Annotated in this window: 42 protein-coding genes, 1 CRISPR repeat array and 2 riboswitches (2 of these 45 running past the window's edge); of the genes, 28 read left to right on the plus strand and 14 right to left on the minus strand. The window is 47.0% G+C overall.

The genetic code is table 11. From position 1 onward, the window contains the following. On the plus strand, positions 1–886 hold the end of the coding sequence (locus tag U1I11_RS09380) for a glycogen/starch/alpha-glucan phosphorylase (protein ID WP_322905833.1). The gene continues 1,553 nt to the left of window position 1, outside the view; only the last 886 of its 2,439 coding nucleotides appear in the window; the start codon falls outside the window, past its left edge; it ends in the stop codon at positions 884–886. Between the two features lie 476 nt (positions 887–1,362). Continuing rightward, a CRISPR array of direct repeats spans positions 1,363–2,469; the repeat unit is 32 nt; unit sequence ATTTCAATCCACGCTCCCGCACGGAGAGCGAC. Between the two features lie 343 nt (positions 2,470–2,812). Here U1I11_RS09380 and U1I11_RS09385 read toward each other — a convergent pair. Beyond that, the gene (locus U1I11_RS09385) at positions 2,813–4,075 is read right to left on the minus strand and encodes a helix-turn-helix domain-containing protein (RefSeq protein ID WP_322905834.1); all 1,263 of its coding nucleotides are present in this window, start codon (positions 4,073–4,075) and stop codon (positions 2,813–2,815) included. Between the two features lie 245 nt (positions 4,076–4,320). Between U1I11_RS09385 and U1I11_RS09390 the strand changes: the two genes are divergently transcribed. The 11 genes from U1I11_RS09390 to U1I11_RS09440 all read left to right on the plus strand — a co-directional run bounded on the left by U1I11_RS09390 (position 4,321) and on the right by U1I11_RS09440 (position 17,394). Continuing rightward, positions 4,321–6,576 (plus strand): glycoside hydrolase family 3 N-terminal domain-containing protein, encoded by a 2,256-nt coding sequence (locus tag U1I11_RS09390; RefSeq protein ID WP_322905835.1) that lies wholly within the window; start codon positions 4,321–4,323, stop codon positions 6,574–6,576. 212 nt (positions 6,577–6,788) lie between these two features. Continuing rightward, positions 6,789–7,646, plus strand: a complete 858-nt coding sequence (licT, locus tag U1I11_RS09395) for a BglG family transcription antiterminator LicT (RefSeq protein ID WP_322905836.1) — start codon at positions 6,789–6,791, stop codon at positions 7,644–7,646. Between the two features lie 341 nt (positions 7,647–7,987). Next, the gene (locus U1I11_RS09400; protein ID WP_322905837.1) at positions 7,988–9,916 is read left to right on the plus strand and encodes a beta-glucoside-specific PTS transporter subunit IIABC; all 1,929 of its coding nucleotides are present in this window, start codon (positions 7,988–7,990) and stop codon (positions 9,914–9,916) included. A gap of 859 nt (positions 9,917–10,775) precedes the next feature. Further along, positions 10,776–11,201 (plus strand): chemotaxis protein CheW, encoded by a 426-nt coding sequence (locus tag U1I11_RS09405; protein WP_322905838.1) that lies wholly within the window; start codon positions 10,776–10,778, stop codon positions 11,199–11,201. Between the two features lie 220 nt (positions 11,202–11,421). After that, positions 11,422–11,979 (plus strand): GNAT family N-acetyltransferase, encoded by a 558-nt coding sequence (locus U1I11_RS09410; protein WP_322905839.1) that lies wholly within the window; start codon positions 11,422–11,424, stop codon positions 11,977–11,979. Positions 11,980–12,174: 195 nt separating this feature from the next. After that, positions 12,175–12,717 (plus strand): GNAT family N-acetyltransferase, encoded by a 543-nt coding sequence (locus U1I11_RS09415; RefSeq protein ID WP_322905840.1) that lies wholly within the window; start codon positions 12,175–12,177, stop codon positions 12,715–12,717. Positions 12,718–12,756: 39 nt separating this feature from the next. Then, the gene (locus U1I11_RS09420; protein WP_322905841.1) at positions 12,757–13,335 is read left to right on the plus strand and encodes a GNAT family N-acetyltransferase; all 579 of its coding nucleotides are present in this window, start codon (positions 12,757–12,759) and stop codon (positions 13,333–13,335) included. Next, entirely contained in the window at positions 13,328–14,032 is a 705-nt protein-coding gene (locus U1I11_RS09425) for a response regulator transcription factor (protein ID WP_322905842.1), read from the plus strand. The genes U1I11_RS09420 and U1I11_RS09425 overlap by 8 nt, the downstream gene beginning before the upstream one ends. Next, on the plus strand, positions 14,029–15,489 hold the full coding sequence (locus tag U1I11_RS09430) for a sensor histidine kinase (protein ID WP_322905843.1): 1,461 nt from the start codon (positions 14,029–14,031) through the stop codon (positions 15,487–15,489). Before U1I11_RS09425 ends, U1I11_RS09430 begins: the two co-directional genes overlap by 4 nt. Positions 15,490–15,596: 107 nt before the next feature. After that, positions 15,597–16,418, plus strand: coding sequence for a PepSY domain-containing protein (locus U1I11_RS09435; protein ID WP_322905844.1), 822 nt, complete (start codon positions 15,597–15,599; stop codon positions 16,416–16,418). Positions 16,419–16,788: 370 nt separating this feature from the next. Then, a complete protein-coding gene (locus U1I11_RS09440) occupies positions 16,789–17,394 on the plus strand; it encodes a PepSY domain-containing protein (protein ID WP_322905845.1) in 606 nt (201 codons plus the stop codon). A 162-nt stretch (positions 17,395–17,556) separates the two neighbouring features. Here the strand turns inward: U1I11_RS09440 and U1I11_RS09445 are convergent, their stop codons facing one another. Continuing rightward, positions 17,557–17,739 carry a hypothetical protein gene (locus U1I11_RS09445; protein WP_322905846.1) on the minus strand — a complete coding sequence of 61 codons (183 nt, stop codon included), beginning with the start codon at positions 17,737–17,739 and terminating at the stop codon, positions 17,557–17,559. Between the two features lie 674 nt (positions 17,740–18,413). Then, positions 18,414–19,472, minus strand: a complete 1,059-nt coding sequence (locus U1I11_RS09450) for a LacI family DNA-binding transcriptional regulator (RefSeq protein WP_322905847.1) — start codon at positions 19,470–19,472, stop codon at positions 18,414–18,416. Between the two features lie 557 nt (positions 19,473–20,029). On the opposite strand from U1I11_RS09450, the gene U1I11_RS09455 reads away from it, so the two are divergent. The 3 genes from U1I11_RS09455 to U1I11_RS09465 are packed head-to-tail and all read left to right on the plus strand — an operon-like array spanning position 20,030 to position 23,510. Beyond that, the gene (locus U1I11_RS09455; protein WP_322905848.1) at positions 20,030–21,319 is read left to right on the plus strand and encodes a sugar ABC transporter substrate-binding protein; all 1,290 of its coding nucleotides are present in this window, start codon (positions 20,030–20,032) and stop codon (positions 21,317–21,319) included. Between the two features lie 2 nt (positions 21,320–21,321). Then, complete coding sequence (locus tag U1I11_RS09460) at positions 21,322–22,671, plus strand: carbohydrate ABC transporter permease (protein WP_322905849.1); 1,350 nt, start codon at positions 21,322–21,324, stop codon at positions 22,669–22,671. Further along, on the plus strand, positions 22,668–23,510 hold the full coding sequence (locus tag U1I11_RS09465; protein ID WP_322905850.1) for a sugar ABC transporter permease: 843 nt from the start codon (positions 22,668–22,670) through the stop codon (positions 23,508–23,510). The genes U1I11_RS09460 and U1I11_RS09465 overlap by 4 nt, the downstream gene beginning before the upstream one ends. A 383-nt stretch (positions 23,511–23,893) precedes the next feature. On the opposite strand, the gene clpP is transcribed toward U1I11_RS09465, so the two are convergent. Both clpP and U1I11_RS09475 read right to left on the minus strand, forming a co-directional pair. Beyond that, positions 23,894–24,475 carry an ATP-dependent Clp endopeptidase proteolytic subunit ClpP gene (gene clpP / locus U1I11_RS09470; RefSeq protein ID WP_322905851.1) on the minus strand — a complete coding sequence of 194 codons (582 nt, stop codon included), beginning with the start codon at positions 24,473–24,475 and terminating at the stop codon, positions 23,894–23,896. Positions 24,476–24,550: 75 nt separating this feature from the next. Continuing rightward, on the minus strand, positions 24,551–25,474 hold the full coding sequence (locus tag U1I11_RS09475) for an RNA polymerase sigma factor (protein WP_322905852.1): 924 nt from the start codon (positions 25,472–25,474) through the stop codon (positions 24,551–24,553). A 332-nt stretch (positions 25,475–25,806) separates the two neighbouring features. Here U1I11_RS09475 and U1I11_RS09480 point away from each other — a divergent pair, with 332 nt between their 5' ends. Next, positions 25,807–26,292, plus strand: coding sequence for an AAA family ATPase (locus U1I11_RS09480; RefSeq protein ID WP_322905853.1), 486 nt, complete (start codon positions 25,807–25,809; stop codon positions 26,290–26,292). A gap of 375 nt (positions 26,293–26,667) precedes the next feature. Here the strand turns inward: U1I11_RS09480 and fabF are convergent, their stop codons facing one another. Then, positions 26,668–27,909, minus strand: coding sequence for a beta-ketoacyl-ACP synthase II (gene fabF / locus U1I11_RS09485; RefSeq protein WP_322905854.1), 1,242 nt, complete (start codon positions 27,907–27,909; stop codon positions 26,668–26,670). 209 nt (positions 27,910–28,118) lie between these two features. Between fabF and U1I11_RS09490 the strand changes: the two genes are divergently transcribed. Continuing rightward, positions 28,119–28,970, plus strand: coding sequence for a helix-turn-helix transcriptional regulator (locus tag U1I11_RS09490; RefSeq protein ID WP_322905855.1), 852 nt, complete (start codon positions 28,119–28,121; stop codon positions 28,968–28,970). A gap of 492 nt (positions 28,971–29,462) precedes the next feature. On the opposite strand, the gene U1I11_RS09495 is transcribed toward U1I11_RS09490, so the two are convergent. Continuing rightward, entirely contained in the window at positions 29,463–32,114 is a 2,652-nt protein-coding gene (locus tag U1I11_RS09495; RefSeq protein ID WP_322905856.1) for an alpha-amylase family glycosyl hydrolase, read from the minus strand. A gap of 627 nt (positions 32,115–32,741) precedes the next feature. On the opposite strand from U1I11_RS09495, the gene U1I11_RS09500 reads away from it, so the two are divergent. Further along, entirely contained in the window at positions 32,742–33,632 is an 891-nt protein-coding gene (locus U1I11_RS09500; protein ID WP_322905857.1) for an MBL fold metallo-hydrolase, read from the plus strand. Positions 33,633–33,865: 233 nt separating this feature from the next. Here U1I11_RS09500 and U1I11_RS09505 read toward each other — a convergent pair whose 3' ends face one another. Then, on the minus strand, positions 33,866–34,453 hold the full coding sequence (locus tag U1I11_RS09505) for a histidine phosphatase family protein (RefSeq protein WP_322905858.1): 588 nt from the start codon (positions 34,451–34,453) through the stop codon (positions 33,866–33,868). Positions 34,454–34,582: 129 nt separating this feature from the next. Between U1I11_RS09505 and U1I11_RS09510 the strand changes: the two genes are divergently transcribed. The 7 genes from U1I11_RS09510 (at position 34,583) to U1I11_RS09535 (ending at position 44,685) form a co-directional block, all read left to right on the plus strand. Beyond that, positions 34,583–34,786 carry a DUF4177 domain-containing protein gene (locus U1I11_RS09510; protein ID WP_322905859.1) on the plus strand — a complete coding sequence of 68 codons (204 nt, stop codon included), beginning with the start codon at positions 34,583–34,585 and terminating at the stop codon, positions 34,784–34,786. 91 nt (positions 34,787–34,877) lie between these two features. Then, positions 34,878–36,389: an SMI1/KNR4 family protein gene (locus U1I11_RS09515; protein WP_322905860.1), complete on the plus strand. Its 1,512-nt coding sequence runs from the start codon at positions 34,878–34,880 to the stop codon at positions 36,387–36,389. Between the two features lie 520 nt (positions 36,390–36,909). Next, positions 36,910–37,107: riboswitch (cyclic di-AMP (ydaO/yuaA leader) on the plus strand. 135 nt (positions 37,108–37,242) lie between these two features. Next, positions 37,243–37,439: riboswitch (cyclic di-AMP (ydaO/yuaA leader) on the plus strand. Positions 37,440–37,761: 322 nt separating this feature from the next. Continuing rightward, complete coding sequence (gene kdpF, locus U1I11_RS21645; protein ID WP_416235435.1) at positions 37,762–37,842, plus strand: K(+)-transporting ATPase subunit F; 81 nt, start codon at positions 37,762–37,764, stop codon at positions 37,840–37,842. A 24-nt stretch (positions 37,843–37,866) separates the two neighbouring features. Beyond that, positions 37,867–39,531 carry a potassium-transporting ATPase subunit KdpA gene (gene kdpA, locus U1I11_RS09520; protein ID WP_322906188.1) on the plus strand — a complete coding sequence of 555 codons (1,665 nt, stop codon included), beginning with the start codon at positions 37,867–37,869 and terminating at the stop codon, positions 39,529–39,531. 87 nt (positions 39,532–39,618) lie between these two features. Continuing rightward, a complete protein-coding gene (gene kdpB / locus U1I11_RS09525; protein WP_322905861.1) occupies positions 39,619–41,646 on the plus strand; it encodes a potassium-transporting ATPase subunit KdpB in 2,028 nt (675 codons plus the stop codon). A 115-nt stretch (positions 41,647–41,761) separates the two neighbouring features. Further along, positions 41,762–42,349, plus strand: a complete 588-nt coding sequence (kdpC, locus tag U1I11_RS09530; protein ID WP_322905862.1) for a potassium-transporting ATPase subunit KdpC — start codon at positions 41,762–41,764, stop codon at positions 42,347–42,349. Next, positions 42,346–44,685 carry a histidine kinase gene (locus tag U1I11_RS09535; protein WP_322905863.1) on the plus strand — a complete coding sequence of 780 codons (2,340 nt, stop codon included), beginning with the start codon at positions 42,346–42,348 and terminating at the stop codon, positions 44,683–44,685. Before kdpC ends, U1I11_RS09535 begins: the two co-directional genes overlap by 4 nt. 84 nt (positions 44,686–44,769) lie before the next feature. Here U1I11_RS09535 and U1I11_RS09540 read toward each other — a convergent pair whose 3' ends face one another. The 3 genes from U1I11_RS09540 to U1I11_RS09550 all read right to left on the minus strand — a co-directional run bounded on the left by U1I11_RS09540 (position 44,770) and on the right by U1I11_RS09550 (position 49,095). Continuing rightward, positions 44,770–46,500, minus strand: coding sequence for a sensor histidine kinase (locus tag U1I11_RS09540; RefSeq protein WP_322905864.1), 1,731 nt, complete (start codon positions 46,498–46,500; stop codon positions 44,770–44,772). 172 nt (positions 46,501–46,672) lie between these two features. Beyond that, positions 46,673–47,587 (minus strand): DUF4097 family beta strand repeat-containing protein, encoded by a 915-nt coding sequence (locus tag U1I11_RS09545; RefSeq protein WP_322905865.1) that lies wholly within the window; start codon positions 47,585–47,587, stop codon positions 46,673–46,675. 380 nt (positions 47,588–47,967) lie between these two features. Further along, positions 47,968–49,095 (minus strand): family 10 glycosylhydrolase, encoded by a 1,128-nt coding sequence (locus U1I11_RS09550; RefSeq protein WP_322905866.1) that lies wholly within the window; start codon positions 49,093–49,095, stop codon positions 47,968–47,970. A gap of 598 nt (positions 49,096–49,693) precedes the next feature. Here U1I11_RS09550 and U1I11_RS09555 point away from each other — a divergent pair. Continuing rightward, on the plus strand, positions 49,694–50,788 hold the full coding sequence (locus tag U1I11_RS09555) for a hypothetical protein (protein ID WP_322905867.1): 1,095 nt from the start codon (positions 49,694–49,696) through the stop codon (positions 50,786–50,788). Positions 50,789–51,033: 245 nt separating this feature from the next. On the opposite strand, the gene U1I11_RS09560 is transcribed toward U1I11_RS09555, so the two are convergent. Together U1I11_RS09560 and thrS are read right to left on the minus strand one after the other, a co-directional pair. Beyond that, positions 51,034–51,351, minus strand: a complete 318-nt coding sequence (locus U1I11_RS09560; protein WP_322905868.1) for a DUF3219 family protein — start codon at positions 51,349–51,351, stop codon at positions 51,034–51,036. A 278-nt stretch (positions 51,352–51,629) separates the two neighbouring features. Then, the gene (gene thrS / locus U1I11_RS09565) at positions 51,630–53,747 is read right to left on the minus strand and encodes a threonine--tRNA ligase (RefSeq protein ID WP_322905869.1); all 2,118 of its coding nucleotides are present in this window, start codon (positions 53,745–53,747) and stop codon (positions 51,630–51,632) included. 867 nt (positions 53,748–54,614) lie between these two features. Here thrS and melA point away from each other — a divergent pair. Both melA and U1I11_RS09575 read left to right on the plus strand, forming a co-directional pair. Further along, positions 54,615–55,913, plus strand: a complete 1,299-nt coding sequence (melA, locus tag U1I11_RS09570) for an alpha-glucosidase/alpha-galactosidase (protein WP_322905870.1) — start codon at positions 54,615–54,617, stop codon at positions 55,911–55,913. Between the two features lie 295 nt (positions 55,914–56,208). Further along, on the plus strand, positions 56,209–57,171 hold the full coding sequence (locus U1I11_RS09575) for a D-2-hydroxyacid dehydrogenase family protein (RefSeq protein WP_322905871.1): 963 nt from the start codon (positions 56,209–56,211) through the stop codon (positions 57,169–57,171). A gap of 477 nt (positions 57,172–57,648) precedes the next feature. Here the strand turns inward: U1I11_RS09575 and cls are convergent, their stop codons facing one another. Beyond that, positions 57,649–57,671, minus strand: partial view of a cardiolipin synthase gene (cls, locus tag U1I11_RS09580; protein ID WP_322905872.1) — the final stretch only. 1,429 nt of this gene lie beyond the right edge of the window; the window shows 23 of its 1,452 coding nt (coding positions 1,430–1,452); its start codon lies beyond the right edge, outside the window; its stop codon occupies positions 57,649–57,651.

Here is a 57,671-nt window from a genome sequence, read left to right on the forward strand (position 1 = left end):
GCATAACAAGCAGCGGCTGGCTCATTATATTGAGCAGAAATACGGGGCTACGGTAAATACGGATTCGATCTTTGACGTACAGATTAAACGTCTGCATGCGTATAAACGTCAGTTTTTGAATATTTTGCATGTGATGTATTTGTACAATCAGATCAAGTCGATGCCTTCACTCGATATCGTGCCACGTACATTTATTTTTGGCGCTAAAGCTGCACCAGGCTATTATTTGGCGAAAAATACGATTAAGCTAATCAATCGCGTCGCGAGTGTGGTCAACAATGATCCAGATGTGAAAGATAAACTGAATGTATTTTTCCTCGAAAACTATTCGGTCTCACTGGCAGAGAAAATCATTCCTGCCGCCGACATTAGCGAACAGATTTCGACGGCGAGTAAAGAAGCTTCCGGTACAGGCAATATGAAGCTGATGATGAACGGTGCGCTGACGATCGGTACGATGGATGGGGCAAATGTGGAGATGCACGAGATGTTGGGCGATGACAATATGTTCATTTTCGGTCTGAACGCGGACGAAGTAATGGACTATTACCAGCACGGTGGCTACTCGGCACGCGATATGTACAACAGCGATCCACGGATCAAAGAAGTGGTCGATCAACTCGTCACACCAGGCCCATTTGCGGCAAATACGTATGAATTTGCATCGCTGTATCAGTCACTGCTTGATGCAAATGATGAATATTTTACGCTGAAAGATTTTGATTCGTATGCCGAAGCTCATGTGCAAATTGAGGCGGCGTATCGCAATCCGAAGTCATGGCTGAAAAAATCGATCCACAATATCGCACATTCCGGTAAGTTTTCCAGCGATGGTACGATTCAACAATATGCCGCAGAGATTTGGAAGATTCATCCGGTGCGGTAGGTTACTGCTTGGTATTGCGGCTGGCTTGCAGCTGCTAGGATAGGGTTGTTGGGCTCGGTAGGTGTGAGTTAGTGGATAGTATTGATTTGTATTTATCGTATGAATAAATAGATGTAGATAGGAAAGCTGGCATTCTCCTTGGGGAGGGTGCTGGCTTTTTGGCGATTGGGGGGCAATGCTTCATTTTATATTAAAAATCGACCGCTGTATTTAATCACGCGGTCGATTTGTTGAGGATTTTGTAGTGGGAATGTAAATTTAGGAGGGAGCGCATCCTCCACTCCGTCAAGAAATAAGGAGACGTCCTCCGGTGAAACCCAGGAATCTACAGATGAGGAGTGAATGTAGATTCCCGTGTTCCAAAGTCGGTCTTACCCCTTATTTCCGTTCCGTGGGGGTTGCCATCTTACATCCTTTAACATCTCATGACAAGAGCGACATGCACGCTTTACCTTCAAGCCGGGCAATCCAGTAGTACTTCAATCTATGCTCTCGTAAGGAGAGCGACTGGCAAATGTATTGTATCAAAGTATTTCGGATGACATTTCAATCCACGCTCCCGCACGGAGAGCGACAGACACCAGCATAATCATCATCACTGGGCTTGGTATTTCAATCCACGCTCCCGCACGGAGAGCGACCCGGTCTGACCAGTAACCTGAGCCACAGTAGATATAATTTCAATCCACGCTCCCGCACGGAGACCGACAATAGCGGTATCGTCCATGTGTTTAAAATTCTCCATTTCAATCCACGCTCCCGCACGGAGAGCGACCTGATTTTACACACATGATCATGAATTGTTCCACGTGATTTCAATCCACGCTCCCGCACGGAGAGCGACGGTCAACAGCGAGCATTGCAGCAGGCAATCAATCGGTAATTTCAATCCACGCTCCCGCACGGAGAGCGACTAAGGGCGAGCCGCTATAAATAACACAATATAGTATTTCAATCCACGCTCCCGCACGGAGAGCGACGCCGTCATAGCGACAACGGACGACGCTCACATCATCATTTCAATCCACGCTCCCGCACGGAGAGCGACTAAGACTGTTTCAATCTGGCGTTTATCAAGTTTGATTTCAATCCACGCTCCCGCACGGAGAGCGACTTGGGTGGTGACGGCGCGGTCATAGGCAACCATATTTCAATCCACGCTCCCGCACGGAGAGCGACATTATATTAATCCAAGTGCAATCCAAGATGAAAAGACATTTCAATCCACGCTCCCGCACGGAGAGCGACAATTGAGTTAGTACAATGATGCCATCCGCTTGCTTTATTTCAATCCACGCTCCCGCACGGAGAGCGACAAAGCAAACCATCTCAACAGACTAGCAAGATTAATTTCAATCCACGCTCCCGCACGGAGAGCGACCATCCGGCATGCTGGGTTCAAAAGCGACAAATTTCAAATTTCAATCCACGCTCCCGCACGGAGAGCGACTGATCTGTGCTTTGGGTGCTGCCTTTGGCGGAGACATTTCAATCCACGCTCCCGCACGGAGAGCGACGCCCAATGATGCGTTACCGGATGTGCCTGTACTAATTTCAATCCACGCTCCCGCACGGAGAGCGACTGCTCGCCCTTTCAGCCCTTATCCCACAAGGGAAAAACAGGTAATTTCCGCGAACCTCCCTTTTAGACTACTTTAAAACCTCGTAAAATACAACAAAAACGCCGAAATCCCTTGCCGAGCAAGGAGCGCGAACCTCCCAGGGATTTGATGTGAGCTTAGGGTTCGCGCTAGAGTCGTGTGAAAGGTGCTTAAATGTTGCATGTTACTATGACTCGGTGCACCGTGTGATCATTTCATTAAAGGCGACAGCAGCTACAGCTCCATTTCATATCGTTGACTATTGGATGATGGAATAGGTGGATGCGCGATAATTTTAATTCATACTTAACGTTTAACGTCTAATCTAAACCCGTGCCAGTGGCAAATTACCACCGCTAGCGGCAGACAGGTACTGCTTCGGCGTCTGCCCTGTATGAGCTTTGAAAATTTTGGTAAAATAACTTTGATCGTGAAATTGTAGCATCGTTGCGATAGCGGACAGGGAGTGAGTCGTACTGGACATCAGGCGTTTCGCTTCTTGAATGCGGTAGTACTGGATAAAGTGAACAGGAGACAAGCCGGTCTCATTTTTGAAGCGTTTGGATAAATAATCACCGTTTAAGCCAGTAAGTTCAGACAGATGTTCAAGCTGGATCGGTTCGTACAGGTGCTGGAAAATATAGTGCCGACACAGATTGACCTCTCTGGCATAACGCTTTTGCTGGCTTTCCCGTACACGATCGACAAAATCATTATAGCAACGGCGCAGCATAGACTGCACTGCACCGGGATTTTGACATTCTTCCACTGCTTGAATGTAAAAGTCACTCAGCGTATAGCCAATTTCCGCATTTACACCGCCCCCCATTGCAGCGCGGGTTGCCAGCGTAATCGAACAGATCGCCAAATTTTTCTCACTCCGAAGCAGACTCTTTTTCGATAATACGCCTAGTTTCTCGGTCGGGAAGCCAAGTTCCCAGCGTACCAGGTCTTCTTTACGTCCTTCGCGTATATATTGCAGGAAAATCTGCTCCATCTCCGGATTACGATGATAGCTAGCTGGCGCACTATATGCTTCTTCCTCATAGGGAGAAGATACGATAGCTACTTGCGCATCCGGCTCAATATGAATATGTAAATTATGCTGAATGACTTCGGCAAGATCGAGTGGTTGTTGGTATAACATATAATGAATCATCGCCGCCGCATTGTAGATACGTTCTTTGGAAATGAGTGGAATGCGTGTATAAAACTGACGAATCGCATCCTGCTGGCGAAAAGAAAGCTGATAATCGCGAATAATGCCGCTGATCAATTCATCCGGCACAATCGCATGAAAAAAAGGTCCTGCGATTATTGTCCCTATGTAGGCATCCTCATCCAACAATGGCACCGTTAAATACTGCTCCAGCACATTCGTTGACTGCACAACCGGATAGTTCCCATTCATTCGCTGTGCAAGCAAGCCAAGTGTCTCTCCTTTATGATCATATACCGGATTAAATGACCGCAAAGGTTGCTCCTCGACCAATTGCCCGGCGGCATCGACCCAATACATCGTCATTTGAAATTCGATTTGCATCATGTTCATAATTAATCGAATGGAATCCGGTGTAACATTTGGCATGGTAATCAGCTCCTTTGCTCTGAAGGAAAAGCGGTCTCATTTTCTAACTAGCCCGATAACTTCTGCCAATAAACAGACCGATACTTTCAGTTATTTTACCAAAAAATAAGGAATATAACCATAAATTCATAACGTAAACGCCTACATTAATACTATACAACTTACACCAATCCGTTATATGTACCTCTGCATCGATTAGAGAAGCTTGTCGGATTGCGTATACCACTTGAAATGAGGTCGTTTACATGTCCAATCTTCACCATCAAGATACAGATACGTTGGCTGCACTCGTTGCACCTTATCGTAAAACAGGCGTAACTAAACGAAGCGCAGAACATATTCGTCAGTCTGTCGAACAACTACTTGCACAAATGACGCTGGAAGAAAAGATCGGACAGATGAGCCAATGCGCGGATTCTGAGTTTTCATTTGGCGCGGATATTGAAGCAGGTCCTACCGATGTACTTGTGCGTGAAGGACGTGTAGGCTCGATTCTTGGTGCTTTTAATAGTCGCCGCACATTTGAGCTGCAAAAGCTAGCTGTCGAACAGTCTCGTCTCGGTGTTCCGCTATTTTTTAATGCCGATGTTATTCACGGCTACCAGACGATCTTCCCGATTCCGCTTGCCTGGGCGAGCAGTTGGAATATGGAGCAAATTCGCGAAGCATGTACTATCGCTGCACGTGAAGCGACCGCTTCTGGCATTACGTACAATCACGGGCCAATGGTCGATATTAGCCGTGATGCACGTTGGGGGCGAGTGATGGAAGGGGCGGGAGAAGACCCGTATCTTGGCTCGCTCATTGCAAAAGCACAGGTAGAAGGCTTCCAGGGCGATAGCCTGTTTAATGAAGAAACATTGATCGCCTGTTTGAAGCATTTTGTCGCTTATGGTGCATCTGAAGCAGGACGTGATTACAATACAGTTGATCTTTCCGAATGGATGCTGCGTAATGTTTATTTGCCGCCATTTCAAGCAGGGCTGGAAGCGGGTTCAGCTTCGGTGATGAACGCATTTAACTTTTACAATGGGATTCCGATTGCCGGGAATCGTTTTATATTGAACGATCTGCTGCGTAAAGAGCTTCGATTTGATGGGATGCTAATCTCGGATTATGGCGCTATTGACGAAATTTATGTGCATGGTGCCACGCGCGATCGTAAAGAAGCGGCACGTCTGTCGCTGGATGCGAGTATGGATATTGAGATGGTCACACAGCTGTATGAACAGCATTTACCAGCACTTGTCGCTGAAGGTAAAGTACAGATCGAACAGATTGATGACGCAGTGCGCCGTATTTTGACGTACAAATACGAAATCGGTCTGATGGATGATCCATTCCGTTACATTCGCCCGGAAAAAGAAGCGGAGTACCATTTTAATGCACAGCATTTGCAAGCAAGTTTGGAGCTGGCACGCCGTTCGATCGTATTGCTGAAAAACGAGCACCGTATTTTACCGCTGCCACAGGAAGGTTTGCTTCAAGGCGATATGACGGTTGCGCTAATTGGTCCTTTTGCCAATAGTAAAGATATGCTTGGCACATGGCAGTTCTCACGTTACAAAGAGGAGACGGTCACACTGCGCGAAGGGCTGCAAGCGAAAGGCATCGCTGACACTACACTGCTTTATGCGCAAGGTAGTGGTGTGAATGAAGCGATTCCGGGCGGCATTGAGCAAGCGGTGAAAACGGCGCGTGAAGCGGATGTGATCGTACTTGCACTTGGCGAACATAGCGAAATGACGGGTGAAGCTGCGTCTCGGATGGACATTAGCATTCCAGCACCACAGCAACGTTTGGCAGAAGAATTGGTCAAATTGGGCAAGCCCGTCGTACTCGTGCTCACTAATGGACGTCCGCTCGTACTGGATTGGTACGAGCAACATGTAGATGCGATTGTGGAAACATGGTTTCTCGGCTCACAGGCAGGGCATGCGATTGCTGATGTGCTGCTCGGTGACTACAATCCATCCGGCAAGCTGACAATGAGCTTTCCGAAACATCTTGGTCAAACGCCGATTTATTACAATCATTTTAATACAGGGCGTCCAGTGACCGCCGACAATCGTGATGAGAAATACATTTCCAAATATCTCGATGGTCCTAATGATCCGCTGTATCCGTTTGGATTTGGACTGAGCTATGGGCATTTTACGTATTCAGCACTCAAACTTGATCGCGACATTATTAAACAAGGGGAAACGATTACCGTCCATGCTACCGTCACCAATACCGGCAATATGGCAGGTGAGGAGACGGTGCAGATGTACATTCAAGATTTGTACGGCAGCACCGTTCGTCCGGTCAAAGAGCTAAAAGGATTTCATAAAATATACTTGGAGCCAGGACAGAGCACAGGTGTACAATTTACGATTACCGAGCGCGATTTGCAATTTTGTAATGCAGCGCTAGAGTGGGTAGCCGAACCGGGAGAATTTAAAGTGTTTGTCGGTACAAGCTCGGTAGAGGTGTTGGAGCGGACGTTTGAATTAATCTAACTTACCCATTTCAATCCAGCTGCGGACGCATAAACGAGCTACAATAGAAAAGGCTTTCAAAAAACGGTTGTCATTTTATGTCGTCTATGCTAGTATAGCAATATCGAAACCAAAACACGGATTGTTACTGAGCGATCAGGCAAAACCGAAACTGACATACACTGTCATTTTTGGTTTTGCCTTTTTGAGCATCATATAAAAAGGTGATGAAGATGAGAATAGCGCAGGTTCTGAATAACAATGTCGTCACCGTGATCGATTCCGGCAAACAGGAACTGGTCGTGATGGGCAGAGGAATTGGCTTCAAAAAGCACCCGGACGACCCGATCGATGAAGCGAAGATTGAAAAGATATTCAAGCTGGAAAGCCAAGAAATTTCCGATAAGCTGACTGCATTGCTATCGGATATTCCGATTGAGTATATGGAATGCTCGGATGAAATTATTTGTTATGCGCAGACGGTGCTGGGCAGCGAGCTTCATGATAGCGTCTATATTTCGCTTACCGACCATATCCACTTTGCGATCGAGCGGCATCGGCAGGGATTGGAAATTAAAAACGCCCTATTGTGGGAAATCAAAAAGCTGTACCGTAAAGAATATTATATCGGACTTAAAGCATTACAGATGATCGAAGATAAGCTTGGCGTTTCATTGCCGGAAGATGAAGGCGGATTCATTGCGCTGCATTTTGTCAATTCCCAGCTCAATGGACAGATGAGCGAGACGGTCAGCATGACGAATATCGTCAAAGATGTGCTGCGCATCGTCACCCGTCATTATGTGATTGAGCTGGACGAGGAATCGCTAAATTATTTCCGTTTCCTGACGCATCTGAAATTTTTCGCCCAGCGTGTCATTAGTGGTACGGCAAGTGAGCAGGGAGATAGTCCACTGCATGATATGGTCAAAAGCCAATATCCGCAAGCCTATGCATGTGCACTGAAAATTCAAGCTTATACCCGCAAAATTCACCAGCGCGATTTGTCCAATGAGGAATTGCTGTATTTAACGATCCATATTGAGCGGGTGACCAAAAAGGAAACTGCCGAGCAAACCGAGTCGGAATAACAAACAAAATTGCATACATGGACAAGGATTGTTACTTTTAGTAGGCAAAACCTAAATGTGGATGAATGAACCGAGCAGAACGTCTAATCATAACCGATTAGCGTTTGCCGGTATTGTCCTCATTTAGGTTTTTTTATATGCCTGAAACGCTAAGTGTAAAATGGTCAAGTCGATTATGCTGTGATCGGTGAGTTGATGTGTAAGCGTATGAAATTGTTATTTGACTTGAGCCATAAGAAGCTCCCATTTAATGAGCTCGAATACTAAGCCCGAATGAACGGTTAACCCTATTTATTTATTTATTTATTTATTTATTTGGCGCCAATAAAGGAGTGTTTAACATGGATAAATCCAAAGTGGCACACGATGTGCTAAAACTGGTCGGTGGTGAGGAAAATATCGATCAGGTGACGCATTGCATGACACGTTTACGGTTTAATTTGCATAATGATAATCAAGCGAACAAAACAGAGCTTGAACATACACCAGGCGTGATGGGCGTGATGAAAAATGGCGGTCAATTCCAGGTTATTATCGGCAACGAGGTTGCTGGTGTGTACAAGGAACTGACAGCAGCGATGAAAGGCGGCGGCGCCCAATCGGCTACTGCTTCAGGCGAGAATCCGAGCAAGAAACGCAATCCGATCAGCTCGCTGTTCGACTTTATCTCCGGTATGTTCACCCCGATTTTACCTGCCATTACGGGCGCAGGGATGATTAAAGGGATTGTGGCGATTTTAGTTGCACTTGGCTGGATGTCCAATACAAGCTCAACGTATATTATTTTGTCGGCAATCGGTGATGGCGCATTTTATTTTTTGCCGATCATATTGGCAATTAGTGCAGCGCGCAAGCTGGGCAGTAATATGTATATCGGTGCTGCACTGGGCGCTGCCATTATGCACCCAACGATTACGGCGCTGCTGTCTTCCGGTCAGCCGGTCACATTTGCTAGCATTCCGGTTGTGGCGGCTACGTATTCATCGACCGTCATTCCGATCGTCATCGCCATTTGGATCGCTGCGTATGTTGAAAAAGCGGTCGATCGTATTACACATGCTTCTGTAAAACTGCTGGTCGTACCGACCGTCACTTTGCTAGTGATGGTACCACTCACATTAATTGCAATCGGGCCGCTCGGTTCAATTATCGGGAGCGGTTTGTCCGGCGGTATCGCCTGGTTGTTTGACAATATGTCGATTGTGGCAAGTATTCTGATCGGTGGTACGATGTCACTGCTGATCATTACGGGTATGCACTATGCGCTTACTCCAATCGTGATCGGTTCGATTACGGCGCTTGGTTATGATTTTATTATTCCACTTATGTTTGCAGCGAACTGGGCACAGGCAGGTGGCGCGCTTGGCGTCGGTTTGCGTTCCCGCAACGGGCAAACGAAATCGCTCGCTTTCTCCACCAGCTTGACCGCTGTGATGGGCATTACCGAGCCGGCGATGTACGGTGTAAATATGAAGTTTAAAAAGCCGTTTATCGCTGCGCTGTGCGGTGGTGCAGTCGGCGGCGCTTTTATGGGTATTTTCCATGTTAAAGCGTATGTAATTACAGGTTTGGTCGGCTTGCCAAGTGTGGCGGCGTTTATTAGCCCAGCGATCAGTACATTGATCTATGCGCTACTCGGTGGGGCGATCGCTTTTGTGGCGGCGACGATCATTACATTGGTACTTGGTATTCAGGAAAAAGTAGAACCACAAGCGGCAACGACAACAGCATCTGCTGACACAGCATCTCAGCCGCCGCTTCATATGGATGCAGTCGCTGCTACGTTGATCCAGCACGAAACGGCAACACGCCAAATGAAAGCAACCGCAGTGCTTAGCCCGCTAACCGGGCAAGTGAAATCGCTGCGCGATGTACCTGATCCGGCATTTGCGGAAGAAATTATGGGTAAAGGGGTAGCGATTGAGCCGACTGAAGGACGTGTAGTCGCTCCGGTGAATGGCACTGTATTTTCAGTTTCCAAAAGCGGTCATGCGATCGGTATGGTGAGCGAAGACGGTACGGAACTGCTAATCCATATCGGTATCGATACGGTCAAGCTAAAAGGCAAATACTTCACTCCACATGCTCGCTCCGGTCAGCATATTCAACAGGGCGATCTGCTGATGGAATTTGATGTAGCAGCGATCCGTGCTGAAGGCTATGCGACAATCACACCGGTCATTGTAACGAATATTGATAATTATAATGGGCTAACACGTTCTGCGGAAGGCAATGTACAGGCAGGGGAGTCGCTATACACGCTGCAGTAGCCTGTTGACTATTTTCAATATTGGCGTTGAAGCCGTTGTATGATCTTCATTTATGAAGACAAGACGCGTAAACATTTGCAGGAGATCGCTGTTGAATCCGCTGTATGATGTTCATTTATAACGGTAATCTGTACAATATCAAACCAAAAGCCAGCTTTACGCCGAATCGTATATGTTTGTTACATCGTAACGTAGACATGCGATTCAGCGCAGGCTGGCTTTTGATTTGAAATGGAGTGAGGAATGGATAATCCTTTTACGAGCTGCACTACCCCTCTCCATGTACACCGACTCGGATCGATTACATCATATTAGTGCATATAAGTGAAACAAAGACGCTGACGAACTTTACCATTCTGCAAAAAGGAAAGACTGTACATGCTCTTTCCAATCGCTGTCCCGTTCATTCTCGTCCAGCCGTTAGCCAGAGCGCGAAAACGGAGCCTATCGTCTGCATCCGATTCGGCTGCGCCGTTTGACTTACAAATCGCCGCTGAACAATTTAATAACGACAACGCCGCCCCATACAATCGCAATTCCAAGTACAGCATACACGCGGTCTTTTACAGATGGATTCAATGTTCTAACTCCTTTGTTTTATCGGTTGAGTAGCTTACATCATACTATCACATTGTATCAGAATGATGCCTATTTTCAAGAGGATCGTGACAAAAAATGGGCGTTGTATTGGAGGATTTTTGTTTTACTAGAAGCGATGCTATCGTGCTTGTTCTATTCGTGTATACAAAGGTCGATATGTTTGGATTAGCCCCTAAACAAATAGGGGCGATTGGTCGATAAAAACTATAGAATATGCACGAATGTGTAACAGTAGAAACTAGTCGAGGAGCTAAACGCTATGAAAATGGAGCTTATTGTTTTTTATGTGGCGAAGCAGCCGTATGCGATCAACTTTAGCGAAATTGAAGAAATTCAAACCGCTAAAAAAGGTACACCTTTGCCGTTTGCTGATGAATGGCACGAAGGGTTGATTACGATCCGTGGCTCCCTGTATCCGCTTGTGAATTTGCGCAAACTGTTGGCGGTCTCATTTGATGGGCCACAGGAAACCGATAAAATGATTTTGCTGCGCCGCTCGCGTGTTGCACTGCTTGTGGACGAACTGGACAATACCGCGATTATCGAAGATAGCGAATTGCGCGACAATCCGGAAGTGAACAGCCGCGATATTTTACCTAATGCATTTGAATTAAGCGATGGTCGGATTGTACCGATCGTCAATGTGGAGACATTGCTTGCGTATACGCGCAGCTCGTATGTATAAGTAATTGCGCCTTATCCCCTGTCTTGCATCGTAAACGGCATTTGTCCGCTTACAGGCAAGACAGGGGATTTTTAGTTACAGTCTGTTGCTTGACTTCGGTACATCGCTGTTGTTAGCTTGGGTACATGTTTGTATCCGACATCTCACTGTCAGATATGATAAAATATGTGAAGAACAGCATTTGTTTATGAAGGTACATAAATTGGAGGGAGCGAGACAGATGAAAGTGCAAGATGTATTTGGACAGCTACCGGTATTGGAAACAGAGCGGGTCATATTGCGTCCGCTGCGGGCAGAAGATCGCGAAGACATGTTTGCTTATGGCTCTGATCCTGAAGTTACGCGTTATGTAAGTTGGTATACGCACCAGACGCTTGAAGATACGGATCAATTTATCGGGCATGTGCTGCAATGTTATGGAGACGGTCAAATTGCACCGTGGGCGATTGAAGAACGTGAATCCGGCAAAATGATCGGTACGGCTGGTTATTTAGGCTGGAATCTGCGCCATTTTCGCGGAGAAATTGGGTATGCGTTGGCACGTCCGTATTGGAATCGTGGTATCGTAACGGAAGCGATGAAACCAGTGATGCAATTTGGTTGGGACGAAATGAAATTGATTCGGATCGAATCGCGCTGCATACCGGAAAATATCGGCTCTGCGCGTGTGATGGAGAAGCTGGGTATGCAGTATGAAGGTTTGCTGCGCAAACATTTGTACACAAAAGGCAGTTTCCGCGATGCAAAAATGTATGCAGCAATCCGTTCGGTCGAATAGCCACTCTCACCATCTTAAAGTAACTTCTATTATCCTAACATAATCGATGATACACCAAGTAATGATCAAGCCGTGGCGGTTGTTATTCGCTGCGGCTTCCCTATTGCGTCATGTTGCGTTTGCCAAATCATAAATGATATCGTGAAAGGATACATGAGAATAGTGCCGATCTAGGGCAAGAAGGAGGAAACGCGGATGAATTTTGAGCCGAAACCGAATATCCATTTGCCGATAGCAGAGCAGAAAGGGCAGCATGTCCGGCTGGAGCTATTGCAGCCGCAACATATGGAGCAACTGTTAGCGTTTGAGCTGCCGGAAGAACAGCTTCGTTTTACCGCTTTGCCGTTGGAAGTGCTGGAAATTTCGATCCGTGATCCGGAGCGGCATCCGGTCGTTGTGACGGCAGACGGGCATGCGGTAGGTTTTTTTGTGTTGCATGAAGGAGCAGGGGTGGCGACGTATCGCTCGTATACGTCCACTGCACCGGAGCAACTGATGTTGCTACGTGCGTTGTTGATCGATCATAAGCAGCAGGGACATGGGTTTGCGCGACTGGCGATGCAAGCATTACGACCGTTTGTACACTTGCATTTTCCACCTATTCGCGAAATAGTGCTTGCTGTTAATATACGTAATGAACCTGCGCAACAGCTATATTTGCGTACCGGATTTGAAGATCGTGGTATGCGACGACCAGGCGCACTTGGGCTGCAGTGGATTATGCATTATCAAGTGTGATCGGACACGATGTAGACGATACAGACGGGAGAGCTTACGATGCAAACGACAGTTGAATTTGTGCCTGTGCAAGAGCAGCATGTGGAACAGATCGTAGAGATTTACAATTATTATGTGCTGCATACGACCGTTTCGTTCCATACGGAACCATTAACGATGGACGAAATGCGTGCACAGTTGTTTGATCTGCCTGCACAGTATTGCTCATACGCCATCGTCGAGCATACGGCGGCGCAACAGACGGATACTCCGCAGCAGCAGAGTATCCGTAATGGTGAGAAGTCAGCGCTGCTCGGTTATATTTTGCTTACCAGGCATAAAGCGAAGCAGGCGTATGATACGACCGCCGAGATTACGATTTATTTAAAACCCGATCAGTCTGGCAAAGGCATTGGCAGTCGTGCCCTTGTATTCATCGAACAGGCGGCAAGGCAGCATGGCTTTCATGTGTTAGTCGCAACGGTCTGTGCTGACAATATGAGCAGCATGCGGTTGTTTGAGCGATATCATTATGAGAAATGTGCGCATTTTCGCGAGGTAGGGCGTAAATTTGACCGTTGGCTAGATATTGTTAGCTACCAGAAAATAATCGGCAGACAAGGAGGCGTAGATGGCTAGCATATTGATTGTAGAAGATGAACACAAAATTTCGCGGCTACTGCAAATTGAGTTGGAAGCGGAAGGTTATGAGGTGAGCCAGGCGTACAATGGTGCGCAGGCATGGGACTTATACCGCGAAGGTGTGTGGGACCTAGTGCTGCTTGATGTGATGCTGCCGGAGCTAAGCGGGATTGAGATTTTGCGTCGTATTCGCGCTACTGATCTGTCTACGATGGTCATTTTGCTGACCGCGCGTGATGCGGTCGAAGATAAAGTTGCCGGGCTTGATCTGGGGGCGAACGACTATGTGACCAAACCGTTTCAAATTGAAGAATTGTTGGCACGGATTCGGGCGGCGATTCGTCTGCGGGCACAGCAGCTAGATCATGCAGCGGACACGGTAGCGGCAAGCGATTGGCTCATTGCCGGCGATCTGCGTCTGAATGAAGGGACACGCGAAGTCGAGCGGGGCGGTCAGTCGGTGGAATTGACACCGCGTGAATTTGAACTGCTGACGTATTTGCTCAAACATAAACGTCAGGTGCTCCAGCGCGATCAAATTTTGGCAGCGGTGTGGGGCTATGATTATTATGGCGATACGAATGTAGTCGATGTGTACATTCGTTATGTGCGCAAAAAGATCGATCAAGGTCATGCACACGAACTCATTCATACGGTGCGCGGTGTCGGTTATGTGCTTCGGGAGCCGTCATGAGACTGAAGCGACGGATTCATCTATATTCGTCGGTATTGTTCGCCTTAGTATTGATCGTGACGAATGTGTTCGTATATATCGTATTTAGCTCGCTCACGATTCGTGAACAGCAACAACGGATCGAATCACAAGCTGCCAAAACAGCGGATAACATCCGCCTTTCCGCTAGTAATTTGCCTGTTGCTGATCTGTTGCGTGCATATGTGCCACTGGAAGGCATGATTCGCATCGTCGCCGCGCACGGTAGTAACCGCTTACTAGTCACCTCGCCCAATGAACAGTCATTGTCCCAACTTCCGGTCAAGTACGAGTCCAGTCGTATCTCTGAAGTGATCTCCAATAATGGTCATCGTTATGTATTTATATCGATTCCAGTCATCTGGCATGATGGTCGGGTTGTGAATATACAGGTGACCGAGAGTTTGCAGCAGACGGAAAGTTATCTGCATGTGCTGCAATTGGTGTTGCTAATCGTGACGGGGTTGGCGATGATTCCGGTATTTTTGTCCGGGCATATTGTCGGTCGTATTGTCATTCGTCCGATTGCGGCGTTAACGTCCACGATGGGGGACATTCGGCGCAGTGGTCAGTTTAAACGTATTCAGTTGGAAGAACGTTCCCGAGATGAGCTGTACGAGATGGGCGATACATTTAACCGGATGATCGAGCTGCTGGAAAACAACTATGACAAACAAAAGCAATTCGTGTCCAATGCCTCACATGAGTTGCGCACACCGCTGACGATTATTGAAAGCTATGCTAGTTTGCTTAAACGACGTGGGCTTGATCGTCCTGATCTGTTTATGGAAGCGGTCGAGGCGATTCATTCGGAAGCGGTACGTATGAAGGAAATGACCGAGCAATTGCTGCTATTAGCGCGACATGAAGAACAGTGGAATTTAACATTAGAGTCGGTCGATTTGCAGGCGCAGGCGGAGCAGCTATCACGCGAATTCGCTCAAGCCTACAGTCGGCAGATCGATATCGTATTGGCGGAACAACTGATACGGATGCCAGCATTGGGCACGATCTGGACGGATGCGGGCAAGCTGCGGCAGTTATTGTTTATTTTGCTTGATAATGCACGTAAATATAGCAGTGATCGGATTACGCTAGAGCTTGGAATGGTGCTTACCGCAACCGACGAAGCGGTAGCTGCAACCGATACAAGTGCGCTTGTGGCATATGAGCGTTGTATTCGTGTAGTCGATCGCGGGATCGGCATACCGGAAGCGGAACTATCGAAAGTGTTTGACCGATTTTACCGGGTCGATCAGGCACGTACGAGACAAGATAGCGGCGGTTCCGGGCTTGGTTTGACATTGGCACAGCGCATTGCTGAAGCGCTTGGTGCTTCGATACGTCTGGAAAGTGAGGAGGGACATGGCACGACCGCAATCGTCATTTTGCCCGCTACCGCGCAGCATTTGTCCGGCTTCTCAGCGAATTCTAATTAAACGCCTGTATACTGTGATGGAGATTGTTCATGACGGTATGCAGGCGTTATTTAGTTTGCATCGATAAATGAATATAGCTGGAAAGCAACCAAGAAAGGATGGATACAATGTCCAAACAACGCTTATCGATCGCCGGAGGGATAGGTGCGATCTTGATCATCATTTGCACATCGATTTTAATCTGGAAAACAGCTGCGCAGGCACAGCCGCTACTTAGTGCGGCACAGATTGGCGATCAAGTGCAAGCAAAATACCCCGGCGAGATTACGAGCATCGTCCAAAATGATGATGCGTATCAAGTAAAACTGGAATCCGCTACTGGGGTGTACGAATTAACGATGGGCGCTCAGCAAGGCGAAGTACGTTCGATTCGTCAGTTGCAAAGTACAGCAAACGCGCCAACGAATCAGCCAGACAACGGTAGAGCGGCTGGCTCAAACGAACTTTCCACATCGCCGGATCATACATTTTCCTCTGCTACGACTACACAAGGAAAAACATCTGTTTCCAGTAGTGATACAGACTCTGGTAGCGTAAGTCAGCGCACCAATACCGGCGGTTCAAATGCACCTACTGCTAACAGCAAAGGCACAAATGGAGGCAACTCAGCTTCTACAGACAGCAACTCATCTTCAACAAGCACGAGGGACAAATCAGGCTCAAGCCAAACGAATGTAGGCACAAAGTCAGCTTCCACCGCCACTTCGATTACGGAAAAACAAGCCGAACAGATCGCGCTAGCACAGGTGAATGGAGAAGTCGATGACGTCAAATTTAAACATAGCGGCAAAACCGGACAGCAATATTATTTAGTCGAAATCGACACGCCTCATGATCGCGAAGCGGTCGTACAAATTAATGCTATTTCCGGAGCGGTCATGTCAGTCACATGGGATGACGAGGACGATTCCGATGATAAAGATCAATAAACGTACAGTATAGTAGATAGTAAATAGGAGAAGATTTGTATGTTGCGAGCTTTATTTTCTGTTATAGATAATAGTTGGAATGTAGGTATACAGTACGGATTAGTATAAATACCGTAACGTCATTTGCCCACTATATCGATTGCGATCTCGGTTCTCATCAATTTCTAATCTTGTTATCAGAGTTATCTCATTTGACTGCTTTATATTAATACTACAGCCCGGCAGCGAACAACAACGAAATATTATGAATCGGGTTCACCTATCGTAACGAATCGCCGCATAGGGCAGGAAACAGATCGGGATCAATCGCTTGTCTGTATTCCATAAATGATGAATATAACAATGATTATAACGAGGGAGGATATTACACATGAAAAAGAACTGGATGAATCGTAAAGCAAGTATCGGCGTATTGGCAGCAGCATTGACAGTCGGTACGGCAGGCACAGTAGTGGCGGCAGCAAGCAGCAACAGTGCCAGCCAAAACAATGCCAATGTAATCGGCATCCAGCGCGCCGAAACGATCGCGCTGCAAAAAGTACCCGGTGGCACGGTGGAAAGTATTGAGCTGGAGCGTGAGCGCGGCAAGCTGTACTATGAAGTGGATGTCAATCGCAACAATGGCAGCGATGTGGACGTGCATATCGATGCTGTAAGTGGTGCGGTCTTACGTACAGTTAATGACGATAAAGATGATGACGACGCTTATGTCGTACCACGCAAAGACAACAAGGATTCGTCTGCCGCAACTAGCAATTTGAAAGTGAAAACGGTCGAGCAAGCGATTGCCATCGCTAAAACGGCTGTAAACGGTACAGTGACTGACGTGGAGCGCGAGCGTGAAAAAGGTCGCATCCAATATGAAGTGGAGCTGCGTTTTAACGGCGGTGAAGCCAAAGTGGAAATTGACGCCGCTACAGGCAAAATTATAAAAGTCGATAAAGATTACGATCACTATGACGATGATAACGATTAATATAATTTGACATAAGCGATAATCAAGATCGAGCGAACCGCAGCTACATGTAATCAACAAAGCCTCCATTCCGTATAAAAGAATGGAGGCTTTGTTATGCAGTAAACGGTTAGATGTGTAACGTATAGTATACAAGCAGAAGTGAGTCGTACTTCAGCGAAATTACTTCAGGGAGTGATGTTCCAGCAAATCGTAACGATTGCGCAATTCAAGATGAAAACGAATGCTTTCCAGCAAGATCGGATTGTGCTCCTCCTCCGCTTCAGCCAAACGTTCCTCTTTAATGGAATCGGGGCTGCATAAAAATTGAGTCATCCACATGGACAGATCGGTGTCCTTTTTCATGATGAAGCCCTCCTAATAATAAAATAAATGTCGATGATCAGTCCAATAACCGATGCATGTAACAGGAAATAAATCATAATCAAATCACTAACGATCATGTAATACAGTCCAGACAGACACGAACTGGAGTGAATTGAAATCCGAATTTTTTTATTTTACATATGCGCGGTGAAGGTGTCTGCTTTTCTTATTTGTATTGTAGCGCCTGTTCGTTAAAAAAACGTGATGCCTTCCTTAAAATTGCATTAAATATTGTTCCAAAACGATACGTATTCTAACTTTTAGTCAGTATATTTGTTAGACCGTGTACTTGATTGTTTGTTTAGATCAAATGACGGGGATTGATAGCTCATGCAGATAGATTGATCTATAGATCGATAAGCGTCTAATGATGATTCAATTTAGTCAGCTTATTGGCTATGTATATTGTTATTTGCCGTATAATGCGCATATATAAATGTGGTTCGACAAATTGAACATCAAGCACGCTCCATCCATAGGAAGCGAGTCGATAAGACGAAAAAGCGTTCACTTCTGTCTGAATACAGACGAAGCGAACGCTTGGCAACAGTGGACAAGTTAGATGGCGATGAGTCTGCTGTATACAGCAATAGATCGGATATCGATCTGGGTACAACAATCGACGTATGCTCAAATATAGTGACAACATACAGTTACGAGGAAGGTAAACCTGGCGCTGCTGGTGAGGACATCGAAGACTCCCGCAGCACTAGCCGATGGGGCACGATATGGCGCTGATACTGAATCGGGTTACCGTCTTTATGTTTGTCCTGAATCGTCTGAATAAGCGCTTGGGAGGCTGTATAACCGAGATGGTAAATGCCGATGTCGATACTCGTTAGCGGCGGTGTGGACAGCTCTGACAGCGCGATATTGTTAAAGCTAACGATGGCGATATCGTCTGGCACGCGATAACCTAATTCATGCAAACCACGTAAAATGCCAAAGCTAACCATATCATCGACAACGACCAGTGCAGTCGGACGCTCCGGTAAATTCATAAAAAAAGACATCGCCCGATAGCCGCTTTCCTGCAAAAATTCCCCTTCCACTATCCAGTCTTTACGATATTCAAGCCCGGCTTCATGCAAGGCACGTTTAAAGCCTTCCATCCGATCGAGCGATACGACCAATTCAGGCGGGCCGCTTACAAAGCCGATCCGGCGATGTCCCATCTGAATGAGATGACGGGTTGCATCGGCTGCCGCTTGAATATTATCCGTATCGACCGTAATCATATTGCTATGCTGCTCACTGCGTCCAACGAGCACAGCCGGAAACTGATTACGGCTCAAAAAGTCGACGACCGGATCATTTTTGCGCGAATAGAGCAAAATCGCACCGTCAATACGTCCACCATACACAAGCCGGGACACCGCATCGACTTCCTCCTGTTCACTGGAGCCGGAACTGAGCACCACATCATACCCATTGCGATTCGCTTGTGCGACGATGCCACGAATTAATTCCATAAAAAAAGTGTTCAAAAACAGTTCTTCCGCTGGCTTCGGCAAAATAACGCCAAGACTCTGTGTCGTTTTGGAAACAAGACTTTTCGCCATAATGTTAGGGTGATAACCCATTTCTTCCATGATCGCTCTAACCTTCTCTGACGTAGCATGGCTAATGCGTGGATGATTGGACAGCACGCGCGATACGGTGGAAGGAGATACGCCCGCTCGTTTGGCTACATCTTTAATAGTAACTGACATATGTACCTCCTCGGTTTATGCGTAATCAGGATCGTTAGCAGTATACACTGGATTGCGTAGCATATGATGTATAACATCAGCACAACAGAAATCGATGATAGGCACTGCTCACAATCAGTGCGCGCCAGCTTGTGATTATATGTTAATCGAAGTCTTGCAGAAGTGTAAACCTTGATTTAATAATAACCGTAGTGGCGTAAAATGAAAATATATTGCATGCGAAGCAGATAAAAGCAGCATAATGGTGGTTACACTGTAAAAATCGCCCAAAATCAGCTTAAATGATTTGTGCAAACGTTTTAACAAAAACGAGATATAAGGTATGATGAATTCGTTGAATAAAGCGCTTCCAACGTATGTTTACATAATTTTATTGTCATAAATGGAATTTAGATGGTGAGTAATATCATTGTTTGCGGAAATTTGAACAAACGTTTGCGCAAATGATGACAAAAGGTGTGACGTAAAAACCTTGTTTTGCCGCCAACATTTTGCAGTGACATAACTGTACTAAGGAAGCGCACAATTTAAATTACATAATGGAAGGATGAATGACGATGTTACGTCAAAAGTACAGTGCACTGCTGAGTGCGCTTATGATCATGCTGTTGTTGTCGGCATGCAGTGGTGGAGGAGCAGGCGATAGCACCGCTAATCAGCCTGCCGCTGATCCAGCCGCAAGTGAAGAAATGCAGGAGTTGTTGCCGGAGGATGGTGCCAAACTGACCGTATGGGATAGTGGTGATCAAAAAGCGTTTATCGAAGCAGCGGCAAAGGCGTTTAAAGAGAAGTACAATGTGGATGTAACATTTGCTGAATTGGGACCGGATAAATCGATGGGACAGATGGTAACGGATGGCCCTGCCGGTGTCGGTGCCGATGTGTTTGCCGGTGTGCATGATCAGATTGGACAGGGTGTATCGGCAGGTGTAGTGATGCCAAATGACTGGTTTGAAGACGATACACGTGCCCGCAATAGCGAGCTGGCGATCAAAGCGTTGACGTACGACAATATTTTGTACGGCTATCCGAAGTCGGTAGAGACGACAGCAGTCTTTTACAATAAAGATTTGATCGATGCAGTGCCTGCCGACTGGAACGATGTAATCCAATTTGCCGACAAATTTAATGATACTAAAGCGAATAAATTTGCGATTATGTGGGAAGTCGGCAACGGATATTATGTATTCCCGTTTCTCGGTGGTTACGGGGCGTACGTATTTGGCAAAGATGGCACCGATCCGAACGATATCGGTCTGAATAGCCAGCAGGCGGTGGAAGGCGCAACTTTTATTCAAAGTTTGAACAAAATTTTACCGCTCAAAACGTCCGACATTAACGCTGATATCAAAAAATCGCTGTTCACATCGAACAAGCTAGCGATGAATATTAGCGGGCCGTGGGATACAGGTTCGCTCAAACAATCGGTCAAAAACCTCGGTGTTGGCATGTATCCGAATTTGCCAAACGGCAAGCCGATGACGCCATTTTCCGGCATTAAAGCGTATTTTGTGAATGCATATACGAAATATCCGAATGCGTCCAAACTGTTTGCCGACTTTATTACTTCAGAACAATGGCAGCTGAAAAACTTTGACATGAACGGTGCACTGCCGTCTAACAAAAATGCAGCTACAAGCGCAACGGTGCAAAAGGATCAGATCGCTTCCGTATTCCTAAAACAATTTGAAAATTCGGTGCCGATGCCGTCGATTCCAGCAATGGCGCAGTTCTGGTCACCGATGGAAGCCGCTATGTCATCGATTTGGAACGATAACAAAGACCCAAAACAGGCGCTCGATAATCTGGTTAAGCAGATGAAAAGCAATATTTCGACAGGGCAATAACGATGAACAAAGCAGCTATTCATCCTAAACGAACAGCCGGAATGGGGAGTGCAGTGCTTGCTGCTGTGCTCTCCGCGATTGTAATGGGGCTTGGTCAGATGTATAACCGCCAATGGGCGAAAGGCGTGCTGTTTTTATTTGCCGGTCTGGTCAGTCTGTATTTGATCCTCAATGGATTGTTTAGCAATGTGTGGGGACTCGTAACATTAGGCGAACAGCCTGCCCATATGGAAAAAGTTGGACGTTTGTATCGCAATGTGCCGGGTGATCATTCGATCTTTATGATGATCTACGGGCTGGTGGCGTTGCTGTACATCGTTTTGCTCGCTTGCTTTTATGTGGCGAACGTTAAAGATGCCTACCAGATTGGCAAACAGCGTGAGCGCGGGGCAAAAGTGAATGGTTTCCGTGACACATGGCGTCTGCTGGGCGACAAAGGGTTTCCGTATGTGTTACTCGCATTGCCGACGGTCGGTGTGCTCGTGTTTACGATTTTGCCGATTATTTTTATGGTGTTGATGGCGTTTACGAACTATTCGGCACCGGATCATATTCCACCGAAAAATTTGGTCGACTGGGTAGGCTTGCGCACATTTACGAATCTTGCCACTTTGGAAGCATGGAGCCATACGTTTATCGGCGTGCTGACGTGGACGATTATTTGGGCGATTGTAGCGACGATTACGACGTATTTTGGCGGTATTTTGGTGGCGCTATTAATTGAACAACAGGGGATTCGGTTTAAAGGCTTTTGGCGGACGCTGTTTATTTTACCGTATGCGATTCCGCAGTTTATATCGCTACTCATTATGCGCAATTTGCTCAATTATCAGTTTGGGCCGGTCAACCAATATTTGCGTATGCTTGGATTGGGTGGTGTGCCGTGGTTAAACGATCCGTTCTGGGCAAAGGTAACGGTCATTCTCGTTAATATGTGGATTGGGATTCCGGTATCGATGATTCTCGTGCTCGGCGTATTGACGGCGATTCCGCGCGATTTGTACGAAGCGGCAGAAGTGGACGGAGCGACAGGCTTCCAAAAGTTCCGCAATATTACGATGCCGTTTGTTTTGTTCCAGACGGCGCCAATTTTGATTATGCAATTTGCCGGTAATATTAATAACTTTAATGTTATCTTCCTGCTGACGAACGGGTTACCGGCGAATGGCGATTATGCGTATGCAGGCAGTACCGATTTGCTCGTCACCTGGTTGTACAAACTGACGCTGGACAATCAGCGCTACAATTTCGCTTCAGCGATCGGGATTATTATTTTCATCATTATTGCGGCATTTTCGCTTTACAATTATCGGCGCAGCCGCTCCTTCAAAGAGGAGGATATGATCCAATGAAAAAGAAAAGACGCATCAAGCTTACGTTCAGTTATGTGCTGCTGATCCTGATTGCGATCGCTTGTGTGTATCCGGCGCTCTGGATCGTCCTGTCCTCATTTAAGGAAGGCGATTCGCTGTACAGTGAGACATTGATTCCGCAACAGCTGACATTGCAGCATTATGCCGATCTGTTTCGCTCGCAATCAGACAAAGATTTGCCGTATGTAAAATGGTATTGGAACACGCTCAAAGTGGCGGTCAGCAGTATGGTACTCGGTACGCTCGTGCAAATTTTGACGGCGTATGCGATGTCCCGCTTTCGTTTTAAAGGCAGACAGACGATGATGTCGGTCATTCTCATTCTCGGTATGTTCCCTGGCTTTATGAGCATGATCGCCGTGTATGTGATTTTGCTGCAAATGAATTTGCTTAACTCGCCGTGGGCGTTAGTGCTTGTGTACACGTCAGGTGCGGCGCTAGGTATGTTTGTCGCCAAAGGATTTTTTGATACGATTCCGCGTGCGTTGGAGGAGTCGGCGTTGCTGGATGGAGCGAGTCATTTTCAAATTTTCCGCCGTATCATTTTGCCATTGTCGACGCCGATCATTACGTATATTGCGATTACGACGTTTACAGGGGCATGGGTCGATTTCATTTTCGCACGGCTGATTTTGCGCTCGCGTGAAAATTGGACGTTAGCGGTTGGTTTGTATGAGCTGGTCAATAGTTATTCCAGTACGGAATTTACGCTGTTTGCCGCCGGATCGGTGCTGGTCGCTTTGCCGATTACGATTTTGTATATGTTTTTGCAACGTTTCCTTGTGCATGGATTGACGGCTGGCGCGACCAAAGGATAATAACTGTACGAACTGCTTTCGCGTAATGGGCATATGTAAATTAGTATGGCGACAGCTGTAAATATGCTGTTTGAGTTTGTACAAATTTCCATTATGAATAAGGACATATAGCACATTTAAAACCAATCTGGACAGCAGCCTATTAGCACACTGCTCATGTTAATTTTAAATTTGGTTGTGGACTGATCTGCTATCATTTAGCACTTGAAGCGGATGTAAACTGCAAATGAATCTCGGTCAATGAAGCGACGAATACGCTCAAACTGACTATAAAATCAACGGAGTTCATCCGAATCTAAAGCGATCTAACCTACATAAGCCTGCTAATCGAAACGCGTCAAATCAAAATAACGCGCATGATAGCAGGCTTATTGTCGATTACATTAGCATTGACTTACAATTTTATCGATCAGACCATAGTCCAGCGCTTCTGCAGCGGTGAAAAAGAAGTCGCGATCCGTATCCTTTTCCAGCTGTGCTAGCGGTTGTCCGGTGCGATCTGCCAGCAGATCGTTTAGCTTTTGCCGGGTGCGGATCAGACGTTCGGCATGAATGATCACATCGGATGCCTGACCTCTCGCACCACCAAGCGGCTGGTGGATCATAATTTCACTGTTCGGTAATGCCATTCGTTTTCCTTTTGTACCGCCAACGAGCAAAATCGTGCCAAAACTTGCCGCCATACCCGTACAAATCGTAACGATATTCGGCTTAATAAACTGCATCGTATCATAAATAGCAAAGCCTGCACTGACCGAACCGCCGGGGCAATTAATATACATACTAATATCTTTGTCGCTATCCTCGGCGGCGAGATGCAGTAGCTGAGCAACGATCAGATTTGCCATTTGATCTTCAATTTCGCCATTGATCATAATGATCCGATCTTTGAGCAGCCTGGAATAAATATCATAGCTTCGTTCACCGCGATCGGTTTGTTCAATCACATAAGGAATCGTTACCATCGTCGTTCATCCTCTCTATCATTCAAAAATGGAGTAATGGGAACGTCCGGATTGCTTACTGCACTGTGGCAGTATTTAAGCAGCGATGCATCGCGTAATGCTAAACGTTCCGCGTACACTAGCGCCTGCATTATACGCATCGAGCTGTGCAGTGGGATGATCGCCTTGCTGGTGCTGCTGAACGGTTTGCTCGCAAGCATCGGCATGCAAATGACTTACAATTTGAGGTGCAAGCCCGGCTGGATCAGCAGGTTGGTTCAAAATTAACTGCACAAGATGCGCCGCATTGCCATTACGGAAGGCAGCGAGATACGTAGCCAACCGCTCCTGCTCCTCACGCGCGGGCAGCGGCAGACAGGTGTCGTCTTCAGCTGAGCTATGCCGTTGTAATAAAGCTGCTCGCGCCCGGCGCAAGGCGGATTTGATTGCGCCTTCGGTTGTGTCGAGCAAGCTTGCTGCTTCGTTTGCCGTATAACCGAGCAGCTCGCGTAATGCATAGACCGCATGCTGCCAAGGTGACAGTGTGTCCAGCAGCAGCTTAATTGCCGTTTCTACCTGCATATTTGCCTCTAGCTGATCCGTATGGTGAGTATGTTGTGCATCGATCAGCTCATGCAATAGAGGTAGTCGCTGCTGCAAACGTACAGCGCGCCGTGCCTCATCAATACGCAAATTGCGAGCGATACGTAGCAGATAAGCTTGCCGATACGATTCCGCACGTTGCCATTGCTCGGCTCGTAATGTGAGCGCTTTGAGCAGCGTATTTTGCATCAAATCTTGTGCATCCCAATGGGTGGCGGTCAGGCTAAGACAATACCGATACAATGTCGGTATGAATGCTTCGAGCTGTTCATCATCCAATAAAATCGTAGTATCGCGCGCTATCGTGATATCCGGTGACATGCTGGCGATCGTGTATACTTGGGAATACGAGATCGGTTGCATCGTATCGTCTGCGCGAACGTTCGCCAAATTCGGTGGGGAGTTCACAAAGGCCATATCGGGGGCCCTCCTTTGTTTATCCGCTAGTAAAATCGCGTTAATAGTACATAACGTTATGTGCAGCAGTCGGTCATCAACTGGCGTACGAAAAAACGATGTGCCATTTTCCGTAGGGTAGCCTGTGAATGAGCTGCTGATATGATGTAAACGAATAAGAGTCGCTAAAGGGTACGCAGTTGTAAATATATTTTAAGGGCGCTTTACGATAGGATCGCTTGTAAATATGAATCAACACTAGCGGCTAGTTTCATCCTTATGCACGTTCTGTTAGTATTATATCAGATGATCTTGCTACCAACGAAGCAGGGAATGATGGGGAGGTTATCGCGATGCCGTCAGCGAAAAGGATACATATCGTCGGTGCGCCTGGAAGCGGCAAAACCGAGCTAGCAGCAAGGCTATCCAGTAGACTGGGCATTCCCAGCTATTCGCTGGAAACGCTATTATGGACACGAGAAGGCAAGCGTAAACGACGCAATACACCGGCAGAGCGTCAGCGGATGTTGATGGATATTATCGGACAGGATACATGGATTGTTGAAGGTAATCTGATGGAGTGGCTGCTGCCAAGTTTTGCACTGGCGGATCAGATTATATTTTTGACGCCCTCTCCATTTGTACGTGATGGACGGATGTTACAGCGCTTTGTACGTCAAAAAATCGGTACAGACCCCGACATCGAACGCCTTAACTTGTTTGGTTTGCTGGATCGCTTGTATTGGAATCACCGTTTTGAGCGAGAGTCGAAGCCAGCCATTTTGCGGATTGCCGAGCCGTACAAACATAAGCTGATCGTCACGCGGCAGGTGGAGTAGGCGAACGGCGGAACGGCGGTATAGTAGACTGCAATACAATCGTTGTTTGACAAAGTTGAAGTTTAAATATTGCTGCGAAGTTAGCTACCCATTCGAAGGAAGTTCGATGTCGATTCAATGTTAGGTATCGATTCAATGAGTGTACTTGTTCAACCTGTTCAGCATGGCGATCCGACGCATCTTTGATTTTGATGCCTCTCTAATCAAACTGAAAAAGCCGGGCAATGAAGCGAAATAAATTCGCTAGTTTGCCTGGCTTTTAGTATGTTTAATATCATCTATTATAAATAGCTGTGCAGCTATGATCTATATGGATCAGCTGCTATACCTGTTAGCATATTCCAGTGTTAGTAAGCTGTCTCCATTCAAAACCGCTTACTGCTGGTCATAACGCTTCAGCACAATGACCGCATTATGACCGCCAAAGCCAAATGAATTGGACAGACCGATCCGCACATCGGCAGTACGAGCGACATTCGGCACATAATCGAGATCACAGGCTGGATCGGGATCGCTTAAATTTAGTGTCGGTGGAATCAGCCCTTTGCGTAATGTTTGCACGAGTGCGATCGCTTCCGCCCCACCAGCAGCTCCAAGCATATGTCCGGTAATCGACTTGTTCGCCGTTACCGGAATATCGTAGGCACGTTCACCGAACAATTGCTTAATCGCCATCGTCTCGGAAATATCGCCTACGCCCGTACTTGTGGCATGCGCGCTAATGACATCCACATCGTCTATCGTAATGCCGGCATGCTGTAATGCTTGGCGCATCGCCAATTGTGCCCCGCGACCTTCCGGATGGCTTGCTACCATATGATGTGCATCCGAGCTGGCTCCGTATCCAAGCGCTTCGGCATAAATACGAGCACCGCGTAATTGGGCATGGCGCAGCGATTCCAGCACGACGATGCCCGCCCCTTCCGCCATGACAAATCCATCTCGATCCCGGTCAAATGGACGACTGGCTGCTGCCGGATCATCATTGCGCTGTGATAGGGCAGTCGAATTGCTAAATCCGGCAAGTGCGACCTCATTAATCGCCGCTTCCGAGCCACCAGCAATGACCACATCGGCATCGCCAGCGCGAATGAGTCGCATCGCTTCGCCAATTGCCGTATTGCCGATTGAACACGCGGTAACTGGGCACAGCGTCGGACCCCAGGTGCCTAGCCGAATGCTGATCAGAGCGGCAGCGCTATTGGCAATCATCACCGGCACTAGCAATGGACTGATTCGTTCCGGTCCACGCTGCAGCAGACTAGATTGCTGCTCGATTAACGTATTGATGCCACCGATGCCAGAGCCGACATACACACCTACCCGTTCACGTTCTACTTTTTCCATATCAAGCCCGGCATCTTGTACCGCTTGCTCGGCTGCCGCGATCGCAAATTGTGCAAACCGATCCATCCGCCGCGCTTCTTTGCGCCCAAACAATGCTTCAGCATCAAAGTCGCGCACCATGCCGGCGAATTTCGTTTTGAAGCGTTCGGTATTAAAAGTGTCGATCGATCCAATGCCAGACTGACCTCTGCTTAAATGATTCCAAAATGTCTCTACATCGTTACCGATCGGAGAAATGATGCCCATCCCTGTAATGACAACCCGTTCCATACTGCTTCCTCCTTATAATATGAATGCAAATGTAAGTGTAAGTGTACGTGTACGCGAAACGTAAACGGCTTTGATCCCATTATCAACTCACGCACAGTTTGTGTTTATACACTAGCTGATGGTATTATTTTGACACGGAAAATATCCTAGTACAAGTTACCGTTTATCCTGGTATAAATTATAATAGGCTATCTAGAAAAGGAGACATTATGAACAATCAGGAAAGACTACAGGCACTATCTGAATTTTTAAAAGGGAAACGTGCACGGATCGCGCCACAGGCAGTCGGTTTACATGGAGGGCTGCGTCGTCGTACACCGGGCTTGCGCCGGGAAGAAGTGGCACAACTGACCGGGGTGAGCACAACTTGGTACACGTGGTTGGAGCAGGGGAGGGACATACAAGCTTCCGCTTCAGTGCTGGAAAATGTAGCGTCTGTACTGCAAATGACGACGGATGAGCGTAATTATTTATTTTCGCTAGCATTGGATAAAAGCTCCCATTCATTCCCTGCCGCCAGTGTCGAAGAACATCCACAAATCAGCCCATCGCTCGCTAAAATTTTGGAGCAATTGCGCTATTGCCCAACGATTATCTCGGATCGTCATTGTAATATAGTCGGTTGGAATGAGGCGGCACGGCATGTTTTTCTTGATTTTGAGCAAATACCAGAGCATCAGCGGAATATGATTGCATTGCTGTTTGACCGTAAGGAATTTCGGCGGCTTGCGGTTAATTGGAAAGATTTTGCGGCGGATTTTCTGGCGATTTTTCGCACTTATTATGGGCAGTATATGGAGGATGACTGGTACGCTACTTTTTTGCGTGAAATGAAAAGCACCTATCCGGATTTCAATCCATTATGGGAGGAAAGTAAAGTCAGTACTGCACCACAGGTCGTGCTGGAATTTCGGCATGCACGTGGCGGCAAAATGCTGTTTGAGCTTAGTTCGCTTATTGTGCAAGGCAATAGTGAGCTTCGTTGCAGCATTTATACACCGGTACAAGATTCGGCAACCGAGGTAAAGTTGATGGCGCTGATGGAGCGGACGAAAGAGTAGACGGTAGGCTGAACGCGTTACATGTGGAGTTTAATGTCATATCGCCTAGCCGATGTTTATGGTGCGATAAAGGTAGATGCGCATACGATGGAGTCGGTCAGATAGCATATTTAAGCTGGTTGAGCTACTAGGGGCACAGTCTGATTGTTTATTTTACAAACTCTTTTTATATATAGTTCGTTTGGAAGGAGAATAAGCAAATGGAAGCTCGGTATCCTATATTTGCATGAGGATACCGAGCTTCTATTTCACATTTAACTTATAAGAGCGTAGACGTTTTCAGTAACAAACTGTAAAGTTTGCGTACATATCCTAATCGATCAGCGTACTAGGGCGTGTCTGCAAACGGTTTTGTCTTCGTAGGCAGTTCGATGCGTTTTTTGCATGAGATTACGCTTGTATGCGCAGCTCAACTCATTTAAAACGCGACCGACTTGAATAATAAAATGACAACGCTGAAGGTTTGAAGACACTGCCTAAATCGACAACAACTCACCGATCTTTCCAACGCGCCACCGTCACGTTGACGTTTTGGCTGCCCTGTGTCACCGTATAGCTACGATTGGCAAGCTCAGCACCATTTGCAGCCGTTTCCACACTGTTCCATGAACCGCGTGTAAGCTTGTAGCTAATCGCTGTGCCTGGCGGTGGAGTTAATGTGAGCGTATACGTGCCGTCAGACTGACGTGTCAACTGGCTTGCCGGATCGGCAGGATTCCAATTGTTCAGACTGCTTGCCATATACATCGTATCAGATGAAAGCGTGTTGGACGGTACGGTTACTTTGAGCGTAACTTGCTCGGTAGCCGTAGCCGGTTTTTGATCAGACCAGGAGGTGCCATCATACCAGCCTTCTTGGCTGCGTAGCAAGCCTGGTTGACTTGCCCCTGGAAGCTGGTGGGTCGCATCTTTAAAAATAACACGTGCGCTCGTTACACCCGCAATCGTATAACGATACCAACCATCGCCTTCATCGATCATGGCTGGAGCGGCAGACCATGTTGGCGTAGTAATGACAGGTGTCGTTTCATAATAATAAAGCTGCGGTGTGCTCCAATCGGCAGGCTTTTTAAAATGAATCGTCAAACCTGTCGGCTCGTTTGGTTGCTCGGCACGTGTAAATGTATACGAAGCGGTTGCTGATTTATCGCCATTGCTGGCGAACAACTTCAGTGTAAGCGATTGTCCAACCGCGATACCGCTGCCGAGTGTGATCACATCTCCACTGATAAACGTTGTTCCGACTGTCGCACTTGGTGTAGTGCCATCTGTCGTATACCGATTTACCGTACTGTTGCTTGCGCTGAGTGTAACTTTAACGTGATCAGATGTAAAGCTTCCGCCTGCTGGTGCAGCCGCTACGGCAGGCTCGGTCGAAGCGGGACCTGCCTGTTCGATTAAGATCACGCCACGTGTTCCTGCCGTAAAGGTTGCTTTACCGCCGTTTACAACTGCCGTTGCACCTGTGTACGCATCGCGCAAAGTCGTGCCGTCAGCGAACACGGGACTTACCGTCACCGCTGTGCTGCCCGAAGCGCCGGTTGCGACAACGATGCGATCCGAGATGCCTTTGGCTGCATTCGTATAAGTGCGGCTAAACGTATAGGGTGCAGCAACGATTTGCTTGTGTGCACCTGCGCCGATCGCCGGATGGTTGTAGCGGAATTGACCGAGCTTTTGCCAGTGGACAAGCAGTTCGGCATTGGCGCTATTCCAATTCATGTCAGAGCGTGTACCTTGCTGTGCATCCGAGCCAGTCGCGCCAAATGGACGTGCACTTTCGTCACCATAATACGTCTGAATGCCGCCGGGAGCGAGCAATAGCGCTGTGCCCGCCTGGAATAGAGCGTTGCGATCATATAGCTTCGTATCATGCGAAGAAATGTAGCTTAATACGTTAAAACCGGGATCGGTGTTGATTTTGCTAGCGTAATTGTTGAACAGCCCTTCGAGATCGTTCAGATTGGCATCTTGGAATGAAAAGTTGATCAAAGAATCAAAGCCATTATCATAATAGCTGTTCCGGCTCACCCCTTGTCCCCATACTTCGCCGGTCATCCAAAATGAATCGTTCCAGCTTGCGCCTGGTTTGGTTGGGTTGTTTTGCCTCCATTTTTGCAATGCGGTAGTGGCTTCCGTTTTGAGCTGTTTCCAGCGGAAGGCATCGACATGTTTGGCAGTATCGACACGGAAGCCGTCAATGCCGAATTCTTCTACCCATGCTGCCAGCCAGCGAATATTGTAATCGGTAGGCGAGATGCCTAAGTCTTTGCGCAAATTGGCAGCTGCTGGTATGACCCAAGCGTTCGTATTGCTTTCTTTGCTCCATTTTGTTTGCAATAGGGGGGCAAGCCCTTGATTGGTCGTCACTTCGGTACGGAAATCAGGCAATCCTGCTAAAGTGAGCGTCAGATCATTGTTGCCGCCTGCTGGATAACCGCCGATACCGGCACGTACCCAGCCACCGCTCCACCAGCTTGCCCATGCCTGACTATCGGTATAGTCGATATTGTCGTGATAGCTATGCCATGTTTGCCCGGCGGCAGGTTTCCAGCTGCTATTTAAGCCGTTCAGCCGTTTGCCAAAGCCGTATTCTTCCATATCTTTCAGCGTGCTGTAGCCTGGATGATTCATTACGATGTCGAGCACGACACGAATGCCTTTTGTATGGGCAAGATCGACAAATTCGCGCATCTCTTGTACGGTGCCCATATTTTTGTCCATCGAAGTGTAATCAAGTGCATAATAGCCGTGATAAGCATAATGAGCAAAATCACCACCACTGCCGCCACCGACAAAGCCGTGTACTTGCTCATAGGGCGCCGTAATCCAGATCGCATTTGTGCCAAGTTTCGTAAAATAACCTTCTTGCAGTTTTTGCGTCAGCCCTTTAATATCACCACCATGAAAAGTGCCGATCCGGCTGCCAGTAGCATCGGTAGACGGGCGACCGTATGCATTATTGTTGCTCGTATTGCCGTCGTTAAAACGGTCGGTCATCACAAAATACACATTGGCATTGTCCCATGTAAACGGATCGGACGAACTGGCAGCTTGTGCAGCAGGTGTCCCCAGCGGTGCAACAGTCGTAAATAACAGGCAAGCAAACAGTAGCCAGGCGGCCCATCTGCGGTATGTAAGCATAATTTCCTCCTTAAAATCATGAAATAGAGTACGATGCAACGAGCCAAAATCAATAAAAAGCAAACGTTTGCATAAATGACGGCATTAAATTAATCCGCTTACTATCGGCTGCTTATGCGGCAATATAGGGCATGAAATATAGCCATGCGAACGTTTACGATCTTCATCATCACCTCCATTTCAGCGTATACAAACTATCAAACTGCACGTTCAGCTCCTATTTTACCGTACCTAACCGTTTTCATTTTTGTAAACGTTTTCTTTTGCCTCGCTAATCATAGCTTGAGTGATATATAATGTAAAATATGGTTTATAGAGTATTTTAGCGAGCTAAACAATATAAAGCTTCTACATGCTCAGTTTTGCGCTCTTTTTCGAACCATTTCACTCTTTTTGTAGGATTGTGTAAGCTCGATATGTACATCGATACAAACGTTTGCACTAATCTATTAAGCAAGATGGTTTGGGAGGCGGTGTTTGCGTGTAGTACAATGTATGAATTAATGTATGAATACAGAAGCATATGTAAACGAAGCGGCTAGCAAATATGTTAATTGAGGCAAACTATATGTAGACATAAGGAAGATGAAACTTTCCGCTGGCAAATCGATTAGAAGGAGTGTACGTATGATACAAATAATGCAACATCTAGCTTCGCATATTCAATATTTAACACCTTATCAGGAAACCGATCGTCCGATACTGGCGGCGATTACCGGCACGCGTTCAACATTGTTGATCGATGCGGGCAATTCGGCAGCACATATTCAGTATTTTATCGATCAACTTGTGAAGCAGGACATTTCACCGCGCTGGCTCGTATTGACGCATTGGCACTGGGATCATGTATTTGGTATGAATCAGGCGAATACGACGATTATTGCGCAAACGCTGACGACCGAATATATTCGCCGCATGCAGGCATGGTCATGGGATGATGAAGCGCTTGAGCGGCGCGTGCAACAAGGATTGGAAATCGAATTTTGCGCCAGTGCGATCAAAAAGGAGTTAGGCAACGAGCGAGATATAATACTGCCGACGCCAGATATTACATTTGAGCGCAAGCTGGAGCTTGATTTGGGACGCGTACATTGTGTCATCGAGCATGTGGGCGGAGATCATTCAGATGATTCCACCGTCGTATATGTAAAAGAGGATAAAGTGCTGTTCGTAGGCGATGCGTTGTATCCGAACATTCATGTAGAGCCACATGAATATACGCCTGCCGCCACATTGAAATTGGTCGCCATGCTGCGCGCATACGATGTCGATACCGTTGTGTTGTCGCATCATGCTGACGTATGGGCTGAGGCGCGGTTTAGGCATGAACTTGATCTGCTGGAGCGTATTGCTACGCTGGTACAGGTGCCGGACGAGGAGGAAAGCACGATTGCCGCGAAGCTGGAGCGGCATTATGAACGCGAGCTATATGAAGCAGAACGTGAAACGATCACCTTATTTCTAAATGGACGCCACCGCCAGCAAGCCGTAGCGACTTTAGCTGGCAGCGAATCGTAAGCGGCGGCTAGCTGCTCATCTGCTGCCGAACTTCATTTGCCGCCACTTGTAATACAATAATAGGCTTTTTCAAGACATGCTTCGTCTGTAAACTACAGTTTGCGGGAAAGACTGGTCATACAATTACGAGCGATGCCAACATAAGCGATGCGCCGACAAGCGAGGCAACGGCAGATCGTTCGAGCGTTTACAGTGACGCATACGTCTCAATACGCTGCTGCGCTGGCGTAACTCTACTTGCGCTTTTTGCCAGACAGTTCGACTTGTAGAGCTGCGCTTGATTCCGCATCGCGAAACAGATGCAGCTTTCCGTTTTCGACCATCCGCATTCGAGGGCCGGTAAAGCCGCGGCGAATCAACTGTTTGCGCATATACAGCATTAGCGCCCAGTGGCTCACGATCAAAATATGCTCGGCATCGGATGAAAGGATAATATCTAGCGCACGGTCGATGCGTGCGTTAGCTTCAGCGACCATACGTTTATAGCGCCTGCTGAGCAGTGGAGCGATCCGCGCAAACACCGCCCAGCCGATAAATGGAAACCGCAACCCAGTGTTGAATGTAGGCGGCGTAATTTCACGTAATTCCGGCATAATGACAATTTTGCCTGGATAAATAAATTGCGCAGTTTTGATCGCACGCGGCAGATCGCTTGTAAAACAAATTTCCCAATTCAGCCCGCGCAGATCGGTCGTGCCTTCTTCAATATCAGCAACATCATATTCTTCCAGCCATGTGACTAGTTCATTTACCGTCACCATCTGGCGAATGGGAAATTCTTTATTCACTTTAAAATGGCGCACAAGTCCAATCGTCTTCATGGGATGTATAGTGTAACTCCTTATCGTTAATATGCTACAATAGTAATGATACCCATTTTTAGCCAGCTATCCTAGTTGCAAATTAAATGGGCTGATATGCATTATCGTTTCAGAAAGGACGATCATACCATGATTCAATGGGAATATAAAACAGTAAAATTGGCAACAGGCGGCTTTCTTGGTGGCAAAGTCGATGAACACGAGTTGGAAAGCGTTTTAAATAACCTTGGCTTTGAAGGCTGGGAGCTTGTGTCGAGCTTTGATACGGCGATGACACAAGGAAGTTCGCGCGACATTATTCTCGTGTTTAAACGCAGCGCTTTGCTGGAATAAACCGCTGTATTACGTACATAGTATACGTAGAGCGACGGTTAGCTGTCCAATACGAATCATCTTGAATTTAACAGAGTAAGGAGGCAACCGCATGATCGAAACATGGATCGAGCAGATCAAATCGAGGCTGCATATGAGGCTTGGCAGTCTGGAGCAAAGCTTGCTGGCACCGGCGCAAGACATGGAAATTGCGCAGGCAGAGCAAGCGATGGGCGTTATTTTCCCTGAACCACTGAAACGGTTGTATCGCATTCATAATGGTGAGGCACATAGCGGGCCGGGGTTGTTTTTTGGGCTGCAATTTTTGACGTTGGATGAAATGGTTCATGAATGGAAAATATGGTCGGATTTGCAGGAAGAATACGCCGATCTAGGCGATCATTATTCCATTCCGGCGGATTGGATTCAGGAACAGTACATTAATCGCCACTGGATTCCGTTTTGTCACGATGGCGGTGGTAATCATCTGGGGGTCGATCTGAATCCAGGGCCTAATGGCATCGTCGGGCAAGTTATTAATTTTGGGCGCGATGAAGAAACGAAGTTTGTCATTGCGCGTGATGTAGGTGAATTTATTCGCTTTATGCATCATGTGCTGGAGAGCGGTAATTATACGATTGAGCAAGAGGACGGTATCGTTTATTGGATGTATGGACGTGATGGGCAAGCGCGTTTGTTGCGTGATGCGCAGCAGTATGCATTTGGAGCGGAATGGGCAGCCAATAAGCAGCAATCTGCCGCTGAGCTGGCTGCATGGGCAGCGGCATTGCCACGGGAATGGCAGGAGCGTATTGAGCGTGAGTATAGTTCAGCAGCGCAATTTACAGGGCGGTATCAGCTGTATTTGCCAAATGCAGGATTAAGCGATATTACGCCGCTTGCAGCGTGTACGGAAGTGCGTGAATTAAGTTTGTCCGGCAATGAAATTGTTGATCTGTCTCCGCTGGCAGGTTGCCGGGAGCTGAAGAAATTGTATTTGCTCCACAATCCGGTATGCGATCTGTCACCGCTCGCGCAATTGCCGTATTTGCGTCAGTTAAACATTAGTGACACTAACGTTACGACACTGGAACCACTTGCCAGGCTAACGCGTCTGACCGAGCTGGAGTGCGAGCGTATTCCGGCGCATGATTATCGCCCATTGCTGGCGATTCAGACGCTGGAATGTTTAAGCATTTCCTCCCCTGATTGGGAGCAGGCGGAAGTGCTTGGACAGATGAACAGGCTTAAACATTTGACCGTGATCGATGCAAACGGATGGGATACAGAACAATGGGCAGCGCTTGGCAAGCTGCCGCTGCTTTCGTTAACCGTAACCGGTGTACAATGGGCAAATATGGAGCATTTGCAACATTTTAAACAGTTAAAACAAGTAACACTTGCCAATTTGGAAGTGAACGACATTTCCGGTTTGGCTGCGTTGCCGTCATTGCAAAAGCTTAAGTTGGCAGGAGACAACGGGATCGCCAATCTGGAAACGATCGCTCAATCGTCCACATTGTCCAGCTTTACGGGCGACGCCGCTCAAGTGGAGTTGTTGCAAACTGCGTTTCAACAACCTGTCGCTTTCTCCGTCCAATATGATGGACGTTACTATGCTTAAACGAGTATGCCCGGTTTGGATGTACAAGGACGGGTTTTGCCGCTGGTACAAATTCAATTGGATCATTTGCTTGCCCACTATGGAGCTAAGGTCGTTTCATGCTAAACGTATCTTAAATCTTAACTGCGAATAATGACATATCGGTTTGCAAAACGATATGAAACATACAATGAAAAAGATGAAACGTAATGTAAAATTAAAGATAATAAGCGATATACAGAGTAAAAAGGAGCTTGCGAGAGCTATCCTTTTGCTGTATTTTCAAAAAAGAAAGCTGTGGGAAACCACGGCTTTTTTTGCCTTTTTGATCTGCTTTACACTTCGAAATTACAGGAGTAATATACAGTTCAGGATTTAGAGATTCGCACGTTACACCGCTTTAGTCACGCTGCTGGAAACGTATGACAGCAGGAAAGCACGATGATGCTATGCCAGACTGTAAGGACGAGCGGTACAGCGCACAGAGCGGGGATACGAATCGGCATTTGTCCATATCTAGCAACTGAAAGTTCAACGTTTTTTGTTCGTATGGCTGAGTTTCCGGCATCCGTCGGAAAGCGGGGCAACCAATAAGCAGGACGTTAGCGGTGTGAGAGCTACTGACATCAGGCAGGGGTGAATCCGTCAGTACCAGTAACCTGGGAGCGGTGTTGATGGTAGGACGACTCTCACCGTCCGAATCCGACAGCTAACCTCGTAAGCGAAAGTCGGGAGATGCGTATGAAACTTGTGCCGTCATGACACAGTGCATACACGCTTGGTGTTTTGTTATGAAACGATCCGACATACAAGTATCGAATTCATATTGAAAAATGTACAACGGTTTAGCGTTAAACGATTCAATTTTGCTCTTTGCACATATACGCTTAATTTCCCGGCTGCCAACCTGTTGTTGATCGGTTGCAGTAGTGGGAAAGCGGGGGAACCAATCGTCGGTCTGTGTTTGCATTATGCAGCCAGCTGACACGGGGTGAATTCCGGCGATGCCGGAACGGGCAATCTTCCAGCCCGAACCCGACAGCTAACCTCGTCAGCGCTTAGGAAGAACTTATATCCGGCTTATGCCACCTCGTCTGCGCATCATTTGCGACAGTCCAGTTACGCATGGAAGAAGCCCGGTGAAAAGTTCGATTTTTACCGAGGCTTCTTTTTTTGCGCCTAATTTCGGGAATCTGACCGATTGCGGCGATGTAAGTAGCGCTCAAGTAGCATTCAACCAGCGCTTCTGTTCAAGATTACGCATGTTTATGTTGAAGGGGAAATGAATCATGATGGATATAGTGATGATATTGTTGATTGTACTCATGGCATTCGCGCTTGGTGGGCTGGGCAACTGGTCATCCAGTGTGATCGGGGAGCGAGGGAAAGAACAATGATCTGGCTATTATGGCTTATAATTGCAAGTTTGCTAATCTATCTGTGTTACGCCCTGATCTATCCGGAAAAATTTTAAACAGGCAGGAGAGAGTGAGTGAGTATGTGGTCATATATCGGAGTTGCTGTAACATTACTAATCGCGCTGTTGTTGGCGCGTCCAATGGGAGCTTATATCGCCCGTGCAATGGATGATAAACCAGGTAAGCTGGATCGCTCGTTTGGTCCGCTGGAAAAGTTGATTTACAAGCTGGGTGGTATTCGACAGCATAATCAGACGTGGAAGCAATATGTCGTCGCACTGCTCGTCAGCAATACGGTGATGGCATTGATCGTGTATGCGATCTTCCGTTTGCAAGATAAATTGCCGCTTAATCCAGCGCATATTGCGGCGATGAGTCCGGAGCTGGCGTTTAATACGGCAATCAGCTTTTTGACCAATACTAATTTGCAGCATTATAGCGGGGAAAGCGGGTTATCATTATTTGCACAAATGTCTGCGATTGTGTTTATGATGTTTGTGTCACCGGCAACCGGGATTGCAGCAGCGATGGCGTTTATGCGTGGCTTGGCTGGCAAGCCGATGGGGAACTTTTTCGTCGATGTAGTACGTGCGATTACACGTATTTTGTTGCCGTTATGTGTAGTGGCAGCTTTGATCTTTATTAGTCAAGGTGTGCCGCAGACGCTGCAATCGTCGGTAACGGCAACGACGCTGCAAGGCACACCGCAACAGATCGATATGGGACCGGTCGGCAGCTTTGTGGCGATTAAGGAACTGGGCAATAATGGCGGTGGGTTTTTCGGAGCTAACTCGGCGCATCCGTTTGAAAATCCGGACGGAATTAGCAATATGCTGCAAATTATCTTAATGTTGCTCGTGCCAATCTCGCTGCCATTTACGTATGGACGAATCGTTGGCAATCCGAAGCAAGGACGGGTGCTGTTTGTATCGATGGCGATTATGTTTCTCATGATGCTTAGCTCGTCGCTGTATGCCGAGCATCAGGGAAATCCGCTCATTAATCAACTAGGTTTGCAGCATAGTGCAGGTTCGATGGAAGGCAAAGAGGTGCGATTCGGCGTTGTACAGTCTTCATTGTATTCGGTCGTGACGACCGCCTCGGAGACAGGTGCTGTTAATACGATGCATGATACGTTAACGCCGATTGGCGGCATGATTACGCTGGGCAATATGATGCTCAATACAGTATTTGGCGGTGCAGGTGTCGGGATGATGAATGTGTTGATGTATGCGCTGATCTCGGTTTTCCTGTCTGGGCTAATGGTAGGGCGTACCCCTGAATTTCTCGGTCGTAAAGTGGAAGGGAAAGAGATGAAACTGATTGCGGTCACATTGCTCGTCCAGCCGCTATTGGTGCTCGTTCCAACGACGATGGCGCTGACTTGGTTTCCAGATACGATCAGCAATGCTGGCTTTCACGGATTGACACAGGTATTATATGAATTTACATCTGCTGCTGCTAACAATGGATCGACGTTCGCGGGAATTCATGATACGACTTCATTTTACAATATTTCAACTGGGATTGTGATGATGATTGCCCGTTTCTTCTCGATGGTTACACTGCTGGCAGTTGCGGGGTCTATGTTGGCGAAAACACCGGTACCGGAAAGCAGTGGTACATTGCGTACTGATCAGGCGCTGTTTGGCAGTGTGTTTATCGTCGTCGTCGTTGTCGTCGGTGCACTCACCTTTTTCCCAGCGCTTGTATTAGGGCCGATTGCCGAGCAGCTGACACTGTGAGCATAGGCGATAGTATAGTGGACATAACGATGTAGTCTATTCGTTTAACGATATCGATTTGAGCATAATTAGGTGGAGGAATCGGCAATGAAAAATCAAGCTTCCGTGTTAAACCGGGATTTGATCACAAAGGCATTACAGCAATCTTTTATAAAATTAAATCCGCTCGTTATGATGAAAAATCCGGTTATGTTTGTAGTCGAAGTCGGTTTGTTTATTAGCTTGCTGCTGATTGTTATACCGGGCGCATTTGGCGATTCGGTGTCGAGAGGTTTTAATATTGCGGTTGCACTCATTTTGCTGCTGACGATATTGTTTGCCAACTTTGCCGAAGCATTGGCAGAAGGACGTGGTAAAGCGCAGGCAGATTCATTAAAAAAGACCAAACAGGAAATTACCGCCCGCAAACTGGAAGGCGAACGGATCGTTGACGTTCCATCCACTTCACTGCGCAAAGGTGATTTGGTGGTAGTGCGTCAAGGTGAGATGATTCCAGGTGATGGCGAAGTGGTCAAAGGGCTTGCTTCAGTCGATGAATCAGCAATTACCGGTGAATCCGCGCCGGTTATTAAAGAAGCGGGCGGAGACTTCAGCTCGGTTACAGGCGGTACGATGGTCATTAGTGACGAAATTACGGTGCGCATTACGAGCGATCCGGGCGAATCGTTTATGGATCGTATGATCAGCCTCGTTGAAGGCGCTGAACGGCAAAAAACGCCAAACGAAATCGCGCTCAATACGGTGCTGATTAGCCTGACGATTATTTTCCTGATGGTCGTTGTGACATTGCCGTTTATGGCACAGTATCTCGGTATCCATATTCCGATTCCGGTACTCATTGCGCTGCTTGTCTGTTTGATCCCGACGACGATTGGCGGTCTGCTGTCAGCGATCGGCATCGCTGGTATGGATCGAGTAACCCGTTTTAATGTGTTGGCGATGTCCGGTAAAGCGGTCGAAGCATCAGGTGATATCAATACGATTATTCTCGACAAAACAGGCACGATCACCTACGGCAACCGGATGGCAAGCGAATTTGTGCCTGCCGATGGGCATACAGCTAATGAAGTTGGTCATTGGGCAGCAGTCAGTTCGGCGTATGATGAGACACCAGAAGGTCGCTCGGTGCTGGAACTGATGAAAAAGCAAGGCTGGATGATCGATCAAGAACTGCCTCATGGTGCGGAAGTGATCGAATTTAGAGCGGAGACAAGGATGAGTGGTTTGAATTTGCAAGATGGACGCAAAGTGCGCAAAGGCGCAGTCGATGCGGTTAAAAACTGGGTCATCCAGCAAGGTGGTCATGTGCCAGCTTCCTTGCAAGCAAGCAGCGATCGCATCGCTACGGCGGGTGGCACACCGCTTGCAGTTGCAGTTGATGATGTGATTTATGGGTTAATTTATTTAAAAGATACGGTTAAAGCCGGTATGCGCGAACGGTTTGAGCAAATGCGCAGCATGGGCATTAAAACGATTATGTGTACAGGTGACAACCCGCTCACCGCAGCAACGATCGCCCGTGAAGCAGGAGTGGACGACTATATTGCCGAAAGCACACCGGAAGACAAAATCGCCGTCATTCGCCGTGAGCAAGCACAAGGCAAGCTTGTTGCTATGACTGGCGACGGTACGAACGATGCGCCTGCACTTGCACAAGCCGATGTTGGCATCGCCATGAACAGCGGTACGATCGCTGCCAAAGAAGCGGCGAATATGATCGATCTTGACTCTGACCCGTCCAAAATTATCGAAGTGGTGGCGATCGGTAAGCAGCTACTAATGACACGGGGCAGTTTGACGACATTTAGTATCGCGAACGATATCGCCAAATATTTTGCGATTATCCCAGCGATGTTTATGGTAGCTATTCCGCAAATGCAAGTGCTGAATGTGATGGATTTGCATTCGCCTACATCAGCGATTATGTCGGCGCTTATTTTTAACGCGCTCATTATCCCGATTCTCATTCCGCTGGCGATGAAAGGTGTAGCGTATCGTCCGATGAGTTCGACCCGTCTGCTGCGCCGTAATTTGTTCATTTACGGTTTAGGCGGTGTAATTGTACCGTTTGTCGGCATTAAGCTGATTGATCTAGTACTTCAATTTTTAATGTAGTATCGGTTCGATGGCAGCGCGCTTCGTTTGCTAGCTGGTGGCGCAAATGAAGCGGCGTATGAACTTACGTATTATACATTCATTTATGTTAAGACAAGAACGGAGAAGAATGAATATGCCTATCAAAATAGTATGGACTACGCTTAGAACGAGCGCTGTGTTGTTTATTGTTTGTTGTGTGATCTACCAGCTTGCCATTACAGGCATCGCTAAAGTGCTTATGCCGTATCAAGCATCCGGCAGCTTAATGTATAACAGCAAGCATGAGGTGATCGGCTCGGCGCTGATCGGGCAGCAGTTTACGGAGCCACAATTTTTCCAGGGACGGGTATCAAGTATCGATTATAATGCCGATGGCTCCGGTTCATCGAATTTGGCTCCATCGAATCCAGAACTGATAAAACGGATGCAAGCGTCGATCGCACAATGGAAACAGCAAAACCCGAATGTGCCTGTCTCCGCCTTGCCGATGGATTTGATTACGAATTCCGCCTCCGGTTTGGACCCTGATATTAGCCCGGCGGCGGCATTGGCGCAGGTGCCACGTATTAGCAAGCTGACTGGCATTGCTGAGGACAAGCTGGACGCGTTGATTACGCAATATACGAATCCACCGCAACTTGGTATGCTTGGCGATGCGGCGGTCAATGTATTGAAGCTGAATATCGGGCTGCAACAATTGCGAGCAGGTGCTAGCTCATGAATACATTTCGCCGCAAATCGCCTGAACAATTGCTGGAGATGATTAACCGTTTGAAGCAAGGGAAACTGAAAATTTATATCGGAGCCGTCAGCGGCTCCGGTAAAACATATCATATGCTACGTGATGGCCAACTGCTGCTGCAGGAAGGGCTGGACGTAGCATTATGTGCTGTCTCCACGTTACAACGCCCGGAAACGGTGCAGCAGCTTGGCGATCTGACGCGTATTCCGAGCATCCATTGGGTGAAGCGGGATGCACAAGGGCAGGAGTGTGAGCAAAAAGACCTTAATTTAGACGAGATTATTCGACGCAACCCCGAAGTGTTACTAGTCGACCATCTCGCTCATCGCAATCGTGCGGACGCGCAGCATGCGACACGTTGGGAAGATATTCAGTATTTGCTCGGCAAAGGCATTAGCATTATGGTGACGGTTAATGTGTATGAATTGGAAGGGGCGGCACAACTTGCCCGTCATTACATCGGGCGTGAAGTGGAATGCACGGTGCCGGAAGATGTGCTTGTGCAAGCAGACGAGGTACGATTGATCGATGTGACGCCTGAAGTCATTTTACAGCGCGATCTTGCCGGGCATTTACAAGGAAGTACGGATCGCGCTTATTTTGAGCGAGGCAATTTGGCAGTGCTGCGTGAGCTGGCATTGCGTACGGTGGCGGAAGGGGTTGGCGGTCTGCTTGAGAAGCATCGTGCCGAACAAGGATTGACCGGGCCGAGTGGAACGACTGAGCGCATTATGGTGCTGGTGCAATACCATTGGAACGGTTCGATTTATATTCGCCGTGGACAACAGATTGCCCGTCGCTTAAGCGGTGATTTGCTCGTCGTTTCGTTTCGTAAGGAAGGAGTCAAGCTGTCGATGGAAGAACGCACATTCAAGCGTTCATTTCGCGAGCTGACCGAACAGATTGGCGGCGTGTTTGAAGAAATCGCACTCCGTTCGCGCTGGGCACTGGCGCGGCAAATGGTTAGCTATGCCCGTCAGCATCAGGTGACCCGCATCGTGCTCGGTCATTCACGGCAAAAACGCTGGCAGGAATTGATCAACAGCTCCATCGTTAACGGATTGCTGCTACATACACGGTATATCGATATTTTCCTGATGGCGGATCGTGCCGAGCAGGAGGGGGAACGCATTTTGCCTGCCCGTACCGCTGCTATCAAAAGACCAGAGACGTATCGCCGTCTGCCGACCGAAGAAATTCGGCGTCAGATCGAAAGCATTAAACGCGGTACATTTAAAGTATATGTAGGTGCCGCGCCCGGTGTAGGCAAAACATACACGATGTTGCGTGAAGGCAGAGAACTGCTGCGCCAAGGAATCGATGTTGTGATTGGGCTGCTGGAAACACATGGGCGCAAAGAAACCGCCGACCAAGTACAGCAGTTGCCGCTTGTTGCCCGGCAGCGGATCACATATAGCGATCGCCAACTGGAAGAAATGGATGTGGATGCGATTATCGCGCGCAATCCTGAAGTAGTACTGGTGGACGAATTGGCGCATACGAATGTGCCGGGTAGCCGCAATACGAAGCGATACGAAGATATTCGCGAGTTGCTGGAAGCTGGCATTTCGGTCATTTCCACCGTTAATATTCAGCATTTGGAAAGTTTGAATGATGCGGTAGAACAGATTACCGGCATTCGAGTGCGTGAAACGGTGCCGGATTCGATTTTGCATCTGGCGGATGAAGTGGAATTGATCGATGTCACACCACAAACGCTACGGCAACGGCTGAGTGAAGGCAAAATTTATGCTGCTGCCAAAATCGAACAGTCGCTCAATCATTTTTTTAAATTGGGCAATTTAATAGCACTGCGCGAACTGGCACTGCGGGAAGTTGCCGATGATGTAGATGAGCGGCTGGAATCATGGGAACGCAGCACATCACTGCGCGGGCCGTGGCGGCGGGAGGAAGTGATTTTTGTATGCGTCAAGCTTGATCATGAAGCAGAACGCTTGATTCGGCGCGGCTTTCGTACCGCGTATCGGTTAAAAGCAAAGCTTGTCGTCACCTATATTCATGCGGGTGCTGAAGGCATGATGAGTGAACAACAGCGTGGCAAGGCGGAGCGACTGATGAAGCTGACGCGGCGGTTAGACGGACAATTTGATATCTGTTATCGAGCGCCGCGTTTGAGCATGAAAGAACTTGCGCATTGCATTAATGAAGAAGCGACATATCATGCGGCAACACAGATGGTGATCGGGCAATCAAGCACACCGCGTTGGAAGCGTTGGGGACGTGAATCGATTTTGAAAAAGGTGCTGCGCGAAGCACGTAATATGGACGTACTGGTCGTAGCTGACAGGGAATAAGGGCAGAGGTTGCCACCCTGTAGCTACAACTTTTTAAATAGGCATGTATTTATACTCATACACAATATCGTTAAATGTAACCCATTAACTGCGCAAACGATTATTTTCAGCATCAGTTGTCTGACTTGGCGCATGATCATACAGATGATCGACAGCAAGCCAACGAATCGTAAAACAAAAACGTGCACCAGAAGTGCTCTGTGGCTCGATCCAGATCGTTCCGCCCATCAGCTCAACGAGAAATTTGCTAATCGCCAGTCCAAGCCCTGTACCTTGAGTATGACGGGTCACGTCATTATGCAGCTGATGGAAAGGTTGAAATAAATAACCGATCTGCTCTGGCGTAATCCCGATGCCGCTATCTGTTACGCTAAATTGCAGTAGCCCGCCTGTAGCGGATATGGAAACCGGTGTTACGTCAATTTGAATATGCCCTTGTGCCGTAAACTTGATTGCATTGCTGAGCAAATTCAACAGCACTTGGCGCAAACGATTGCTGTCCGCACCGATTTGCTCGGGTATATGCGGATGGATGAAATAGGAGGCGGTTACATCTTTTTCGCTTGCAGGAACAAACATCACATCAAGTGCTTCATCTATGATCATGCCGATCTGCAAAGGCTCGGATACGATGTCCATTTTACCTGCATCCAATTTAGCATAATCCAAAATATTATTCAGCATGAGCAGCAGCGCACGGGTACTGTGGTCAATAATTTGTACATAAGCCAATTGCTGTTCATTCATATTAGCGCTGTCAAGCAAAAGCTGAGACATCCCGATAATACCGTTCATCGGTGTACGCAGCTCATGACTTATAACCGCCAAAAAATCAAGCTCTGTATGTGCCGCTGTGAGCGTTGGCGTAGTAGCTGCACATGTTGTGTCGATCGTCAGCGGATCGTTAGCGACAGTCGCTGAATCTGAGTTACGAATCAATGTGAGCGGGCTGTAATCGTCCAATAGCGACGGGAGCTGATCCATCAAACGCGATAAAGTAGATGCAGCCAATTGTGTGCCATCACAAGTGTATATATAACGGATTAACGAACAATCGTATGTGAAAAAGCCGTATGAATTAGCAATGTGCGAGTCTACATCATTTGTGCCAGCATAGTCATGATGACGATATAAATCGATGCCCTCCGACATGCCTTTACGATGATGAGAAGCGGTAACATCGGTTTGTCCTTGTTGACCTGGCGCTTGGGCAGACGGTGTGTCTACTTCCGTTTTAGCTGTTTGCTTTGATACGGTGGAGCCTTCGTCTAATGGTGCTGCCTGATCAGTCAGATGAAGCGGAGCAAGCCAGCTGTCCAACCATGCTGGCTGCAATTGATACCATACTCGGACAGGCTTACCTTCGGACAATGCCTGCTCAATTTGCTGTAATGCTAGCATGGGCATAGGCATCATATTCAATCGGTTGTTTGATGCATCGTCATAGTTAACTTGTTTGGCAGCAAATGGTGTAGCAGATTGCAACATAGTTGCAGTGTCTGTGTGGAATGAATCACGACTAGATGATAAAGCGTTATAAACGTCATCTGTACAACTGGAACGGGCAATCGGTATGCAATGAATCCGTTGCTTGAATAACGGTAATAGCTGTAAACGGTGCAATTCACGCCGCATCGCATCCAAATGCCATTCATCATCGATTAAAATTAATTCGCAATCGCCCGGATCATTTAATGCATATTTGATACAAGCAATCATTCGCTGTACGTACATAATCTGACTTTCATATACATACAATGTAGGGACGTTTCCTTCATGCCAGCTAGTGATCCATTCTTGATGTATGTTAGTCATTGTCCACTCCAGACGATCGCTCTACTAGTCTTGAGCCTGATCGATTAATAAAAAACATGAAAAAAATGGTTTTTAAAGTAATTTATATAATTAATTAAATGTTTTATAATTATGTTGTATACTAAAATACGAAAAAAATCCAAACATTCCCAAAGAAAATTAATAATAAATATTATAATTCTGTCTGTCGAATCGCAATCGAGCCTGATTCAGAATAGGTATGAATCTGATACGGACCTGTTAACGATTGTTTAGGCATGAGGACGTGTCCGAATTGTGAATCCGCTTTGTAGCTTCCAGCAAAAGTCGGTTCGGTGACAATATTCACAGCAGCAGTTTCCACCTGCACATTCACATTGTGCGAACCAGCCAGCGCAAGCTGCACATCGCCCGAATGAGAGTTAATATCGGCATTACCGCGCAGTTGCTGAATGTGCAATTCACCGGAACCGGTCGCTGTATGAATAGTGCCGCTCGCTTTGCCGATCTGAATTTGCCCTGATCCGGTCTGCATATCCAGCTTTGTGCCAGCCCATGTTGCAACCGAGATATCACCGTTAGAGGTGATCAGCTGTACATTGCCTTGCAGTTGCTGCGCTTTGATTCGTCCTGAACCGGATTGAACACGAATGTGCGCCGCTTGAATATGATTCAAATTCGTTTGTGCAGAACCAAGCCGGAAATCCGCCAGCTGTAGACTATGCAGATCGGCAAGCTGAATAGTAATGTATTGCACATGCGGCTGTACACGTGGCTTAACGAGTTGCCAGCTATGCTGTTGTCTGTCCAGATGAAGCGCCAATGTATCGGTTTGCAAAATGGTCGATTTCAATTGCTGTCCAATTCCGGGGGTGACAGCTCCTTCTATGATCACATGATCGTCACCATCTGTACTCTGAGCGAACTGAACTGCAATTTCATAGTCAGATTGAATATAAAGCTGTTTCATCGTTCCGGCAGCCAACTTCCATTGCTGCTCATACGGTTTATTTGCCGGCGGATTACCGAGCTGGAGCGAATTGATGCTAAAAGCAGCCAGCCCCAGCACAACCGCTCCAACGAACCCGCTCCAAAGCCATTTGTTCATATGGCGCCGCCTCCTGTTTCCGTGTTGTATTAGTATGTATCGTAACATTCAACCTTTCGCTAAGCCAACCGTACAAAGAACCATAAACCCGCCAACATCAACACATAAATATACCAACATACCGATACATCCGCACATCAAATATCAGCACATTAGTACAGCTCAAAAACCTCTACACTCCAATTGGAGGTAGAGGTTTTAATAAGTTATGCACAAACATATCGGTTTACGCTGTTAATCGAGTGCCTTAACCGAAATTAATTTGAGTATTGAAACTGGCTTGAGTTTTTATGGATAAGATGTCAGTGCACAATCAAAGTTGGAATTTAACTTAGTTTGCGTACACGCTCTAGCTTTCTAGCGCAATCGCGTATGATTGTTTAATAACCGGCATTCGAGCCTACATTGCGAAGCAGGGAAGCGCTAAATTCACCAACAGCAAAGTAATTTACCGTTTGAATTTCAGGTTGTGTTTTGCGTAGTCCATTGTACAGTTCCACAATCGGATTCACGCTTAAATTTGGATCAAGGACTGGGATAACGGTTTTGCCATTCGTTTGCGCTGCGGCTGTAGCCACGATGCCTGTAGGACCATATACCGCTTCGGCAGGTAGACCGGAAGCTATGACTGGCATAATGAAATCAATCGTATCACTGAATGCGGTCACATTGGGGCTTGTACCCTCTGTATTGGTCACATCGGTTAGAACGCCAATCGCAAGCTCGGGCTTGATCGTATGAATATCGCTGCTTGCATCTTTAATGTACATAGCGAGCTGATCGGCTTTCCAGCTGTTCCATTGCGCTACTTTTTTTCTATCCGAACTATTTTTAAAATCGATCTTTCTCGGATCGATAGTGTTGGTCGAGCGGAAGTTTGTGATCGTATTCGTATTCATATCGACCCGATTTGTATCGAAGTCAAAGCCGCTCAGCACAACACCATCAATATTGTAGTTGGTGACTACTTCTTTGATGATCGAACGCTCATAGTTTTGAACATCGGTTTCGAACGGATTTACGTAATAGTGGCTACCATTTTCACCGGCGTACGTGCTAATCTTACCTTTGTCATTGATCGTGCGCATTTGCCAAGAGGAGTTGCGGTCGATTGCTGCTTTATCCTGAAATTGCGGAATCCAAGCACGAACTTTAATACCATACGCATGCGCTTCATCGATTACGGTAGACAATGCATTAAAATTGTCATACCCAGGAGCGGTTTGCACGATTTGGCTGTCGTAAAATGCATAACCAGATGAGCCGTTCACATCACTGTCTTGCTTAACACTCATATTGATGACCGATACATGGCTACGTACCGCATTTATAATGAAGGAGTGCACATCATTAGCATTTTTAAAAGTCGTTTCGGTTTGCACGGTAATTTCATTAGTGATTGGTGTGACGGTAGCAGGCGTTTCGGCAGCAGTCGCGTTAGCCGAGTGCCACGGAAGCAGCGATACGGCTAGCAAAGCAGCAGCGAGCGAATAAGCGATTTTTTTCATTATCATCTCGATCCTTTCGTTATACAAATAAAGTTGGTAAACAGATAAAGTGTGTAAATAATTGTCTCAGTTTGTAGACAACTGTACCATTATAGTATGAATAATGGATGAACGACAGCGATGAACAAGTGTGACAAACAGCGCGGTTGACAGCAAAAGACTATAAATGTCATCAATTTGGCTACTTGGCAGGCGACAGCCTTAATTTCAAGCTATTTCACATGTTTTTATTAGGTATGCTATATATTACGTTAACTAAGCAAAAAAGGTTGCAGTATTTTTGGCGAAAATAAGACGAATGCAAAAATAGTGGTGTCCATAGCAGTTCATATTATTTTGCAAAATAGTCGATCGGAATATAAAATAAAATCGGCATACGAACCGTCTGTCTCATCTAGTCGATATTGGTCATCAATGAGCGAGGAAACAGGCAAAATTTTAAATTGCTGGCTATTCGTGTTAATGTATAGAAAGACCTGTAATTGTCATTACCCTTTTTTGCCTGTATACATACAGAAAATCAATGGACGACAGGGATGACTTCTGGTCGCTGAATGGCTGCAAATGAAGAATATTTTACGACAGAAAGGAAGACATCATGAAGACATTCAAAACATTATTATCATTAAGCCTGCTATGGACGGCGTTGACACCGGCTGTTGCTGTACACGCATCTGCAGCTGTTACTTCGCAGACAGCGACAAACGCCACGACAGCAAACACGTCGACAAGCACATCTTCCAATACAGCAGGCAATGCGGGCACACATACACCTAAAGTGGATCAGCAATTTTTCGCCCAGCAAAAAGCAGCAGTTTTGCGCGATTTGACCGGCAGTGAGCCAGTGACCAATGCTGCGGCTGGTGAAACGTCGGCAAAACAATTGCAACAGGCGGATTACACGTATATGACTGTGACCGGGCAAGTGTATAGTTCCAAACGCGGCTACTTAGGCGCGGCGAATCGCGATGATAATGCACCTGACAATATGGACAGTGTGACCCAATTTGATCCGAACAATCCGACTCCAGTCGAGCAAGTCAATGGCGGCAATACCGGTGCGTTTGAACGCAGACAGCTTGGCTTCCAGGGCTTTAACAGCATCACTTCGGATATTACGTTGCCGACAGTAAGCGGGCTTGGACCAGGCGAGCAGCCGTGGGTATATTACGGCTTTGATGCGGAGAGCGGTAAAGCGATTGAGGCGGGTTATTCGTACCAGACCGGTTCACATCGCTGGTTGCCATACATTCGTTCCAACGGTTTTTATTATGGCGACTCCAAAGTGCAAAAATATGATACCGATCAAGTTAAAAACGTAAAGTTTTATTTGGCAAAAACGGTAAATACAGACACGTATTACAATGCTTACTTTGTCGTCGACAATACGCAAATACTAATCGCACCGACCAAATGGACAGATAGCGACAGCAATTCGACTTCGGTCAAACGCGTCACATCGATCGCCAAAAAAGCATTTACCGGCTACGATATCGTTGGCAAAACGATCGATCAGCGCTATGAAAATGTACAAGTATCGCTCTTTTATCAACCACAAGCGTATCCGTGGTCACAATATACCGAATATACGGAAAATCGTAATGGACGCTGGTACGGAACATTTGATAATATGCCAAACTATGTCCATCGCGACTGGATGAATACTTCTATTTATAGTGGAAGCAATCCGTAAGCAGTCGGATAGGATGTTGTTCTCTCTAATATATGATGATGTATCTATGTATAGCTTTATGAACGGTGTTAGGTGAATACTAGTTTTGTTTTTAATTCCAACAAGTCGGTAAGCAGCATTAGAATGCTCTTATATTATACGTAAGCTAACGACATGACGATCAAGCATGAACCAAAACGGACACCCCATTGTGAATCGATCTTATGATCATCCACAATAGAGGTGTCCGTTTTGTGTTTCATCAATCAGGCGCTCGTTTCGATCAATTCCAAATGCACATCGACCGTATCGGTTGCTGTTTCGAGTCGGGGAACGGAAGTAAAGTAGTTGTGCACACGAGCTTGAAACTGTACATTATGCTCTGGCACGCTCACTGCGACGGTTGGCTCATACAATGTTGACGTTACGTCATGGTATTGTTGTCCACCTGTAATAACAAAGTCGAGCGATAGTAAGCGCTGATTTTCTTTCCCGTCTGCGGAAAGCTTTGTTAACGAATACTGTAACGCCGTTAACGATAATTCATTAATGAGTACGTTGACGGTCGTACGGTCATTGGACATCTCGTATTCTCTCCTTTTCAAAATCAGCCAATGGACAGATTGGCAGTTAGGTCAGCAGTGTTACTCTATCTTCTTTTAACCATTTTGCTTACATTTGCTCGCTTCAGTTGCTGTACGTTAATCGTCATACTGCGGTCGCCGCCTCCATTAGCTGTTCCAGGTAGCTTGTCTAGCTTAAACACCACGTTCGAACGCCCTTCAACATGTTCACAATAAAGCGATCATACTATAGGCATACTATGAATGTAATTGAGATAAAGTACGGGCAACTTGTCCGTTTAGTGACGATCCTTTCGTTGCTGTTGTTGGAGCATGGCGGCTTGCAGCATATCAATTAACTGTACTAGCGGAAGTTGCTGCTGCTCGTGCTCGCCATGTTTGCGTACATTAACTTGACCTGTTTGCTGCTCCTGTTCGCCTACGACGAGCAAATACGGGATTTTCTGCTGTTGTGCTTCGCGCATTTTGTAGCCTAGTTTGTTGCCGGAGCGGTCTAGCTCGGCGCGTATACCTGCCTGCAGTAGCAGCGATTTCACTTGCAGTGCATAATGCTCGTAATGACCGGATACGGGCAGTACTTTTACTTGCACCGGAGCGAGCCAGAGCGGGAATGCACCGGCATAATGCTCTGTCAAAATGCCGATAAAACGATCGAGCGAACCATAGATGGCACGATGGATCACAACCGGACGATATTTGGCGTTGTCTTCACCGACATACGATAGATCAAACTTCTCGGGCATTTGGAAATCAAGCTGAATTGTGCCGCATTGCCAGCTTCTGCGCAGCGCATCCAAAATATGAAAATCAATCTTCGGCCCATAAAAGGCACCATCCCCTTCATTGATGCGATACTGCACGCCACGAGCTTCCAGCACATTGCGTAGCGCTTGCTCCGCTTGATCCCACAGCTCCTCCGCACCCATATAATCATCCGGTCTTGTGGACAGCTCAATCTCATATTGAAAGCCAAATACGTTATACATATCGTCAATCAATTCCATCGCATTGGCAATTTCCGCTTCGATTTGCTCTGGCAGTGCATAAATATGAGCATCATCTTGGCAAAATGTGCGCACCCGCATCAACCCGTTTAGCGCACCGGAAAATTCATGTCGATGTACCTGCCCAAATTCCATCATTCGGATCGGCAGCTCACGGTAAGAACGCAGCTCATGTTTATAAATAAGCATATGCCCAGGGCAATTCATCGGTTTTAGCGCAAAATGCTCGCCATCGACTTCGGAAAAGTACATATTGTCTTTATAATGATCCCAATGTCCGGATTGTTCCCATAACTGCTGGTTCATCATAAATGGAGTCCGTACTTCTTCATAACCGCGCTGTAACTGCTGTTGGCGCGAAAATTGCTCCAATTCTGTCCGCAGCAGCATCCCTTTTGGCAAATAAAATGGCATCCCCGGCGCTTCGTCCGAAAACATAAATAGCTTTAGCTCACGCCCAAGCCGCCGATGATCCCGTCGCCGCGCCTCTTGTAGCCAGTGCCAATGTTGTTCCAGCTCAGCGCGCTCCGCAAAGGCGACGCCCTGTATACGCTGTAACACAGCACCCGACGAATCACCGCGCCAGTAGGCGCCTGCTACGCTCATTAAACGAAACGCCTGCAATCGTCCAAACGATGGTAATAGCGGCCCATTTTCCAATACGACATAATCGCCTTGCTCATAAATGACAATCGCTTCCTGCCCCGCCGCAATGATTTCGTCCAAGTGCTGTAATTGATAAGGCTGCTGTACACGATCAAACAGCTGCATCGCTACCGCTGGTTCTAGCACACGCCGCTGCAAAGCTCCATTTTCCGCTGCAATTTGCTTCATCATCTGTTCGAGCGCTGGCAAATCCGACTCCGATAATGAATGTTCCAGTTCAATATCATAATAAAAACCTTGCTCTGTAGCAGAGCCTCCGCCAAGCTTGACCTGCTGCGCGCCATACAACCGCTGTACAGCTTGGGCGAGCAGATGAGCGGCACTGATGCGATAAATCGATAAACTCGCCTCATGTGCGGCTGTAATTATTTCCAATTGTGCGTCAGCAAGTACCGCTGTATTCAGATCAACAAGCTGTCCGTTCAGCAGACCGGCAAGCGCTCGTTTGCCAAGTGCCGGGCTGATAGATCGCGCGATGGCGGCAATCGATTCGCCGCCAGGGTATGAGCGCACCGAACCGTTGGGTAGCTCTACTCGGACGGATGCGGCAGCAAACTCCGAAGTGCAAGCGTTATGTGCTGCATGTTTTGCCGCAAGCGGTGTAGCTTGTTGATTAGCTGCCGCCATCGCAGCAGCGTCAGGCGATAAGGATGAAGATAAAGATGAATCGGCAGATGCAACAGGACGGACAACGTTGGAATGAACAGATGAGTATGGATCAGACATGAATAAAACCTCCAATGATGTAAAGTAAAGTGAACAGAAAGCGCAAAAAAAGCACACAAGTCCCAGCAGGGACGAGTGCGCTTAGCTCGTGGTTCCACCCTAGTTCAGTCTGATATGCCGGCGACACTACCATAGGATAGGCAGTAGGCAAACCGGGATTACAGACCCTCATTGGCATCCGGTAACGGGGATGAGTCGGTAATTTCTAATAATGTGCACTGAATCGCTACATGAAACGCCAGCCTGTACAGGAAATGAACGATGCTGCCATCGGAAAGCAATGTCCATGTCTGGGACGAGACACCACGGACAACTACTTACTAACAGCGAAAACTACGTCTTCATCCATCATACAATCTACCGTCAAACGATCTGTCACCTGTTCAAAATTACAGCTACAGAGTGGTAATTCCTCAACCGTCGGCTGGAAAAGTTCACACCGATCACTTTTCTCTCTGGACAGCGCATGAAGGGAATCTTGTCTCTGGTCATCGCTACAATATGTTATTGGTTCCTGATTATAGGAGTCATTTTCGAAAAGGTCAAGAGGGGGAATGATATTTTGGTGATGTGGAAGTACGGGGATTATTTTAGCAGAGGGTGGGGGGGAGTGTTGTTGATAGTTGTTGATGTGCGCTTGTTGTCTATCATTGAGATAACTTAAAAACGATAAATGATTACAGAATATGAACTTGCCTAATCTTAACAAACACAATCAAATAAATTCATCCTCACTAAGAATTAAAGTGAAACCTTCTTCACAATAACTAGCATTATGCCATATTTGCAATGCTTTGAACTATAGTCTCATCCGCCTTTTCAGCCTATAGTTGGAATATACCAATGTTCAGGGAGGCTGAAAGTGAAATGAACAAAATTACATTTCTCGGCGCAGGCAGTACCGTGTTTGTCAAAAATGTACTCGGTGATGTGATGATGACGGAAGCGTTGCAGGACTTCGAGTTGGCGCTGTTTGATATCGATGTGGAGCGGTTGCGCGATTCCGAACGTTTGCTCACCAGTCTGGCGCATTCGCTCGGCAGCCGCTGCGTGGTCAACGTGTATCATGATCGTAAACAAGCGCTGCGTGGAGCCAAATACGTCATTAATGCGATTCAAGTTGGTGGTTATGATCCTTGCACCATTACAGATTTTGAAATTCCCAAAAAGTACGGTTTGCGTCAAACGATTGCGGATACGCTCGGAATCGGCGGCATCTTCCGCAACTTGCGCACGATTCCGGTGATGCTCGATTTTGCACGCGATATGCGAGAAGTGTGTCCGGACGCTTGGTTCCTGAATTATACAAACCCGATGGCTGTGCTGACGAGCGTAATGAATGTGCATGGTGGCATTCAAACGGTCGGGTTATGTCATAGTGTGCAAGTATGTGTGCCGCATCTGTTCGAAGCGCTTGGCATCGACCAAACGGGTGTAGTGGCAAAAGTTGCTGGCATTAACCATATGGCATGGTTACTGGAAGTAACGCGCGACGGGCACGATTTGTATCCTGAAATTAAACGTCTAGCACGTGCCAAACAGCAGCAGCAGCATGATGATATGGTGCGCTATGAGCTGATGCATCGTTTTGGTTATTATGTGACTGAATCGTCCGAGCATAATGCCGAATATCATCCGTATTTTATTAAACGCAATTATCCGGAACTGATCGAGCGCTACAATATTCCACTCGATGAATATCCACGCCGCTGTATTAAACAAATTGCCGATTGGAAAGAGATGCGTGAAAAGCTGTTTGCGAGCGAAAATATCGAGCATACACGCAGCCGTGAATATGCATCTCATATTATGGAGGCGATGGAAACGGATCGTCCGTACAAAATTGGCGGCAATGTAATGAACAATGGGCTCATCACAAATTTGCCGCGTGAAGCTTGTGTTGAAGTGCCCTGTCTAGTCGATGGATCGGGCATTAATCCAACCTATATTGGCGATCTGCCACCACAACTTGCTGCATTAAACCGCACTAATATTAACACACAATTGCTCACCATCGAAGCGGCGATGACCGGCAAAAAGGAGCATATTTACCACGCTGCCATGCTTGATCCACATACCGCTGCCGAGCTATCAATGGATGATATCGTCGCATTATGCGATGAGTTAATTGCAGCACATGGGGACTGGTTGCCTAAATTTAGTTGAAGCTAACACTATAAAATTACAAATACGGTTTCCTTCGTATACGGAAGGAAGCCGTATTTTGCAATAAAGCTTTATAAGTTGACAGGCTATTGTCACACTAATCCTTATATTCGCTTCATGAGCTAAACGCAAATCAACGCCCATTTTACCAGCTATATCCAGTGACGAACAAATGAAGCGTATAATGAACACGAGAGTGAACGAATCGTCGCTGTCGTTATATTCATTTCGTACAGAAGCATACACGATCTCCAACGCTCATAAATCGCTAATAATAGTGAAAGGATGGATAACAATGACAATGTGGTGCGCTGTTTTAGATGATTACCAGCAAGTGGCATTACGAATGGCAGACTGGTCGGTACTGGATGGGCAGGTGCATGTGCGTATTTGCGCGCATTCTATCGATTCGGCAGATGAACTGGTAAACGAGGTCAAAGACTGCGAAATTCTCGTTATTATGCGTGAACGTACACCTTTTCCAGCTGATGTATTGGAGCGGCTGCCTAATTTGCGTTTACTAGTGACGACCGGTATGCGCAATGCAGCGGTTGATATGGCGGCTGCACAGCGGCTTGGCATTACTGTATGTGGTGCTAGAGGCAGAGGGGCAGCACCGACCGAACTGACATGGGCGCTCATACTCGGGCTGACTCGCCATCTCGTTGCCGAAAATGAAGCGTTTCGCAGCGGTGGACCGTGGCAGACAACAATTGGCACGGGTCTATATGGCAAAACGCTCGGTCTGATCGGGTTAGGACAGATCGGTACACGGATGGCACGAATTGCACAAGCGATGGATATGGATGTGATCGCTTGGAGCCCGAATCTGACCGTAGAACGAGCACAGAAAGCCAACGTACGCCAGGCGGCAACATTGACCGAGCTGCTAAACCAAAGCGATATCGTCTCGGTTCATATGGTATTAAGCGAGTCGACTCGCCATCTGCTTGGTGCTACCGAGCTTGCCCATATGCGGCAAAGTGCATATTTGATCAATACATCACGTGCCGGTCTGATTGACCAGCAGGCGCTGATTGATGTGCTGCAACATTACCGAATTGCCGGAGCTGGACTGGATGTGTTTGAACAGGAACCGTTGCCACTTCATCATCCGCTACGCACATTGCCGAATGTGCTCGCCACACCGCATATCGGTTATGTGGCGGATGATAATTATCGCTCCTTTTACGAGGATGCAGTCGATGATATCGTCCAATTTTTACAAGGAGAGCCTGTGCGTGTGTTAGGGAAGTGAGTGGAAGGACTACATTTCCATTTAGTTTCGACTTAACGTACACCGATCATGAATAAAATCGGTGCAATTTGCTACCGTTGGCGACTTGTAATCCTATTCGGACGAGAGCCAGAGGAAATTTAGCGCGCGAGCAAACGGAAATCGCGATAGCAAGAGGAAATGAAAAACGATTGTAACGAACTGTAACAGCATAAGTGCACCCTATTCGTACAATGGCAAGTTTATTCACGATTAAGCATTGATCTGACGGAATAAAGTAACTACCAAATTGAACTAAAGAGATAATTTCATTAAATGAAAAATTCACAATAGTAAAACAAAAACGCCGCACCGTATTTCCAATGTGCGGCGTTCTGCTTTCCAGCAGCTTCCTACCTACTCATTCTCGTAACAACGCATCCTGCAAACCGACAACCGGTTCAAATTCATAATCTGCTCAGTTAGCGCAATCGTTAGCTCGAACACTCTCGTCTGCATTTACAAAATCGGTGACAATAAAC

Source organism: Paenibacillus campi (assembly GCF_034659835.1).
In the GTDB taxonomy this organism is placed as follows: Bacteria; Bacillota; Bacilli; order Paenibacillales; family Paenibacillaceae; genus Saccharibacillus; species Saccharibacillus campi.

What these genes read in the sequence shown, in the direction of transcription:
- U1I11_RS09385 (WP_322905834.1), bottom strand. Translation starts at nt 4,075, where the DNA reads ATGCCAAATGTTACACCGGATTCCATTCGATTAATTATGAACATGATG.
- U1I11_RS09390 (WP_322905835.1), top strand. Translation starts at nt 4,321, where the DNA reads ATGTCCAATCTTCACCATCAAGATACAGATACGTTGGCTGCACTCGTT.
- licT (WP_322905836.1), top strand. Translation starts at nt 6,789, where the DNA reads ATGAGAATAGCGCAGGTTCTGAATAACAATGTCGTCACCGTGATCGAT.
- U1I11_RS09400 (WP_322905837.1), top strand. Translation starts at nt 7,988, where the DNA reads ATGGATAAATCCAAAGTGGCACACGATGTGCTAAAACTGGTCGGTGGT.
- U1I11_RS09405 (WP_322905838.1), top strand. Translation starts at nt 10,776, where the DNA reads ATGAAAATGGAGCTTATTGTTTTTTATGTGGCGAAGCAGCCGTATGCG.
- U1I11_RS09410 (WP_322905839.1), top strand. Translation starts at nt 11,422, where the DNA reads ATGAAAGTGCAAGATGTATTTGGACAGCTACCGGTATTGGAAACAGAG.
- U1I11_RS09415 (WP_322905840.1), top strand. Translation starts at nt 12,175, where the DNA reads ATGAATTTTGAGCCGAAACCGAATATCCATTTGCCGATAGCAGAGCAG.
- U1I11_RS09420 (WP_322905841.1), top strand. Translation starts at nt 12,757, where the DNA reads ATGCAAACGACAGTTGAATTTGTGCCTGTGCAAGAGCAGCATGTGGAA.
- U1I11_RS09425 (WP_322905842.1), top strand. Translation starts at nt 13,328, where the DNA reads ATGGCTAGCATATTGATTGTAGAAGATGAACACAAAATTTCGCGGCTA.
- U1I11_RS09430 (WP_322905843.1), top strand. Translation starts at nt 14,029, where the DNA reads ATGAGACTGAAGCGACGGATTCATCTATATTCGTCGGTATTGTTCGCC.
- U1I11_RS09435 (WP_322905844.1), top strand. Translation starts at nt 15,597, where the DNA reads ATGTCCAAACAACGCTTATCGATCGCCGGAGGGATAGGTGCGATCTTG.
- U1I11_RS09440 (WP_322905845.1), top strand. Translation starts at nt 16,789, where the DNA reads ATGAAAAAGAACTGGATGAATCGTAAAGCAAGTATCGGCGTATTGGCA.
- U1I11_RS09445 (WP_322905846.1), bottom strand. Translation starts at nt 17,739, where the DNA reads ATGAAAAAGGACACCGATCTGTCCATGTGGATGACTCAATTTTTATGC.
- U1I11_RS09450 (WP_322905847.1), bottom strand. Translation starts at nt 19,472, where the DNA reads ATGTCAGTTACTATTAAAGATGTAGCCAAACGAGCGGGCGTATCTCCT.
- U1I11_RS09455 (WP_322905848.1), top strand. Translation starts at nt 20,030, where the DNA reads ATGTTACGTCAAAAGTACAGTGCACTGCTGAGTGCGCTTATGATCATG.
- U1I11_RS09460 (WP_322905849.1), top strand. Translation starts at nt 21,322, where the DNA reads ATGAACAAAGCAGCTATTCATCCTAAACGAACAGCCGGAATGGGGAGT.
- U1I11_RS09465 (WP_322905850.1), top strand. Translation starts at nt 22,668, where the DNA reads ATGAAAAAGAAAAGACGCATCAAGCTTACGTTCAGTTATGTGCTGCTG.
- clpP (WP_322905851.1), bottom strand. Translation starts at nt 24,475, where the DNA reads ATGGTAACGATTCCTTATGTGATTGAACAAACCGATCGCGGTGAACGA.
- U1I11_RS09475 (WP_322905852.1), bottom strand. Translation starts at nt 25,474, where the DNA reads ATGGCCTTTGTGAACTCCCCACCGAATTTGGCGAACGTTCGCGCAGAC.
- U1I11_RS09480 (WP_322905853.1), top strand. Translation starts at nt 25,807, where the DNA reads ATGCCGTCAGCGAAAAGGATACATATCGTCGGTGCGCCTGGAAGCGGC.
- fabF (WP_322905854.1), bottom strand. Translation starts at nt 27,909, where the DNA reads ATGGAACGGGTTGTCATTACAGGGATGGGCATCATTTCTCCGATCGGT.
- U1I11_RS09490 (WP_322905855.1), top strand. Translation starts at nt 28,119, where the DNA reads ATGAACAATCAGGAAAGACTACAGGCACTATCTGAATTTTTAAAAGGG.
- U1I11_RS09495 (WP_322905856.1), bottom strand. Translation starts at nt 32,114, where the DNA reads ATGCTTACATACCGCAGATGGGCCGCCTGGCTACTGTTTGCTTGCCTG.
- U1I11_RS09500 (WP_322905857.1), top strand. Translation starts at nt 32,742, where the DNA reads ATGATACAAATAATGCAACATCTAGCTTCGCATATTCAATATTTAACA.
- U1I11_RS09505 (WP_322905858.1), bottom strand. Translation starts at nt 34,453, where the DNA reads ATGAAGACGATTGGACTTGTGCGCCATTTTAAAGTGAATAAAGAATTT.
- U1I11_RS09510 (WP_322905859.1), top strand. Translation starts at nt 34,583, where the DNA reads ATGATTCAATGGGAATATAAAACAGTAAAATTGGCAACAGGCGGCTTT.
- U1I11_RS09515 (WP_322905860.1), top strand. Translation starts at nt 34,878, where the DNA reads ATGATCGAAACATGGATCGAGCAGATCAAATCGAGGCTGCATATGAGG.
- kdpF (WP_416235435.1), top strand. Translation starts at nt 37,762, where the DNA reads ATGATCTGGCTATTATGGCTTATAATTGCAAGTTTGCTAATCTATCTG.
- kdpA (WP_322906188.1), top strand. Translation starts at nt 37,867, where the DNA reads ATGTGGTCATATATCGGAGTTGCTGTAACATTACTAATCGCGCTGTTG.
- kdpB (WP_322905861.1), top strand. Translation starts at nt 39,619, where the DNA reads ATGAAAAATCAAGCTTCCGTGTTAAACCGGGATTTGATCACAAAGGCA.
- kdpC (WP_322905862.1), top strand. Translation starts at nt 41,762, where the DNA reads ATGCCTATCAAAATAGTATGGACTACGCTTAGAACGAGCGCTGTGTTG.
- U1I11_RS09535 (WP_322905863.1), top strand. Translation starts at nt 42,346, where the DNA reads ATGAATACATTTCGCCGCAAATCGCCTGAACAATTGCTGGAGATGATT.
- U1I11_RS09540 (WP_322905864.1), bottom strand. Translation starts at nt 46,500, where the DNA reads ATGACTAACATACATCAAGAATGGATCACTAGCTGGCATGAAGGAAAC.
- U1I11_RS09545 (WP_322905865.1), bottom strand. Translation starts at nt 47,587, where the DNA reads ATGAACAAATGGCTTTGGAGCGGGTTCGTTGGAGCGGTTGTGCTGGGG.
- U1I11_RS09550 (WP_322905866.1), bottom strand. Translation starts at nt 49,095, where the DNA reads ATGAAAAAAATCGCTTATTCGCTCGCTGCTGCTTTGCTAGCCGTATCG.
- U1I11_RS09555 (WP_322905867.1), top strand. Translation starts at nt 49,694, where the DNA reads ATGAAGACATTCAAAACATTATTATCATTAAGCCTGCTATGGACGGCG.
- U1I11_RS09560 (WP_322905868.1), bottom strand. Translation starts at nt 51,351, where the DNA reads ATGTCCAATGACCGTACGACCGTCAACGTACTCATTAATGAATTATCG.
- thrS (WP_322905869.1), bottom strand. Translation starts at nt 53,747, where the DNA reads ATGTCTGATCCATACTCATCTGTTCATTCCAACGTTGTCCGTCCTGTT.
- melA (WP_322905870.1), top strand. Translation starts at nt 54,615, where the DNA reads ATGAACAAAATTACATTTCTCGGCGCAGGCAGTACCGTGTTTGTCAAA.
- U1I11_RS09575 (WP_322905871.1), top strand. Translation starts at nt 56,209, where the DNA reads ATGACAATGTGGTGCGCTGTTTTAGATGATTACCAGCAAGTGGCATTA.